49 protein-coding genes and 1 pseudogene (1 of these 50 only partly in view) are annotated in these 56,550 nt (G+C 72.7%); 32 read left to right on the top strand and 18 right to left on the bottom strand.

The window, feature by feature from the left end; all coding sequences use genetic code 11:
• The first annotated feature begins 208 nt into the window (after positions 1–208).
• The 3 genes from AB0A97_RS16440 to AB0A97_RS16450 all read left to right on the top strand — a co-directional run bounded on the left by AB0A97_RS16440 (position 209) and on the right by AB0A97_RS16450 (position 3,175).
• The gene (locus AB0A97_RS16440) at positions 209–925 is read left to right on the top strand and encodes a class I SAM-dependent methyltransferase (protein ID WP_361149711.1); all 717 of its coding nucleotides are present in this window, start codon (positions 209–211) and stop codon (positions 923–925) included.
• Positions 922–2,154, top strand: a complete 1,233-nt coding sequence (locus AB0A97_RS16445) for a cytochrome P450 (protein WP_361149713.1) — start codon at positions 922–924, stop codon at positions 2,152–2,154. The genes AB0A97_RS16440 and AB0A97_RS16445 overlap by 4 nt, the downstream gene beginning before the upstream one ends.
• A 196-nt stretch (positions 2,155–2,350) precedes the next feature.
• The gene (locus AB0A97_RS16450; protein WP_361149716.1) at positions 2,351–3,175 is read left to right on the top strand and encodes a hypothetical protein; all 825 of its coding nucleotides are present in this window, start codon (positions 2,351–2,353) and stop codon (positions 3,173–3,175) included.
• A 12-nt stretch (positions 3,176–3,187) separates the two neighbouring features.
• Here AB0A97_RS16450 and AB0A97_RS16455 read toward each other — a convergent pair whose 3' ends face one another.
• Both AB0A97_RS16455 and AB0A97_RS16460 read right to left on the bottom strand, forming a co-directional pair.
• Complete coding sequence (locus tag AB0A97_RS16455) at positions 3,188–3,400, bottom strand: DUF397 domain-containing protein (protein ID WP_361149719.1); 213 nt, start codon at positions 3,398–3,400, stop codon at positions 3,188–3,190.
• Positions 3,401–3,500: 100 nt separating this feature from the next.
• Positions 3,501–4,727, bottom strand: coding sequence for a helix-turn-helix transcriptional regulator (locus tag AB0A97_RS16460; RefSeq protein WP_361149722.1), 1,227 nt, complete (start codon positions 4,725–4,727; stop codon positions 3,501–3,503).
• 285 nt (positions 4,728–5,012) lie between these two features.
• Here AB0A97_RS16460 and AB0A97_RS16465 point away from each other — a divergent pair, with 285 nt between their 5' ends.
• The 3 genes and pseudogenes from AB0A97_RS16465 (at position 5,013) to AB0A97_RS16475 (ending at position 7,133) form a co-directional block, all read left to right on the top strand.
• Positions 5,013–5,309, top strand: a complete 297-nt coding sequence (locus tag AB0A97_RS16465) for a hypothetical protein (protein ID WP_361149725.1) — start codon at positions 5,013–5,015, stop codon at positions 5,307–5,309.
• Between the two features lie 9 nt (positions 5,310–5,318).
• A pseudogene (locus tag AB0A97_RS16470) lies at positions 5,319–5,798 on the top strand (protein-L-isoaspartate(D-aspartate) O-methyltransferase); the annotation flags it as partial.
• A 180-nt stretch (positions 5,799–5,978) separates the two neighbouring features.
• Positions 5,979–7,133: a DUF6183 family protein gene (locus AB0A97_RS16475; RefSeq protein WP_361149727.1), complete on the top strand. Its 1,155-nt coding sequence runs from the start codon at positions 5,979–5,981 to the stop codon at positions 7,131–7,133.
• Positions 7,134–7,280: 147 nt separating this feature from the next.
• Here the strand turns inward: AB0A97_RS16475 and AB0A97_RS16480 are convergent, their stop codons facing one another.
• A complete protein-coding gene (locus AB0A97_RS16480) occupies positions 7,281–8,183 on the bottom strand; it encodes an ALF repeat-containing protein (RefSeq protein ID WP_361149729.1) in 903 nt (300 codons plus the stop codon).
• 342 nt (positions 8,184–8,525) lie between these two features.
• On the opposite strand from AB0A97_RS16480, the gene AB0A97_RS16485 reads away from it, so the two are divergent.
• Positions 8,526–8,939 (top strand): hypothetical protein, encoded by a 414-nt coding sequence (locus AB0A97_RS16485; protein WP_361149732.1) that lies wholly within the window; start codon positions 8,526–8,528, stop codon positions 8,937–8,939.
• 838 nt (positions 8,940–9,777) lie between these two features.
• Here the strand turns inward: AB0A97_RS16485 and AB0A97_RS16490 are convergent.
• A complete protein-coding gene (locus AB0A97_RS16490; RefSeq protein ID WP_361149734.1) occupies positions 9,778–9,987 on the bottom strand; it encodes a hypothetical protein in 210 nt (69 codons plus the stop codon).
• A gap of 70 nt (positions 9,988–10,057) precedes the next feature.
• Entirely contained in the window at positions 10,058–10,801 is a 744-nt protein-coding gene (locus AB0A97_RS16495; RefSeq protein ID WP_361150197.1) for a MerR family transcriptional regulator, read from the bottom strand.
• Positions 10,802–11,060: 259 nt separating this feature from the next.
• Here AB0A97_RS16495 and AB0A97_RS16500 point away from each other — a divergent pair, with 259 nt between their 5' ends.
• From AB0A97_RS16500 to AB0A97_RS16515, 4 genes are read left to right on the top strand one after another with little or no spacing between them, the layout of a single operon-like run.
• Complete coding sequence (locus AB0A97_RS16500; RefSeq protein ID WP_361149736.1) at positions 11,061–12,593, top strand: NAD(P)/FAD-dependent oxidoreductase; 1,533 nt, start codon at positions 11,061–11,063, stop codon at positions 12,591–12,593.
• A complete protein-coding gene (locus AB0A97_RS16505; protein WP_361149739.1) occupies positions 12,593–13,555 on the top strand; it encodes an alpha/beta hydrolase in 963 nt (320 codons plus the stop codon). Before AB0A97_RS16500 ends, AB0A97_RS16505 begins: the two co-directional genes overlap by 1 nt.
• Positions 13,552–14,433, top strand: coding sequence for an SDR family oxidoreductase (locus AB0A97_RS16510; protein ID WP_361149741.1), 882 nt, complete (start codon positions 13,552–13,554; stop codon positions 14,431–14,433). The genes AB0A97_RS16505 and AB0A97_RS16510 overlap by 4 nt, the downstream gene beginning before the upstream one ends.
• A gap of 49 nt (positions 14,434–14,482) precedes the next feature.
• A complete protein-coding gene (locus tag AB0A97_RS16515; RefSeq protein WP_361149743.1) occupies positions 14,483–14,728 on the top strand; it encodes a hypothetical protein in 246 nt (81 codons plus the stop codon).
• A gap of 72 nt (positions 14,729–14,800) precedes the next feature.
• Here the strand turns inward: AB0A97_RS16515 and AB0A97_RS16520 are convergent, their stop codons facing one another.
• Both AB0A97_RS16520 and AB0A97_RS16525 read right to left on the bottom strand, forming a co-directional pair.
• Entirely contained in the window at positions 14,801–15,397 is a 597-nt protein-coding gene (locus tag AB0A97_RS16520; protein ID WP_361149746.1) for a L,D-transpeptidase family protein, read from the bottom strand.
• Positions 15,398–15,427: 30 nt separating this feature from the next.
• Positions 15,428–18,808 (bottom strand): S41 family peptidase, encoded by a 3,381-nt coding sequence (locus tag AB0A97_RS16525; protein ID WP_361150198.1) that lies wholly within the window; start codon positions 18,806–18,808, stop codon positions 15,428–15,430.
• Positions 18,809–19,027: 219 nt separating this feature from the next.
• On the opposite strand from AB0A97_RS16525, the gene AB0A97_RS16530 reads away from it, so the two are divergent.
• Complete coding sequence (locus AB0A97_RS16530; protein ID WP_361149749.1) at positions 19,028–19,600, top strand: TetR/AcrR family transcriptional regulator; 573 nt, start codon at positions 19,028–19,030, stop codon at positions 19,598–19,600.
• A 142-nt stretch (positions 19,601–19,742) separates the two neighbouring features.
• A complete protein-coding gene (locus tag AB0A97_RS16535) occupies positions 19,743–21,950 on the top strand; it encodes an MMPL family transporter (RefSeq protein WP_361149752.1) in 2,208 nt (735 codons plus the stop codon).
• 200 nt (positions 21,951–22,150) lie between these two features.
• Here AB0A97_RS16535 and AB0A97_RS16540 read toward each other — a convergent pair whose 3' ends face one another.
• Both AB0A97_RS16540 and AB0A97_RS16545 read right to left on the bottom strand, forming a co-directional pair.
• Positions 22,151–23,347: a serine hydrolase domain-containing protein gene (locus AB0A97_RS16540; RefSeq protein WP_361149755.1), complete on the bottom strand. Its 1,197-nt coding sequence runs from the start codon at positions 23,345–23,347 to the stop codon at positions 22,151–22,153.
• 123 nt (positions 23,348–23,470) lie between these two features.
• Positions 23,471–25,516, bottom strand: coding sequence for a DHA2 family efflux MFS transporter permease subunit (locus AB0A97_RS16545; RefSeq protein ID WP_361149757.1), 2,046 nt, complete (start codon positions 25,514–25,516; stop codon positions 23,471–23,473).
• Between the two features lie 149 nt (positions 25,517–25,665).
• Here AB0A97_RS16545 and AB0A97_RS16550 point away from each other — a divergent pair, with 149 nt between their 5' ends.
• The 6 genes from AB0A97_RS16550 (at position 25,666) to AB0A97_RS16575 (ending at position 30,896) form a co-directional block, all read left to right on the top strand.
• Positions 25,666–26,853: an energy-coupling factor ABC transporter permease gene (locus tag AB0A97_RS16550; RefSeq protein ID WP_361149759.1), complete on the top strand. Its 1,188-nt coding sequence runs from the start codon at positions 25,666–25,668 to the stop codon at positions 26,851–26,853.
• A gap of 1 nt (position 26,854) precedes the next feature.
• Positions 26,855–27,616, top strand: a complete 762-nt coding sequence (cbiQ, locus tag AB0A97_RS16555; protein ID WP_361149761.1) for a cobalt ECF transporter T component CbiQ — start codon at positions 26,855–26,857, stop codon at positions 27,614–27,616.
• On the top strand, positions 27,604–28,428 hold the full coding sequence (locus AB0A97_RS16560) for an ABC transporter ATP-binding protein (protein WP_361149764.1): 825 nt from the start codon (positions 27,604–27,606) through the stop codon (positions 28,426–28,428). The genes cbiQ and AB0A97_RS16560 overlap by 13 nt, the downstream gene beginning before the upstream one ends.
• Before the next feature lie 89 nt (positions 28,429–28,517).
• On the top strand, positions 28,518–29,723 hold the full coding sequence (locus AB0A97_RS16565) for a serine hydrolase domain-containing protein (RefSeq protein ID WP_361149767.1): 1,206 nt from the start codon (positions 28,518–28,520) through the stop codon (positions 29,721–29,723).
• An 85-nt stretch (positions 29,724–29,808) separates the two neighbouring features.
• Positions 29,809–29,970, top strand: coding sequence for a hypothetical protein (locus AB0A97_RS16570; protein WP_361149769.1), 162 nt, complete (start codon positions 29,809–29,811; stop codon positions 29,968–29,970).
• Between the two features lie 110 nt (positions 29,971–30,080).
• Entirely contained in the window at positions 30,081–30,896 is an 816-nt protein-coding gene (locus AB0A97_RS16575; RefSeq protein ID WP_361149772.1) for an SDR family NAD(P)-dependent oxidoreductase, read from the top strand.
• On the opposite strand, the gene AB0A97_RS16580 is transcribed toward AB0A97_RS16575, so the two are convergent.
• From AB0A97_RS16580 to AB0A97_RS16595, 4 genes are all read right to left on the bottom strand, one after another.
• Complete coding sequence (locus tag AB0A97_RS16580) at positions 30,893–31,738, bottom strand: DMT family transporter (RefSeq protein WP_361149775.1); 846 nt, start codon at positions 31,736–31,738, stop codon at positions 30,893–30,895. The two genes, AB0A97_RS16575 and AB0A97_RS16580, sit on opposite strands and share 4 nt — an antisense overlap.
• 245 nt (positions 31,739–31,983) lie before the next feature.
• Positions 31,984–33,642, bottom strand: a complete 1,659-nt coding sequence (locus AB0A97_RS16585) for a penicillin-binding transpeptidase domain-containing protein (RefSeq protein WP_361149778.1) — start codon at positions 33,640–33,642, stop codon at positions 31,984–31,986.
• A gap of 133 nt (positions 33,643–33,775) precedes the next feature.
• The gene (locus tag AB0A97_RS16590; protein ID WP_361149780.1) at positions 33,776–34,114 is read right to left on the bottom strand and encodes a hypothetical protein; all 339 of its coding nucleotides are present in this window, start codon (positions 34,112–34,114) and stop codon (positions 33,776–33,778) included.
• A gap of 148 nt (positions 34,115–34,262) precedes the next feature.
• Positions 34,263–35,990, bottom strand: a complete 1,728-nt coding sequence (locus tag AB0A97_RS16595; protein WP_361149783.1) for a phospholipid carrier-dependent glycosyltransferase — start codon at positions 35,988–35,990, stop codon at positions 34,263–34,265.
• 152 nt (positions 35,991–36,142) lie between these two features.
• Between AB0A97_RS16595 and rsmI the strand changes: the two genes are divergently transcribed.
• The 8 genes from rsmI (at position 36,143) to AB0A97_RS16635 (ending at position 45,226) form a co-directional block, all read left to right on the top strand.
• Positions 36,143–37,012: a 16S rRNA (cytidine(1402)-2'-O)-methyltransferase gene (gene rsmI, locus AB0A97_RS16600; protein WP_361149786.1), complete on the top strand. Its 870-nt coding sequence runs from the start codon at positions 36,143–36,145 to the stop codon at positions 37,010–37,012.
• 170 nt (positions 37,013–37,182) lie between these two features.
• Positions 37,183–37,662 carry a hypothetical protein gene (locus AB0A97_RS16605; RefSeq protein WP_361149789.1) on the top strand — a complete coding sequence of 160 codons (480 nt, stop codon included), beginning with the start codon at positions 37,183–37,185 and terminating at the stop codon, positions 37,660–37,662.
• A 57-nt stretch (positions 37,663–37,719) separates the two neighbouring features.
• Complete coding sequence (locus AB0A97_RS16610) at positions 37,720–38,598, top strand: TatD family hydrolase (RefSeq protein WP_361149791.1); 879 nt, start codon at positions 37,720–37,722, stop codon at positions 38,596–38,598.
• A gap of 125 nt (positions 38,599–38,723) precedes the next feature.
• Positions 38,724–40,406: a ubiquitin-like domain-containing protein gene (locus AB0A97_RS16615; RefSeq protein WP_361149794.1), complete on the top strand. Its 1,683-nt coding sequence runs from the start codon at positions 38,724–38,726 to the stop codon at positions 40,404–40,406.
• A gap of 89 nt (positions 40,407–40,495) precedes the next feature.
• Positions 40,496–41,389, top strand: a complete 894-nt coding sequence (rsmA, locus tag AB0A97_RS16620; RefSeq protein ID WP_361149796.1) for a 16S rRNA (adenine(1518)-N(6)/adenine(1519)-N(6))-dimethyltransferase RsmA — start codon at positions 40,496–40,498, stop codon at positions 41,387–41,389.
• Complete coding sequence (locus tag AB0A97_RS16625) at positions 41,386–42,291, top strand: 4-(cytidine 5'-diphospho)-2-C-methyl-D-erythritol kinase (RefSeq protein ID WP_361149799.1); 906 nt, start codon at positions 41,386–41,388, stop codon at positions 42,289–42,291. Before rsmA ends, AB0A97_RS16625 begins: the two co-directional genes overlap by 4 nt.
• Before the next feature lie 179 nt (positions 42,292–42,470).
• Complete coding sequence (locus AB0A97_RS16630) at positions 42,471–44,273, top strand: ABC-F family ATP-binding cassette domain-containing protein (protein ID WP_361149801.1); 1,803 nt, start codon at positions 42,471–42,473, stop codon at positions 44,271–44,273.
• 236 nt (positions 44,274–44,509) lie between these two features.
• Positions 44,510–45,226: a LuxR C-terminal-related transcriptional regulator gene (locus tag AB0A97_RS16635; protein WP_361149803.1), complete on the top strand. Its 717-nt coding sequence runs from the start codon at positions 44,510–44,512 to the stop codon at positions 45,224–45,226.
• 9 nt (positions 45,227–45,235) lie between these two features.
• Here the strand turns inward: AB0A97_RS16635 and AB0A97_RS16640 are convergent, their stop codons facing one another.
• Together AB0A97_RS16640 and AB0A97_RS16645 are read right to left on the bottom strand one after the other, a co-directional pair.
• On the bottom strand, positions 45,236–45,532 hold the full coding sequence (locus AB0A97_RS16640; RefSeq protein ID WP_361149806.1) for a hypothetical protein: 297 nt from the start codon (positions 45,530–45,532) through the stop codon (positions 45,236–45,238).
• A 33-nt stretch (positions 45,533–45,565) separates the two neighbouring features.
• Positions 45,566–47,263, bottom strand: a complete 1,698-nt coding sequence (locus AB0A97_RS16645; RefSeq protein ID WP_361149808.1) for a sodium:solute symporter family protein — start codon at positions 47,261–47,263, stop codon at positions 45,566–45,568.
• A gap of 235 nt (positions 47,264–47,498) precedes the next feature.
• On the opposite strand from AB0A97_RS16645, the gene galT reads away from it, so the two are divergent.
• From galT to AB0A97_RS16665, 4 genes are all read left to right on the top strand, one after another.
• Complete coding sequence (gene galT, locus AB0A97_RS16650) at positions 47,499–48,545, top strand: galactose-1-phosphate uridylyltransferase (RefSeq protein ID WP_361149811.1); 1,047 nt, start codon at positions 47,499–47,501, stop codon at positions 48,543–48,545.
• Positions 48,542–49,513, top strand: coding sequence for a UDP-glucose 4-epimerase GalE (galE, locus tag AB0A97_RS16655; protein ID WP_361149814.1), 972 nt, complete (start codon positions 48,542–48,544; stop codon positions 49,511–49,513). The genes galT and galE overlap by 4 nt, the downstream gene beginning before the upstream one ends.
• Positions 49,514–49,518: 5 nt before the next feature.
• Entirely contained in the window at positions 49,519–50,793 is a 1,275-nt protein-coding gene (galK, locus tag AB0A97_RS16660; protein ID WP_361150201.1) for a galactokinase, read from the top strand.
• A 342-nt stretch (positions 50,794–51,135) separates the two neighbouring features.
• Positions 51,136–51,915 (top strand): response regulator transcription factor, encoded by a 780-nt coding sequence (locus AB0A97_RS16665; RefSeq protein WP_361149816.1) that lies wholly within the window; start codon positions 51,136–51,138, stop codon positions 51,913–51,915.
• A gap of 49 nt (positions 51,916–51,964) precedes the next feature.
• On the opposite strand, the gene AB0A97_RS16670 is transcribed toward AB0A97_RS16665, so the two are convergent.
• From AB0A97_RS16670 to AB0A97_RS16680, 3 genes are all read right to left on the bottom strand, one after another.
• The gene (locus tag AB0A97_RS16670; protein WP_361149819.1) at positions 51,965–54,049 is read right to left on the bottom strand and encodes a beta-galactosidase; all 2,085 of its coding nucleotides are present in this window, start codon (positions 54,047–54,049) and stop codon (positions 51,965–51,967) included.
• 169 nt (positions 54,050–54,218) lie between these two features.
• Positions 54,219–55,133 carry an SDR family oxidoreductase gene (locus AB0A97_RS16675; protein WP_361149821.1) on the bottom strand — a complete coding sequence of 305 codons (915 nt, stop codon included), beginning with the start codon at positions 55,131–55,133 and terminating at the stop codon, positions 54,219–54,221.
• A gap of 76 nt (positions 55,134–55,209) precedes the next feature.
• Positions 55,210–55,707 (bottom strand): MarR family transcriptional regulator, encoded by a 498-nt coding sequence (locus tag AB0A97_RS16680; RefSeq protein ID WP_361149824.1) that lies wholly within the window; start codon positions 55,705–55,707, stop codon positions 55,210–55,212.
• 144 nt (positions 55,708–55,851) lie between these two features.
• On the opposite strand from AB0A97_RS16680, the gene AB0A97_RS16685 reads away from it, so the two are divergent.
• Positions 55,852–56,550 carry the 5' portion of a trans-aconitate 2-methyltransferase gene (locus AB0A97_RS16685; protein WP_361149827.1) on the top strand. 120 nt of this gene lie beyond the right edge of the window, so 699 of the gene's 819 nt are visible here — the first part of the coding sequence; its start codon is at positions 55,852–55,854; its stop codon lies off the right edge, out of view.

Raw genomic sequence — 56,550 nt, forward strand, 5'->3', positions numbered from 1 at the left:
CCGACTCTGCCCCCCCACGACGCTCTCCCGCGCCCCCGCCCCGCGCGCCCGGCGGGGGCCGCGCCCGCACGCTTCGGCGGGCCGGCCCCTCACGCTTTCGAGGCATTGCGCGGAGCCCTGCCGCCCCCCGTGGCGCAGCGCGGGCATATATCACCCCGAACGCGTACGTATCCGGACGTACGCCGCTACGAGGAGTGACGATGCCCGAGTGCGCGCCGCCGGTCCGCCCGCCCGCCCCAGCGCCGTGGTGATCACCCCGAAGGGCGCCCGCGCGGCGCGCGCCATGACTTCGGAAGGCGTCCGTGCGGCGCGCGTCTTCAACAGCCTCGGTATGGATTTCGAGCTGGCCTTCGCCGGCCGGAAGCAGGCCCAGACCGACGCCGTCGAGGAGCTGACGCGGCGGCTGGCTCCCGGCTCCCGCGTGCTGGACGTGGGGTGCGCGACGGGGCGGCCCACCACGGAGCAACTGTGCGCGAAGGGCCTGGACGTCACGGGTATCGACGTCTCCGAGGTGATGCTGGCCCATGCGCGGCGGCAGGTGCCCCAGGCGCGCTTCGTCCTGGCCGACCTCTTCGGCGAGGCCCCCGCCGAGCTGGGGGTGTACGACGCCGTGGTGTGCCTGTTCTGCTTCGGCGACCTGCCCGAGCGTTCCTTCGTGGAGGGGCTGCGGCGGCTCGCTGCCCTTACCGTGCCGGGCGGCACCGTCCTCCTCGCGGTCCTGGAGCGCCGGGCGGCCGAGGACGTGCGGTTCCTCGGCCGGACGTACCGCGCCGCGCGGTGCCTGCGCGAGGACGTCCGGCACCACGCCCGGCTGGCCGGTCTGGAGACCGAGCGAGTGGAGGTCCGCGTCGAGGCCCCGCCGGACGGTCCGGTGCCGTCCGAGCCGGAGAACAGCCTGTACCTGTGGGCGAGGAGGCCGGTGTGAAAGCGGAGGTGAACGCGGACGCGGAGGTGAACGCGCACGTGGACGTGGACGTGGAATGGCCCCTTCCCCGGCGCGGTGACGTGGTCCCGGACGTATGTACGTGGCTGCGCGAGCACAAGCCCGTCGCCCGCATCCGTACGTTCACCGGCGACCCGGCCTGGCTGGTCTGCACGCACGAACTGGCCACGCGGGTACTCCAGGACGACGCCTTCAGCATGTCGGCCCTGGCCGAACCGGGCGGACGCCTGCAATACGCGCCGCTCTTCCCGGCGTCGAACCGCAGCAGCGTCAAGGACATGGTGGGCGTGGGCCTGCGCGACACGGTGATGCAGGCCCTCTCCCCGCACGCGGTGAAAGAGGCCACCGGCGCGTTCCGCCGCAAGGCCGGCGAACTCCTCGACGACATCACGGCCGAGGGCCCGCCGGTGGACTTCCGGGCCCGTTTCACCCAGCCCTACACCGCCTCCGTCATGGCCACCGTCATGGGCCTTTCCGAGGACCACGGACGGCTGCTGATGGACGGATTCGACATCAGCATCATGACCGTGCCGCGTACGTTCGAGGGCGCGCAGGTCAACCTGGAGAAGTGCCTGGCCCGTACCCGCGCCCGCCTGCTGGCGCCGGACGCCGTCGACGCGCCGGGCCTGCTCGGCGCCCTGGCCCGCTTCCGTATCGAGAACGGGACGGAGCCCGAACTCGACGAAGAGATCATCCTCATGATCAACAACCTCTTCGTCGCGGGAGGGCTGAGCACCGCGGCCTTCCTCCTGCTGTCCTTGCTGCAACTCGCCACGCACCGGGACCAGACGCAATGGCTGCACGCCCACCCGGAAGCCATGGAACCGGCGGTGGAGGAACTCCTCCGTTACAGCCTCGCCATCGGCGACGGTCTCCCGCGCATCGCCGTCAGGGACACCGAGCTCGGCGGCCAGGCCATCACCAAAGGCGACCTCGTCCTCGTCCTCGTGGAAGGCGCCAACTACGACCCCGCCGTATTCGACAGCCCCGACCAACTCGACCTGACCCGCAACGCGAAGGAACACCTGACCTTCGGCACGGGCCGCCACTACTGCTCGGCCACGTATCTCGCGCGCACCCACGCGTCCGTCGCGCTGTCCGCCGTTCTGGAGCGGATGCCCGCACTGCGCCTGGCGATCCCCCCGGAAGAAATCAACTGGCGGACGGGCTGGATCAAACGCCCCCCGGAGCGGCTGCCACTTCTGTGGTGACACCGCGCGGGTACGCGCCGGTCGCGGTTGTCCACGATCACGACCGTTCACGATCCTGGCTGACGCCGTACCGGCGTACGCGCCGGCGCAGGGCCGAGAGCCGGTCCGGGCCCACGGGAGCTGCGAGCAGTGCGGTCCGCTCAGGCCGCCCCACCTGCACGGTTAGGCTGATGATCACCGTTCGAGGAGATGCATCGTGTCCAGCCGCCCCCGCGTTCTGTTCGTGACCGACCTCGCCTACCAGGCCAAGGGGCGGCGCTACTGCGACGAGGACATCTTCCTGTCCTCCCGGCTGCGCGACGCCTTCGACATCGCCCTGTGCCACCCTCTGGACGCCGCCGGGCTGATGGACGCGTTCGACGCGGTCATCGTGCGTAACAGTGGTCCCGTGCTGCACTACCAGGAGGAGTACGACGCGTTCCGCGAGCAGGCTCTGGCGCGCGGCACCCGGGTCTACAACCCGCTGACCGGGCGTGGCGACATGGCCGGCAAGCAGTACCTGCTGGACCTGACCGCCGCCGGGTACCCGGTCATCCCCACCGTCGACCGCCCCCGAGACCTCCACCTGCTGCCCAAGGCCACGCAGTACGCGGTCAAGCCGAAGGCGGGCGCGGACTCCATCGGCCTGACCTTCGCCCCCGCGGCCCAACTCGCCGACCTGCCCTACGGCGACATCCTGGTCCAGCCGCGCATCGACTTCCGCTACGAGGTGTCCTTCTACTACGTCGACGACACCTTCCAGTACGCCCTCCACGCCCCGGACCCCACCCGCCGCTGGGAACTCACACCGTACGAGCCCACCGAGGCGGACCTCGCCTTCGCGCACCAGTTCATCGGCTGGAACACCCTCGACCACGGCATCCAGCGCGTGGACGCCTGCCGCGCCCCCGATGGCGACCTCCTCCTGGTCGAGTTGGAAGACCTCAACCCGTACCTCTCCCTGGACCTGCTCCCCGAGCAGACCCGGGACGCGTTCGCGACCAGCCTCGCGGCGTCACTGCGTGGGTTCTTGGAGGGGTGAGGGGGCAGCCGCTCAGGCGGAGAAGGTGCCGGACTTGACGCCGACGACGAACGCCGCGAAGGCGGCGGCGGGGAAGGCGAGGACGGGACCGTCCGGGGCCTTGCTGTCGCGGACCGGGACGATGCCTGTGGCCTCGGCGGTCGAGGGAGACCACTCCACGCAGTTGCCGCCATCCGGGCTGCTATGGCTCGACTTGGCCCAGGGAAGGGGCAGGTTGGGCGACATGGTGCCTCCCTGTGCTGTCCGGTTTTCCCGGCGCACGCCATGCAGGGGCAGGGAGCCGTAGGCCCGGCGGAGAGCGACGACTCCCGTACGCGCTCGGTCACTAGAGACTGATGCCCGAAAGCTTGGACAGGCGCAGCAGCTCCGGCTTGCTCCGCCTGTGCAGGGACGACAGTACGCGGAACACCTCCCGCGCCGTGGGGTGGATGCGTGCCATCTGCGGGGCCGCGTCCCATGCCGCACTCAGGCTTTCCAAGGCGCCGTCACGGTCGCCCACGTCCAGCTGAGCGCGGGCGAGATTCATCCTGGTCGGGCCGACGCGGTTGGCGGGCAGGTCCGCCAGGGCCGCGTCGATGTCCTCCGCGGCTTCCAGGGCCTCGCGCGGACGGCCCAGGTCGAGGCGGGTGGCCAGTACGTGAGTGGTGACGTTCCGCGGGCCGAAGATCATGTTGTGCCGGTGCCAGTCGCGGTCGTCGAACCACTCGGCGGCTTCCCACGCGGACGCGATGTGCCGCTCGGCCTCGCGTCGGCCCACCTGCTTGTCGTGCAGGCGACCGGCCAGGGTCATGCCGCGGAGGTTCAGCACGCCCACGGCGAAGGCCCGGTCCTGACCGGACAGGCCGGACTGGGCCTGTGCGACGGCGCGGTCGACAATCGTCAGCCCGCCCTCGAAGTCACCGCCGTTGAGGTACGCGCCCGCCCTGTCGCGAGCGGCGATCGCCACCCCCAGCGGGTCGGGCTTCTGCTCGACGGCCCAACGCTGCCGGGTCACGGCCAGCTCCGCCATGTCCATCCAGCGGTGCCGGGCGGCCAGCCAGTACACGCTGCTGTAGACCTCGGACAGCGCCATCCACGCATCCACCGTGTTGGCGGCGTGCGCATGGACGGTGGCATTTCTGAGCAGCCCGGGGAGCAGTGTCAGCAGCCGGTCCACCGCTGCGGCGTCGCGGTGACGCCGCGCGGTCTCCAGGGCGGCGACTATGCCGGCCTCGTGGACTTCGTGACGTCCGGGCAGGTCGTAGTCCCGGATCGCAGAGCGCAGTTCCGCCAGTCGCTGCTCGTCGTCCCGGGAGACCGAGGCCCGGCCCAGCACCTCGGCCATGCTGAGCCCCATGGGTTTGCCCAGGGCTGCCGCTACGGCAGATGTCAGGGCCCTGTCTCCCACCTCGATCTTGGACAGGAGGGAAACGGAGATGTTCGCCCGTGAGGCCAGCTGCGTCTGAGACATGCCGCGCGCCTTGCGAAGCGCCGCGAGGTTCGCGCCCGGTGCCAGTTCCGTGGTCGTGCCCATGTGATCAGCCCTACCCGAGGAGGTGCGTCCTGCTGTCATGGTGGCAAGGCCCTGCGGGTACCCGCACGCTCTTTGTGCAAGCCATGTGCAAGTTCACCGCCCGCAACCTGGGTTGACTGGTTGCATGACGTTCCCCAGGACCTCGCACGAGCAGCCGGTGGAGCTGCCACCGAGGCAAGAAGCCGAGCCACGTCCCCGCCCGGGTTGCACGACGTGTCTCGGGGTGTCCACGCGCAGGGCGAACTGCCGATCGACCGGTGATTGCAGCGGCGTGTCCGACGCGAATGTCCTGATGCGCAAGCACCAGGCCAAGGAATGTGGGCAATGAGCCGCCGCATCTTCCGGTACGTGCCCTTCACGATCAGGCAGGACCCGACAGCGGAGCCCACCTACGAGGCCGTGTGCGTTTCAGGCGAGGAAAAGGAATGCGGCGAGAAGTCCGACGAATGGCTGACTCCCCACCCGGTGGAGGTGTGGATGCGTGAGCACAGCAAAGAAACCGGCCACAGGCGCTATCGGCGGAACTTCCAGGATTATGCGGCGGTGGAAGCGGAGTTGCCCGCCGGGCCGTGGAAGCATCCGTACGGTGATGACAGCCCCTCACCGCCTCGGAGGCCGTGAGCTCCTCGCGACGGGCGCAGCGCTTCGGGGAAATTCACCGGGGCGGTGGAATGCATGAAGCTGCGGGCGCAGCGGCTGCCGCAAGTGGTGCACACGGCGTACGTTCCGGGAAGCGTGGCGAATGGGGACGAGACGTCCACGGGGCTTACGGAGGAGGAATTCACGGGCGGGGCGTTCGGGCCCCAGCGGTTTGCCGTGGGGCTGCGGGTGCCCCACTGTGTGCAGGTCGAGGCGGAGAGACGCGGGGGTGCGCGGCCGGTGTGGCTCTACGGGCTGCGGGACCGGTCCTGGGCGTGCGTGTACTTCCGTGACGGCGCGGAAGCCCGCGTCTGGCAGGGCGGCCCTCGTCGGCTGTGGGACGAGGTGGAGGCCGCCCACCGGTGGTGGGTGGCGCAGGGCCGGCCCGGCTGCGAGCGGTTCGGGCTGACCGTCGCCGCCGAGGGCCAGCAGGTGTGGCTGGACGATCCGGGTGCTGCCTGGGCGCTGTGAGGCGGACAGGCGCGCGGCTTTCCGCCGGCTCCCCGGAGAACCCGTCTCGCTGGTGGTCGTGTGTGGTGGGTGCCCGAGGGCGGCGAGCTACGGCGAAGCGGACGGGGGACGGGGCCCGCCCCGCTGGCGTCGGCTCGCTGTGCCGCGTGGCGAAGCGTGGGCGCATATGCTGATCAAGCCATGCACGCTGACATCGCCCGTGTACTCGACAGTCTCCCGAATCGCGTGGACGTCACCGGCGTCCACGACGAAGTCGAGCGTCGGGTGACCGCCGGGGACCCCGACTTCGCCCGCGACCTGGCCAGGGCCATTGTCGCTCTCGGTCGCACGAAGACCGAAGCCTGGCAGTACGAAGCGGTGTTCAGCCACGCACTGTGCGCCTTGCAGACCACTCCGGGAAGGGCGAACATCGAGCGCGCGATCAGCCTCCCCGGTACCCGCTTTCCCGAGGCCGAGCGTCAGGCAGCACGCTTCCGGGCCTCCGTACTGGCCTCCGAGCAGCCCGTGGAGGACCTGCTCGCGGCGGTGTTCGCTCCCGGGAGGACGACGGCGGCAGCCCCGTACGAACTGCGTGCCTGCCTGCTGCACGAGCTCGTACTGCGTGGCATCGATGTGAGCGGGCTCGCGGAGACCCGGGGCTTCGCCGCGGCACTGCGCAGCGGAGACCACCCGCTGGCGGCGCTGCCGACCCGGCTGCTGGAGGCCGAGGAGAAGGTGGAGCTGCCACGCTACTCGACCCGTGGTGCATCGCACAGCCTTCCCTGTCGCTCCGGGACGGAGCCGCCTGGCCCGAGTACGAGCCCGTCCGCCGGCCCCGGCCCGGCCTTCGGCCTGGCGGAACTCCCCGACCCGGCGCAAAGCGAAGCCATGGCCACAGCGGTCAACGGTTGGCGGGAGCACTCCAACGGGAAGATCGAGGCGCGGGTCTTCGCCGGTGACGCCCCTTGCGACCGCGCCCACCTGCGCGCGGCGATCGATGTGCTACCCCTGGAATGCCTGGCGGGAACACGGCGCGGGACGGTACGCATGGACGCCTCGACCGCCGGGAGGGCGTGGCGCATGCTGTTCTCGGCCGCCTCCACCGGAGGCGCATACGGCGGGAGCTTGCACGGCGCCTACGGACGCTTGGCAGCCTGGCACTCGATGACCGGGCTTGTCGGAGCGCCGGCCGGCACAGAGTTCGAACAGGTCGACGAGAGCGCCCGGGCCTGCACGTGGTACGACTTGGGCACCGAAACGGACTGGTTCTACGGCGTCGCGTGGGACTTCGGCATCTTGGCGCTGCGCCCCGACCGGCATCACGTGGCCGTCCTGGCGGCTACGGACACCGACTGACTCCTGGCCCGCCTCCCGCCGGTCGGCTGATGACTGCTGACGTACGCACGGCCGGGCGACACCGTGCGCATCTCCGAGAGCTGTGGTGCACGGTGTTTCCCGAGGCCGATTGATGGCGGACGCGCCGGGGCCCGCCGCTGACCGGGGTCAGCGGGTGCGTACCTCGTACGGTCCGGTCTCCAGGAAGCGCCGCATTTCTTCCGGCGTACCGTCCACGGCCTTTTCGGCGGCCTGGCGGAGCTTCTTGTCGATATTCGGCTTGGCCAGAATGCGGAGGATGGCGAACCGGTCGTCCTCGGCGCGGGCGAGGCGGTAACCGGTTTCGAGGAAGGCGCGGAGGGCTTCCGGGCTGCTGTCGTCGAGGGCTTTGCCGGCTTCCCGCTTCACGGCCTTGCCGACGTTCTTGCCGGCGAGGATACGGGAGATGGCGAACCGGTCGTCCTCGGCGCGGGCGAGGCGGTAACCGGTTTCGAGGAAGGCGCGGAGGGCTTCCGGGCTGCCGTCGTCGAGAGCCTTGCCGGCTTCGCGCTTCACTCCCTTGCCGACGTCTTTGCCGGCGAGGAGGGTGGCTATGGCGACGCGGTCGTCTTCTGCGCGGACGAGACGGTAGCCCGTTTCGAGGAAGGCACGCAGTTCTTCCGGTGTGCCGTTGTCGAGGAGCTCGTAAATGGCTTCCTTGACTCCGCGACCGGTGTCCTTGCGGGCGAGGATGATGGAGATCGTGACGCGATCGTCCTCGGCCTGGGCGAGGCGGTAACCGGTTTTGAGGAAGGTGCGGAGGGCTTCCGGTGTGCCGTCGTCCAGGGCCTTGCCGGCTTCGCGCTTCACTCCCTTGCCGATGTTCTTGTCCGCCAGAATGCGCGAGACCGCGACGCGGAGGTCGTCCGGCGACATCTCGTCGACCGGCGTGCCGGGGGCGGTGGTCACGTGCGTGGCCGCCACGGGTGTCGGCGTGGCCGCCGGGGTGGTGGCGGACGCCGGGGTGGCCAGGAGCAGGGCCGGGGTCAGGGCGGTGGCCGCGACGAGCAGGGCAGCGCGGGTCGGTCTCATGGGTGGGGTGCCTCCGTGGTTGAACTGCCGATGACACGATCGTCACCCTCGTGCGCCCGGCGGTCATTGCCTGAAATCGGCAAAGTCGGGAAGCTGTCGGTGCCTCCGGATACTTGGTGATGTGGGGGCCGGTCAACTTCCCGGGATCTGTCCCCTTCGTGCGATCTGCCGGGAATGAGAAAAGCGTTAGGTCCGTGGGACAGGGTGAGGGACGTCCACGTGACGTCCCGTGACCGTCTTCGGTCGTCTCCGGCGCATTCCGGCAGGAGTCCCATGTCCCGCCCCGCCTTCCACGACACCGGCGTCAGAACGCGTCGGCGGTCTCGTCCCCTGGTGCGCTTGATGACGGTCTGTGCCGCCTTGGGCGCGGCACTGCTCACGCCCGGTGCCGCCGGGGCGGCCGGATCGCGGAACCAGGACGCCTACCGGGACCTCGGGTCGACGACCCGGCTGGACTGGATGGCGAACATCGCGGACGACACCTCGCTGGCGGCGATGTCCCTGCCCGGCACCCACGACACGCTCGCCATTCACGGTGGCGCCATCACGCAGACGCAGGAGGACTTCGGCGACAACGGGAAAACCCTGAAGGCGCAACTGGAACACGGCATCCGTGCCATCGACGTCCGGGTCCGTATCGGCGGGGCGAGGATTTCACCATCCACCACGGAGTGGTCTTCCAGGAGGCCGATTTCCGTGACGTTCTGGACGAGACGCAGGCCTTCCTCAAGAAGCACCCGAGCGAGACGGTGGTGATGCGCCTGAAGGCCGAGTGCCCCTTCGGGGGTGCCAGCGCCACCGAGTGTGCGAACGATCCGAAGTCGATGACGGCGGAAGACGCCCAGAGCATCTTCGGCCACTACGTGAAGAGGTTCGGCGACCTGTTCTACTCCCCTTCGGTGAAGGGCGACAAGAGAGCGCCGGTCCCCAGCCTCAAGGACGTCCGCGGCAAGCTGGTCCTGGGCAGCTTCGACAGCGTCGGCAACGACAAGTACGGGATCGAGACCTTCAACAAGAATCAGGAAGACCACTGGACGGCGGACCCCGTCCAGAAGAAGTGGGACCACGTCAAGGAGAACGTCGACCGGGCGGCCCGTGACGACAAGGACGAGGTGTACGTGGCGTACACCTCGGCGTCCAAGACCATTCTGCGGCTCCCGTTCGAGTACGCCGGCGGGTACTGGCAGGAGCAGGGCGGTGTCCGTACCGAAGTCGAGGGCATCAATCACCGGTTGCTGAAGTACCTCAACGCCGGTGACAGCGGCCGCGTCGGCATGGTCATGATGGACTTCCCCGGCTGGGCCCTGGTGGACAACATCATCTCCCGCAACGACGGCCACATCCCCAAGGGCGGCGGCAACCGGGCGATCTGGCTGGTCAACTCCGACAGGACCTACGCCAACAGCCAGTACAAGCGGTGCATGGTGCGGGGTCCCGAGTTCGACAGCTCCAAGACCGGCGGCCTGGTCACCCAGCGCGCGTGCCGGTCGAAAGCGCCCAGCAGCCACCAGTGGCAGGCCGAGCAGCCCACGTCCTTCGAGCACAAGGGCTACTTCCAGATCAAGTCGAGCAACGGCAAGTGCCTGACCGTCCCCTACAACGACGGCAAGCCGCCGCCGGCCGGCACCCAGCGGTTCTGGTGGGACTGCGAGACCCGCTGGTTCTCGGGCAGCCAGATGTGGAACGTCGTCCCGACCAAGATCGGGTCCGTGAGCGACTCCAAGAAGAGCTTCCGGTTCGTCAGCAACTGGACGAACCTGTGCCTGTCGATGGACCCGGCCACCGCCTCCGCCGGCAGCGGCAAGGTGACCCAGGACACCTGCCCCGAGCAGGCAGGCCCGACACGGGAGCAGGGAACGGGGAGCGGAGAGCGGTCAGTCCCCGCTCCCGTTTCCGTTTTCCGTCTCCCGCCGCCACGAGTCCAGCTCCGCCCGCACCCTCCGGTCCATCGCCATCGACAGTTCCGCGTCGACGATGCCCTTGGAGATGGGGCGGAGTTTTTCGATGGTCCGGGTGATGCGGGCGGCCTCGGTGGGGTCGAGGGGCACGCCGGCCGCGGCGCGGTCGAGGACGTCGGCCAGGACGTGGGTGCGGATGACCGAGATGAACAGGTCGGCGAGGGCGTCGGCGTGGGTGCGGACCTCGCGGCCCGCTGTGAGGACGGCGGCCAGCGGTACGCCGTTGGCGACGAGTTCGGTGGAGGCGTCGAGCAGGCGGCGGCTGATGTGGACGAACTCGTCACCGTCGACCGCCAGATAGCCGATGTCGAGGGAGGCGGAGAGGTTCTCCGGGGTGACGTCGTCCTTGAAGTGGTCGGCGAGTTCCTCGGGAGTCAGGCGTACGGGGGTCTCCTCGGACCAGGGGGCCACGAGGGTGTCCTCCAGGCCGAGGAGTTCGCCGACGTCGCGGCCGGTGTCGAAGGCGGCGAGGAGTTCGGCGATGCCGCCCAGGGTGTGGCCGCGTTCGAGCAGGCCGGCGATGGTGTGGAGGCGGGCGAGGTGGTGCTCGTTGTACCAGGCGATGCGGCCCTCGCGGCGTGGCGGTGGGATGAGTTTGCGCTCGCGGTAGAAGCGGAGGGTGCGGACGGTGATGCCGGCCGCTTCGGCGAGGTCGGCCATGCGGTATTCGCGGGGACCGGGGCCGGGAGCGGGGGTGCCGGGGTCGGCGGGAGGTCCGGGATCGCCGTGCGTCTTCTCTGCCACGGCTTCACCCTATGTCGCCCCACCGGGCCCCGGCCGAGGTGCAACCAGCGGTAACTTCCCGCCGCGTACCCCCTACCGCTCGGTACGTCCGTGTCCTACCCTCCAATCGTGCCAGTGATTGCTGGCGCGATCGAGCAGGGTCTGACGACGACGGTCGAACTCGGGAGGCGGCGGCATGGCCGAGCGCGAACACGAGCACGTACGGGTGGCGGTGATCGGATCGGGGTTCGGTGGTCTGGGGGCGGCCGTACGGCTGCGACGCCAGGGCATCACCGACTTCGTGGTCCTGGAGCGGGCCGGCTCGGTGGGCGGCACCTGGCGTGACAACAGCTATCCGGGATGCGCGTGCGACGTGCCCTCGCACCTGTACTCGTTCTCCTTCGCGCCCAACCCCGAGTGGCCGCGCAACTTCTCCGGGCAGCCGCACATCCGCGCGTACCTGGAGCGGGTCACCGACACCTTCGGGCTGCGGCCGCACCTGCGCTTCGACTCCGAGGTGCGCAGCCTGCGGTGGAACGGGGAGGAACTGCACTGGGAGGTGGAGACGGCGAAGGGCGCCCTGACGGCGGATGTGGTGGTTTCGGCGACCGGGCCGCTGTCGGATCCGAAGGTGCCGGACGTTCCCGGACTGGACTCCTTCCCGGGGAAGGTCTTCCACTCGGCGTGCTGGGACCATGACTACGACCTGCGCGGCAAGCGGGTCGCGATGATCGGTACGGGCGCCTCGGCGATCCAGATCGTGCCGTCCATCCAGCCGACCGTGGACCGGCTCACCCTCTTCCAGCGCACTCCGGCCTGGGTGCTGCCGCGCGCGGACCGGAGGATCAGCGGGCTGGAGCGCTGGCTGCACACCAGGGTCCCGGCGACCCGGGTCGCGCGCCGCGGACTGCTGTGGGGCATCCGCGAGATGCAGGTCAGCGCGTTCACCAAGCGCCCGAACGAGCTCGGGCTGATCGAGGGCCTGGCCAAGGGGCACATGAAGCGGGCCGTGAAGGACCCGGCGCTGCGGGCCAAGCTGACACCGGACTACCGCATCGGGTGCAAGCGCATCCTGCTGTCCAACACGTACTACCCGGCGCTGACGCAGCCGAATGTGGACGTGGTGGCGAGCGGGCTGAAGGAGATACGGGGGAACGTGCTGGTCGCCTCGGACGGTACGGAGACGGAGGCGGACGCGATCGTCTTCGGCACCGGCTTCCACGTCACCGACATGCCGATCGCCCACCGGGTCACCGGCGCCAACGGCACCACCCTCGCCGAGGAGTGGAAGGACGGCATGGAGTCGCTGCGCGGCGCCAGCGCGGCCGGCTTCCCCAACTTCCTCACCATCATCGGCCCCAACACGGGCCTGGGGAACAGCTCGATGATCCTGATGATCGAGTCGCAGTTGAACTACCTGGTCGACTACCTGCGGCAGTTGGACGTGCTGGGCGGGAAGAGGAAGGTCGCGCTGAACGCCCGGCCGTCCGCCGTGCACGCCTGGACACGCGGCATCCAGCGGCGGATGGAGCGCACGGTGTGGACCACCGGCGGCTGCGACAGCTGGTACCTGGACGCCAACGGCCGCAACACGACGGCCTGGCCCGGTACGACCGCCGAGTTCCGGAAGCTGACGCGGGAGGTGGACCTCGCGGAGTACGAAGTGCTGCGCCTGCCGGCGCCCCGTACGGGCGAGCGGGCCGGGCACGCGGCGAAGGCGGTGGCGTGATGGCACCGACCCCGATGACCCGCGGGCGGTACGCGCCGCCCGCACCGCGCCGCGAACTGACCGTCACCTCCGCCGACGGCTCCCGGCTGCACGTGGAGATCCACGGGCCGGAGGCCCCGGGCACGCCCGCCGTCGTCCTGTCGCACGGCTGGACCTGCTCGACCGCCTTCTGGGCCCCGGTGGTCCGGGACCTGGCCGCCGACCACAAGGTGGTGCTCTACGACCAGCGGGGGCACGGCCGCACCCCGGCGGTGGGCCCCCGCGGCTACAGCACCACCGCGCTCGCCGACGACCTGACCGCCGTCCTCGGCGCCGCGCTGGATCCGGGGGAGTGGGCGGTGCTGGCCGGGCACTCCATGGGCGGCATGACGATGATGGCGTCCGCCGAACGCCCCGAGTTCCGGGAGCGGGCCGCGGCCGTCCTGCTGTGCAGCACCGGCAGCGCGAACCTGACGGCGGAGTCCCTGGTGATCCCGCTGCGCTCACCGGGCGGCCGGCGCGTCGCGCACCAGGTCGTCCTCGGGTCGCGGGCGCCGCTCGGACCGGTCAGCGCGCTCGCCAAGCGGATTCTGAAGTACGCCACGATGGGGCCGGCCGCCACGCCCGAGCAGGTCGAGGCGTGCGCGCGCATCGTGCACGCCTGCCAGGTACGGCCGCGGGCGAAGTGGGGCAAGGTCCTCGCGGGGCTGGATCTGACCGGCGGCGCGGCCCGGCTGGAGGTGCCGACCGCCGTCATCGCGGGCACCGCCGACCGGCTCACCCCGATCGTCCTCTCCCGGCGGCTGGCCTCCGTACTGCCCCACTTCCTGGGGCTGACCGAACTGCCCGGAGCCGGGCACATGACGCCCATCGAGGAGCCCGACGCGGTCATCGGCCGCATCCGGGAGCTGGTACGGGACCACCTGCCGGCCCGTGCCGTCCGTGCCGAGGCGGCCACCGAAGCGAAGGAGAAGACCGGATGAGCGCACGCAGGAGCCTGGAGGGACAGGTCGCCGTCGTCACCGGCGCGGCCCGCGGGGTCGGCGAACTCCTCGCCCGCAAACTGTCCGCACGCGGCGCGACGCTCGCCCTGGTCGGCCTGGAGCCGGAGGAACTGGCGCGCGTCGCCGCCTCGATGCACGGCGAGGCGGCGCACTGGCACGCCGACGTGACCGACCACGAGGCGATGGCCCAGGTGGCGCGCGAGGTCAAGGCGCGCTTCGGCAAGGTGGACATCGTGGTCGCCAACGCCGGGGTGGCCACCGGCGGCCCGTTCGTGGACTCCGACCCGGTGTCCTGGCGGCGGGTCATCGAGGTCAACCTCATCGGCGGCGCGGTCACGGGACGGGCGTTCCTGCCGGTCCTGGCGGAGTCACGCGGCTACTTCCTCCAGATCGCCTCGCTCGCCGCGCTCACCCCGGCGCCGATGATGACCGCGTACTGCGCCTCCAAGTCCGGCGTCGAGGCGTTCGCGCACAGCCTGCGCGCCGAGGTCGGCCACAAGGGCGTACGGGTCGGCGTCGGTTATCTGAGCTGGACCGACACGGACATGGTGCGCGGCGCCGACCAGGACGACATCATGCGCGAGCTGCGCCGGCGGCTGCCCTGGCCGTCGAACAAGACGTACCCGCTGAGCCCGGCCGTGGACCGGATCGTGGCGGGCATCGAGCGCCGCTCGTCGCACGTGTACGGGCAGTGGTGGCTGCGCGGCATGCAGTCGGTCCGCGGCTACCTGCCGTCCGTCATCGGGACGGTGGGGCAGCGCGAGATGCGCCGCTTCGGCGACCGGCTGGAGGGGATGCGCGTGGGGCTGGTCGGCGCGGGCGGGGCGGCGGACGAGAAGGTGCGCGCGAACCGCTAGGAAGGCCGCCGACGCCGCCGGTTGATCGAAAGGCGCGGTGTGCCGGCGCGTGCCGGGCTGGTCGGTTGCCTTCCCCCGACCACCCCACCAGGAGTGCAGCACGGGCATCAAGGACCAGTTCGAGGACAAGCGGCGGCAGCTCCGGAAGAAGGCCGAGGAGTGCGGGCAGCAGGGCAGGGACGAGGCGAGCGGACGCGCCCAGCAGGCCCGCGAGGAGGCCCGCGACCGCGAGGAACAGGGCCGCCGGCAGGTCGCGGACGCCGAGCGGGGCCCCCGGCACACCTTCGAGGGCTGAGAGCGCGTACCGCACACCTGAGGGGTGTACCCGTACCGGCGGGTGCACCCTTCAACCGTTGGGCGGAAAGGCTTACTTGACGACCTTCAGCGACGTCGGCCACCCGTACCGCTCCGCCGCCGCGAAGAGGTTCTTGATGTCCGCCGGGGCCAGCTTCACGCAGCCCAGCGAGCGGTAGTCCCCGTCGCCGTCCCAGCGGTACGGACTGTCGCGGCCCGGCACCGCGATGCCCTGGGCGCCGTCCGACCGCATCTCGCTGTGCAGGAACAGCGCGGTGCGCCGGGTGCTGCCGTCCCGGCACACCTTGTCGCCGACGTGGATCGCGTAGCCGTTGATGCCGTCCCGCCCGCCCTTCTTGCGGGTGGTGTGCGAGAGCACCCGGTACGTGCCGTCCGGCAGCCAGCCCTTGTTCCGTACGCATTCGTCGCGGCCTGCCGTGCCGCCCTGGCCGGACCCGGCGCGGTAGTCGGCCAGTGCCTTGCCGGTGCCGGTCCGCACCAGGCGCACCCGGGACGCGGCCGGGTCGCGCTGGTTCTTCTCGAAGAGGAGGTGGGTCGGGCCCGCCCGGCCGGGCGGCGGGGCGGCGTGGGCGGGTGCCGTGGCCGTGACGAGCCCGGCCGTCAACGCTGCGGTGACGGTCAGTGACGCTGTGCGTATGTGCGTTCCCATGCAGGTGCTCCTGTCGTGCGGGGGCGTTGCTCAGCCGCTGCGGGGCGGCAGGTGGGGACGCCGCCGGTCCGGTACGTCGGACAGGTCGGGCGGCGTCGCGGCGGGGTGGCGTTCCAGGAGGTCCAGTGCGGTACGGACGGCCACGCCGAGCTGCGGGTGGCGGCCCTCGGCCCAGTCCAGCGGGGAGCGCGGCGCCTCGATGTCCGGCTCCACGCCGTGGTTCTCCACGCCCCAGCCGTACGCCTCGAACCAGGCGGCGTTCATCGGCACCGTGATGTACGTACCGTCGCCCAGCCGGTGCCGCCCGGTCATCCCGACCACACCGCCCCAGGTACGCAGGCCCACGACCGGGCCGATGCCCTGGAGTTTGAACGCCGCGGTGATCATGTCGCCGTCGGAGGAGGTCATCTCGTCGGCGACGGCGACCACCGGGCCGCGCGGCGCGTTGCTGGCGTAGCTGACCGGCCGGGCGTCGCGGGTCAGGTCCCAGCCGACGATGGTGCGGGTCAGCTTCTCGACGACCAGCTCGGAGATGTTGCCGCCGGCGTTGCCCCGCACGTCCACGATCAGCGCGGGCCGTGAGACCTCCATCCGCAGGTCGCGGTTGAACTGCGCCCAGCCGGAGCCGCCCATGTCGGGGATGTGCAGATAGCCGCACCGGCCGTCGCTCAGCTCCCGTACGACCTCGCGGCGCTTGGCCACCCAGTCCTGGTAGCGCAGCGGCCGTTCGTCGATCAGCGGGACCACCGCGACCCGGCGTGACGGGCCGCCGCCCGCCGGCGCGAAGGTCAGCTCGACGGTGGTGCCGCCGGCCGCGGACAGCAGGGGGGCGGGGCCCGCCACCGGATCGACCCGGCGGCCGTCCACGTGTGTGAGCGCGGCGCCCTCGCGGATGCCCGTACCGGCCAGCGGCGAGCGGGCCCGGGAGTCGGAGGAGTCGCCGGGCAGGATGCGCCGCACCACCCAGTAGCCGTCCTTGAAGACGAAGTTGGCGCCGAGCAGGCCGATCGCGCGCTGGTAGTGCGGCGGCCCCTCGTTGCGCTTGCCCGCCGTCACGTACGCGTGCGAGGTGCCCAGCTCGCCCAGCACCTCGCGCATCAGGTCGGCGAACTCGTCGGGCGAGGCGACCCGTTCGACCAGCGGCCGGTACTGCTCCAGCACCGCCTCCCAGTCGACACCGCACAGCCCGGGGTCCCAGAAGTACGCGCGGATGATCCGGCCGGCCTCGTCGTACGCCTGGCGCCACTCGGCGGGCGGGTCCACCTCGTGCAGGATGCGCCGCGGGTCCAGGTGGACGGTCGAGTCGGCGTCCGGCGGCTCGGTGGCGGGCACCGCCCGCAGGTCGCCCTCGTCGTTGACGACCAGCCGGGTGCCGTCGCCGCTGAGCGCGTAGGAGTCGATGGCGCCGGTCAGTTCGGTGCGCTTGGCCTTGACCAGGTCGAAGTGTTCCAGCGTGGGCTGGCCCGAGGTGTTGTCGGGATTGGCGAAGGTCTCGCCGAGCGCGCCGGAGATCGGCCAGCGCAGCCAGACCAGCCCGCCGCCCGCGACCGGACGCAGTGCCGAGTACTTCGACGCCGAGACCGGGAACGGCGTCACCCGGCTGGCCAGCCCCTCCACCTCCACCAGCGCCGTGCCCTCGGCCGTCACCGGGGCCTCCGCCGGGTCCAGACCGCCCGCCGCGGGCCGCCCGTCGGCGGACAACTGGAAGGGGGAGGGCGTGGCGGAGGACAGCGGTACGAGGTAGGGGCGGCAGCCGAGCGGGAAGGACAGGTCGCCGGTGTGCACGTCGTAGACCGGGTCGAAGCCGCGCCAGGACAGGAACGCGAGGTAGCGGCCGTCGCGGGTGAAGACCGGCTGCTCGTCCTCGAAGCGGCCGTTGGTGACGTCCACGACGGTCCGGGCGGCGGAGCCTTCCCCGTTCCCGTCCCCTTCCCCTTCCCCGTTCCCGTCCCCGCTCCCGGCGCCGTCGCCGCCGGTCAGCCGGGCCATCTTGATGCTGCGCAGCGTCCGGCCGATGCCGGGGTGGGACCAGGTCAGCCAGCCCGAGTCGGGGGAGAAGGCCAGGTCCCGCACGGGCCCGTTGTCGGACCTGATCAGCTCGGTGACCCGGCCCTCGCCGTCACCGTCGGCCGAGACGTCGACGAGCAGCAGCCGCCCGTCGTGCGCCGCCACCGCCAGCCGTTCGCCGTCCGGCGCGGCGACCAGTTCGTGCACGCGGCCGAGCCGGCCGGCCGCGAGGCGGTGCGGGTCGCGCGGGATGCCGGCCTTGGGCAGGTCGGCGATCTCGATGGCGTCGTCGCCCTCGGCGGAGGTGATGTAGGCGATCCGGCCGGTGGAGCCGAGCATCTCGGGGAGCCGGACGCGTACCCCCGGCTCGTCGTGGATGGTGCGCGCCGGGCCGTCGCGGTGGGTGAGCCAGTACAGGCTGCCGCGGACGCCGACGGCGCTGGCCCGCCCGGTGGTGTCCACGGCGAGGGAGGTGATGTGCGAACCGGCCGGGATCTGGTACGTACGGCGTCCGGCGCGCGGGCCGCCGAGCCGCACCCGCAGGCGGCGCGGTGCGCCGCCCGGGCTCAGGTCGTCCACCAGCCACAGGTCGCCGCCGCACTGGTAGACGACGCGCTGCCCGTCGGTGGCGGCGTGCCGGGCGTAGAAGTCGGCGTGATCGGTGTGCCGCCGCAGGTCCGTGCTGTCCGGCCGGCAGGAGTAGAGGTTGGCGATCCCCTCGTGGTCGGAGAGGAACGCGATCCGGTCGCCGACGAACATCACCGCGTCCAGGTGGCCGCGCAGGTCCGGCACGAGCCGGGTGCCGTGCAGCCACATCCGTCCCATCGCGCCGCCGCGGTAGCGCTTCCAGGAGGCGGGCTCGTGCGGCGGCTTGCCGGTGAGCAGCAGCGTCTTGCGGTCCACCGAGTCGTCGTGGCCGCTGCCGGAACCGTTCCCGGGGCCGTCCCCGTCGTCCACGTGCCCGTACGGATGGCCGTCGCCTTCCAGCCGGTGCCCGTCCGCGGCGAAGTCGGCGACCGCGATGTCCGAGACCGGGCCCCAGGGCAGCCGGCCGCCGGGGCTGCCGTCGGTGGGGACGCTGTAGGCCCAGGAGTAGTACGAGAAGGGCTGGCCGTGCGAGGAGACGGCCAGGATCTGGCCGTCGGGGGTCCAGCCGCAGACCCGGGCGTCGGTGCTCCCCCAATAGGTGAGGCGGCGGGCCGGGCCGCCCTCCACCGGGGCGAGGTGGATCTCCGGGTCGAGGCTGCGCCAGGTGGTGAAGGCGATGTGTCTGCCGTCCGGGGAGATCCGGGGGTGGCTGATCCGGGTGCGGTCCACCGTCAGCCGCCAGGCCCGTGGCGTACTGCCGCCCTCGGTCGTCAGCGGTGCCACCCAGAGGTCGTCCTCGGCGGCGAAACACAGCATCTCGCCGTGGAGATGCGGGAACCGGAGATACGCGCCGTCACTCACGCCCCCATGCTTTCGGCGAGCGCGGACGGTGGCAACTCGGCCGGGCGCGTGTTCCCGTGACACACGCCACCATCGAAACGTTTCCGTTTCGCTGGGGCCGGGGGTACGGTCGAGCCGTACCGAAGCTGTACGAAACCGTTTCGTTCACCTGAAGTCGTGAGGAGGTGTGCCGCCATGGGCCGCAGCCGGCTGACCCCCGAGCGCGAGGCGGAGCTCTACGCGGCCGTGCTCGACCTGCTCCGCGAGGTCGGCTACGACGCCCTGACCATGGACGCCGTCGCCACCCGCACCCACGCCAGCAAGGCCACCCTCTACCGCCAGTGGCAGGGCAAGCCGGAACTGGTCGCCCAGGCGCTCCACCACCACAAGCCCGTCCAGGTCGCCGACATCGACACCGGCAGCCTCCGCGGCGACCTGCACGCCATGGTCTCCCGCGCGGACGACTGCGAGAGGGAACGCGACTGCGCGCTGCTGCGGGGCCTCGTACGGGCCGCGCACGACAACCCCGACCTCCACCGGGCGCTGCGCGACCTGTTCGTCAATCCGGACCTCTCCGGGATGGACGGGATGCTCGCCCGCGCCGTCGAGCGCGGCGAGATCCCCGCCGACCGCCCCGCGCTCGCCTACGTACCGCACATGCTGATCGGCGCCTTCGTCGCCCAGCAGCTCATCGAGGACCGGCCGCCGAACCGCGCCTTCCTCGCCGATTACGTCGACGCCGTGGTCCTCCCCGCCCTAGGCGTCTGACCGGGTCCGGCCGCCCCCCCGGCCGGACCTCCGCCGTCCCCAACTCCCCCCATCACGGCAGCACTCGACGCGCCGCTCTCGTCGTCGGGCCGGCTCCGTACGCCCTTGTACGTCCCTCATCCCGACGGGAGCGCCCCTTCTCGTGGCCACATTCCTCTACAAACTCGGACGGTTCGCCTTCCGGCGACGCCGCTTCGTCGCTCTCATATGGGTGGCGCTGCTGGCCGTCGCCGGAGTCGGCGCCGCCACCGCGTCCTCGCCCGCCGCCGACTCCTTCTCCGTACCGGGTACGGAGTCGCAGAAGACCTTCGACCTGTTGGGCGAACGCTTCCCCGGCACCAAGGCGGACGGCGCCACCGCGCGCGTGGTCTTCAAGGCGCCCGACGGGCAGCAGGTGACCGCGCCGGCGCAGAAGAAGGCCGTCGAGAAGGTCGTCGGCGAGCTGAAGTCCTCCTCGCCCCAGGTCGCCTCGGTCTCCGACCCGTACCTGGCCAAGGGCGTGGCCCAGGACGGCAGGATCGCCTACGCGCAGGTCACCTACAAGGTCTCCGGCTTCGAGCTGAAGGACGACGCGCGCGACGCGCTCAAGGACGCGGCGCAGCACGGCCGGGACGCCGGACTGACCGTCGAGATCGGCGGCAACGCGCTCCAGGCGATGCCGGAGACCGGCGCCACCGAGATCATCGGCATCGTCATCTCCGCCGTCGTCCTCGTCATCACCTTCGGCGCCCTCATAGCCGCCGGCCTGCCGCTGCTGACCGCGCTGATCGGGGTGGGCATCGGCGTCTCGTCCATCACCGCGCTCGGCAGCGTGCTGGACCTGTCGAGTACGACCTCCACCCTCGCCATGATGATCGGCCTCGCCGTCGGCATCGACTACGCGCTGTTCATCGTCTCCCGCTACCGCTCCGAACTGGCCGAGGGCCGGGAGCGGGAAGAGGCGGCCGGGCGGGCCACCGGCACCGCCGGGTCCGCCGTGGTCTTCGCCGGACTGACCGTCGTCATCGCCCTGGTGGGCCTGTCCGTGGTCAACATCCCGATGCTCACCAAGATGGGCATCGCGGCGGCCGGCACGGTCGTCGTCGCCGTCCTCGTCGCCCTGACCCTGATCCCCGCGCTGCTGGGCTTCGCGGGCAAGCGCGTACTGAGCCGCAAGGCGCGCAAGGGCGCCACCGCCCCCGAGGAGGCCGACGGCGGCAAGCCCAACATGGGCACCCGCTGGGCGCGCTTCGTGCTGCGGCGGCCGGTCGCGGTGCTGCTGGCCGGAGTCGTCGGCCTGGGCGTCATCGCCGTACCCGCCGGCTCGCTGGAGATGGGCCTGCCGGACGACGGCGCGCAGCCCACCAGCACCACCCAGCGCAAGGCGTACGACCTGCTCTCCGAAGGCTTCGGGCCGGGCTTCAACGGCCCGCTGATGCTGGTCGTGGACGGGCAGGGCGGCAAGGATCCGAAGGCGGCGGCCGCGCAGGTCGCCGGGACCGTCGCCAAGCTGGACGGCGTCGCGGCCGTCACCCCGCCCACCTTCAACCAGGCGGGCGACACGGCGCTGCTGAACGTCGTACCGAAGTCCAAGCCGAGCAGCACCGAGACCGAGGACCTGGTCCACGAGATCCGCGGCAAGGCGGGCGACGCCGCCCGGGACGCCGACGCGCAGGCACTGGTCACCGGCACCACCGCGATGAACATCGACGTCTCCGAGAAGCTCAACGACGCGCTGCTGCCCTACCTGGCGCTGGTGGTCGGCCTGGCCTTCCTGCTGCTGATGGTGGTCTTCCGCTCGGTCCTGGTACCCCTGAAGGCGGCCCTCGGCTTCCTGCTGTCGGTCGTCGCGGCGCTCGGCGCGGTGGTCGCGGTCTTCCAGTGGGGCTGGCTGGCGGACCTGTTCGGCGTCGAGCAGACCGGCCCGGTCATGAGCATGATGCCGATCTTCATGGTGGGCGTGGTCTTCGGACTCGCCATGGACTACGAGGTCTTCCTCGTGACGCGGATGCGGGAGGCGTTCGTCCACGGGGAGCGCCCCGGGCAGGCCGTCGTCACCGGCTTCCGGCACGGCGCGCGGGTGGTCACGGCCGCCGCGGTCATCATGATCTCGGTCTTCGCGGGCTTCATCGGCTCCTCCGAATCCATGATCAAGATGATCGGTTTCGGGCTCGCCGTCGCCGTCTTCTTCGACGCGTTCGTGGTCCGCATGGCCCTCGTCCCCGCCGTCCTCGCGCTCCTCGGGCGCGCGGCGTGGTGGCTGCCCAAGTGGCTCCAGCGCGCCCTGCCCAACGTGGACGTCGAAGGCGAACAGCTCCAGAAGCACCTCGCGCCCGAACCGGCCGGCAAGCCGGAACTCACCACGGTGTGACGGCCGAGGCGTGACCGGCCCCGGGGCGGTCGCGTGAGCGGCGCGCTCGCTCCGGACCGCGCCGCCCCGTGGGGACGGGGCGGGCGCGCGGGACACGGCCCGGCGACGGGTCCCGTACGGAACGGGGCCGGTCGCCGGGCCGTGTCCGTGGGCCGTGTGCGCGTGCCGGGCGCGTGTGCCGCGTCCCGGGCGGCGGGGCCTCAGGCGGCGCGTCCGGTCAGCCCCGGCGCCGCGTACACCGCCTCGACCAGCGCGAGGTTGCGGGTGTCGTCGCCCGTCGTACCGCTGCCGAACCTGTTCATCACATACGCGTACGCCAGCCGGCTCTCCGGGTCGGCGAAGGCGAGGGAGCCGCCCGCGCCGCCATGGCCGAAGGCCGTACGGTTCGGGCCGAAGTAGTGCGCCTCGTTGAGCATGTAGCCGCAGGCCCAGGCGAACGGCAGTGCCTCCTGCGCGAACGCGCCGAGCACCAGGTCGCGTTCGCCGGGACGGCTCTGCCGCTCCCGCAGGGACGCGAGGGTGCCGGGGCCGACCAGCTCGCCGTCGGCCAGCGCGCGGTAGACCGCCGCCAGGCCGCGCGCGGTGGCGTTGGCGTTGGCGGCGGGGACCTCGGCCGAGCGGCACGCGGCGCTGTTCACGTCCCCGGTGGGCATATGGCGCATGGCGAGCGCCAGCGGGGCGAACGGGTGGCAGTCCAGGGACCGTACGGCCCCGTCCGGCACGCCCGGGAACGCGCTGCTGAGGATGCCGTCGCCGTCCGGGCCGATGAACCGGGCGCAGCGGCCGTGTTCCGAGGCCGGCGTACCGATGTACAGGTCGGCGCCGAGCGGTTCGGTGATCTCCGTACGCAGGAAGGTGCCGAGCGAGACCCCGGTGACACGGCGGACGACCTCGCCGACCAGGAAGCCGAAGGTGACGGCGTGGTAGCCCTGGGCCGTGCCCGGCTCCCACCACGGCTCGGTGGCGGCGAGGACCGCGCAGGTCTTCTCCCAGTCGTACACGTCCTCGGCCGTCAGCCGCTCCCGGGGGCCGATCAGGCCCGCGCGGTGCGAGAGCAGCCAGCGCACCGGCACCTCGCCCTTGCCGGCCTGCGCGAACTCCGGCCAGTAGCGGGCGACCGGCGCGTCCAGGTCCAACGCGCCGCGGTCGGCGAGCAGGTGGGCGCACAGGGCGGTCATGCCCTTGCTCGTCGAGTACACGTTGACCAGCGTGTCGCGCTCCCACGGGCGGGTGCCGTCGGCGTCCGCGTGCCCGCCCCACAGGTCGACGACGGTCTCCCCGTCCAGGCACACCGCGAGCGCGGCGCCCACCTCGCCGCGTTCGGTGAAGTTGCGCGCGAACTCGGCCCGTACGTTCTCGAACTCGGGGGCACAGGTGCCCTGAACGGCTGCTGCCACGGTCGACGGCTCCTCACACGGGCTGAGTGGTTGCCTCGGCAACCTAACTCCGGGCCAGGACCCCGTCCAGGACGCCGCTGGACACTTGGACGGCCTTGGCGCGTTCCCGCTCCCGGACCGCCGTCAGACCGCCGTCCGCTCCCGGTGCGACGTGTCCTCGTCCAGCAGCCGCGCCGCCATGTTGTCCAGCGCACGCGCCAGCCGGGCGCGGTCCTCGGGGTCCTCCGCCGTCCACCCCTCCAGCCGCTCGTCCAGCCACGTGCGCCAGGCGACGATCAGCCGGTCGATCTCGGCGCGGCCCGCCTCGGTCGGCTCCAGCCGCCCGCCGTCCCCGTACCGCGCGTACCCCGAGGACACCACCCGGGTGAAGACCGGCTCCAGCACCTCGTCCGGCATCCGGTGCGCCTGCGCGACGGCCGTCAGCGACGTCTCACCGTGGATACGCGTACGCCAGTGGATCTGGCCCAGCGCCCACGCCTGGCCGGGCGTGAGCGGGCTGCCGGACGCGGCCAGCACCTCCAGGCTCACCGGCCCCTCCGCCTTGCGCATCGCCCGCGCCACCGCACGCTCCAACTGCTGGTCGGAGTCGGTGGAATCGGGCGCCGCGAAGCCCTCGCCGAGGTCGCCGGCGGCCGCCCGCGCGCTGTCGCGCAGCGGCACCTCCTTGAGGAACCACGCCACCACGAACCCGGCCAGCGCGACCGGCACCACCCACTGGAAGACGTGGTTGACGGTCTCCGCGTACGCGTCGATCACCGGCCTGGCCTGCGCTTCGGGCAGCCGGTGCAGCGCCTGGGGGCTCGCCGCGGCCTCCGGCGGCACGCCCGGGGACTTCGCCAGCGCGGCCTTCAGGCTGGGGTCCAGGCGGTTGCTGTAGAGCGTGCCGAAGACGGCCGTGCCGAAGGACGAGCCGAGGGTACGGAAGAAGGTCACGCCCGAGGTCGCCGAGCCCAGCTCGTGGTAGTCGACCGTGTTCTGCACGGCGATGGTCAGCACCTGCATCGCCAGGCCGATGCCGAGGCCGAGCACGAACATGTACAGGGATTCGAGCCAGACGCCGGTGTCCGCGCCCATGGTCGACATCAGGTAGAGGCCGAGCGCCATCACGCCCGTACCGACGATGGGGAAGACCCGGTAGCGGCCGGTGCGGCTGACGACGACGCCGGAGAGCATCGAGGTGCCCAGCAGCCCGGCGACCATCGGCAGCGTCCGCACGCCCGACATGGTCGCCGAGACCCCGTCGACGAACTGGAGGTACGTCGGCAGGTACGTCATCGCGCCGAGCATCGCGAAGCCGACGATGAAGCTGAGCACCGAGCAGACGGTGAAGACCGGGTTGCGGAACAGGTGCATGGGGAGCATGGGCTCCTTGGCCCGCAGCTCCACGAAGACGAAGGCCGCCAGCAGCACCACCGAGCCCACGAACAGGCCGATGATGACCGGCGAGCCCCAGGCGTACTCGTTGCCGCCCCACTCCAGGCCCAGCACCAGGCCGCAGGAGCCCAGCGCGACCAGCACGATGCCGATGTAGTCGATCACCGGGCGGACCGCGGCCCGGACGACCGGCACCGTACGCGCGGCCATCACGACCATCACGATCGCGATGGGAATGTTGACGTAGAAGCACCAGCGCCAGGAGGCGTGGTCGGTGAACAGGCCGCCCAGTGTGGGCCCGACGACCGTGGTCACGCCGAAGACGGCGCCCAGCGCGCCCTGGTACTTGCCGCGTTCGCGCAGCGGGATGACGTCCGCGATCAGCGCCATCGCGGTGACCATCAGGCCACCGCCGCCGATGCCCTGCACGGCGCGGGCCACGACCAGCATCAGCATCGAGGCCGAGGCGCCGGCCAGGACGGAGCCGCCGACGAAGACCACCGCGCTGACCTGGAAAATGATTTTCCGGCCGAACAGGTCGCCGAACTTGCCGACCAGCACCGTCGCGACGGTCTCCGCCAGCAGGTACGCCGTCACCACCCACGCCATGTGCCCGCCGCCGCCCAGGTCCGCCACGATCGTGGGCAGCGCGGTGGACACGATCGTCTGGTCCAGGGCGGCCAGCAGCATGCCGAGCACGATCGTGGTGAAGACGAGGTTGGTACGGCGGCGGCTGAGCGCGGGCGGGGTGCTGCGCGCTTCGGGGGCGGAGGCTTGCGCGGCGGCCGTGGTCATGGACCAAGCCTTTGCGCCAATGCCCCGCTTCGCCACCTTTTGCTGCTGTGGGGGTGACGCGCGGTCGCCGTTTCGCGCCCCGAGCGCTCTTGCGACCCGTTTGCAGTACGGCCACGATGAAGGGATCGCGCGGCTGAGCGGAGACCCTCATGCACGTACCCGACGGATTCATCGACGCCCCCGTCTCGGCCGCCACCGGCGTTCTCGCCGCTGCCGCCGTCGCCGTCAGCCTGCGCGGCGCCCGCCGCGAACTGGGCGGCCCCGAACCGCACGCCGGACTCGGCGCCGAGCGCACCGCACCCCTCGCCGGGCTGGTCGCCGCCTTCATCTTCGCCGTCCAGATGCTCAACTTCCCCGTCGCCGCCGGGACCAGCGGGCACCTGCTGGGCGGCGCGCTGGCCGCCATCCTCGTCGGCCCGTACACGGGCGTGCTCTGCGTCTCCGTCGTCCTGCTCATGCAGGCCGTGCTCTTCGCGGACGGCGGGCTGACCGCTCTCGGCGTGAACATCACCGACATGGCGGTGGTGACCGTCCTCGTCGCGTACGGGATCTTCCGGGGCCTGGTCAAGGTGCTGCCGCGCGGGCGCCGCTCGGTCACGGCCGCGTCCTTCGTGGCCGCCGTGGTGTCCGTACCGGCCGCGGCCGCCGCCTTCACCGGGCTGTACGCGCTGGGCGGCACCACCCACGTACCGATCGGCACCGTCTTCGCGGCGATGACCGGCGTGCACGTCCTCATCGGCATCGGCGAGGCCGCCATCACCGCACTCACCGTCGGTGCGGTCCTCGCCGTGCGCCCCGACCTCGTGTACGGGGCGCGCGGGCCGGCCGAGCCGCTCCGGCTGCGGACTTCCCCCTTGGCCGGGCCCGTGGCGGGAGCGGGGGAGCCCGGTGCCGTGCCGCCGGCGGCGCCCGGCGCCGGCCCGCGGCCCGCCGGTGCCCGGCGCTCCGCCCGCCGCGTCTGGCTGGCCGGCGTCGCCGTCGCGCTCGTCTGCGCGGGCGGCGTCAGCTACTACGCCTCCACCAGCCCGGACGGACTGGAGAAGGTCGCCGGGGACCAGGGCATCGACGCCAAGGCCGAGGAGCACGCCGCGAAGGACTCGCCGCTGGCCGACTACAGCGTCAAGGACATCGCGGACCCGCGGATCTCCGGCGGGCTCGCCGGAGTGATCGGGGTGGGGGCGACGCTCGCCGTCGGCACCGGCGTCTTCTTCGTCGTACGGCGCCGCCGCGGCGCGGCCCGGGACGACGGCGGGACCGACACCGCTGCCTCCGCCAGGCCCGGAACCGGCGCCGGGGACGCCCCGGCGCCGCCGCGGCACAGCCCGGGATCGGCCTGACATGAGCGCCGGGCACGCCCACAAGCTCTACCGGCACGGGCACTCGCCGGTGCACGCCCTGCCACCGCACTGCAAGATCGCGGCGGTGCTCTGCTTCGTCCTGACCGTCGTCGCCACCCCGCGCACCGCCGTCTGGACCTTCGCCCTCCACGCGCTGCTGCTCGCCGCGGTCGCCGCGGCGGCCCGGGTGCCCGCCGGGTTCCTGCTCAAGCGGCTGCTCATCGAGGTGCCGTTCGTGGCCTTCGCCGTCCTCATGCCGTTCGTCGCCACCGGGCCGCGCGTCCACATCCTGGGGACGGCGCTGAGCGAGCCCGGACTCTGGGGCGCCTGGAACATCCTCGCCAAGGGCACGCTGGGCGTCGCCGCCTCCGTCCTGCTCGCCGCCACCACCGACCTGCGCGGCCTGCTGCTCGGCCTGCAACGGCTGCGGATGCCGCCGCTGCTCGTCCAGATCGCCTCCTTCATGATCCGGTACGGCGACGTCATCGCCGACGAACTGCGGCGGATGCGGGTCGCCCGCCTCTCCCGCGGCTTCGAGGCGCGCGGCGTCCGCCACTGGGGCGTCCTCGCCAAGTCCGCCGGCGCCCTGTTCATCCGCTCCTACGAACGCGGCGAACGCGTCCACCTGGCCATGGTCAGCCGCGGCTACACGGGCACCCTGCCCGTACCGGACGCCGCCGCGGCGACCGGCGCCCAGTGGACCCGCGCCGCCGCCCTGCCCGCCGCCGCCCTCGCCGTATGCCTGCTGGGATGGACCCTTTGAACGACCCCGCGACCTCGCCCGTCACCACCGCGCCCGTACCGCCCCCGGAAGCCGCCGTGCCCGTGCCCTCCCTGGAGGTCGCCGGGCTCGCCTACGCCTACCCCGACGGACACCAGGCCCTCTACGGCGTCGACCTGACCGTAGCCCGCGGTGAGCGGGTCGCCCTGCTCGGCCCCAACGGCGCCGGCAAGACCACCCTCGTCCTGCACCTGAACGGCATCCTCACGCCCGGCGCCGGCACGGTCACGGTCGCCGGGCTGCCCGTCACCCGGCACCACCTCGCCGAGGTCCGCCGCCGCGTCGGCATCGTCTTCCAGGACCCCGACGACCAGTTGTTCATGCCCACCGTCCGCGAGGACGTCGCGTTCGGGCCCGCGGCGGCCGGGCTGCGCGGCGCCGAACTGGCGGCGCGGGTCACCGAGGCGCTCGGCCGCGTCGGCATGGCGGACTACGCCGACCGCCCGCCGCACCACCTCTCCTTCGGGCAGCGCCGCCGGGTCGCGGTCGCCACCGTCCTCGCGATGCGCCCCGAGATCCTCGTCCTGGACGAGCCGTCCTCCAACCTCGACCCCGCCTCCCGTCGTGAACTGGCCGACATCCTGCGGGCGTTGGACGTGACGGTGCTGATGGTCACGCACGACCTGCCGTACGCGCTCGAACTGTGCCCGCGCGCCGTCGTGCTGTCCGAAGGCGTCATCACCGCCGACGGGCCCACCCAGCGCCTGCTGAGCGACACCGAACTGATGGCAGCGCACCGACTCGAACTGCCCTTCGGATTCGATCCGGGCTCTGTGACGATCCCCACGCCCTGACGGCACCCCCGCACACCGCGTCCGCCGCCGCCCCTGGTCACCAGCACTGATCCGCGCGTTGCACCATTGATAGGTCACAAACGCGACGGATGAGTGGGAAGCGGGAAACAGTGGTGGACGTCCAGGGCACGGTCGCGGACGGCTTCGAGCCGGTCCGGGACGCCTTCGCGGCCAACTTCGCGCGGCGCGGCGAGCGCGGCGCGGCTGTCGCCGTCTACCGGCACGGGCGCAAGATCGTCGACCTGTGGGGCGGCAGCCGGGACGCCGACGGCCCCGAGGACGGCGCCGCGCCCTGGGAGGCGGACACCGCCCAGGTCATCCGCTCCGCCACCAAGGGCGTCGCCGCCATCGTCCCGCTCCTGCTGCACCAGCGCGGCCTGCTCGACCTGGACGCGCCCGTCGGCACGTACTGGCCCGAGTTCAAGGCCGCCGGCAAGGAACGCGTCCTGGTCCGCCACCTCCTCTCGCACCGCGCCGGACTGCCGGTCCTCGACACCCCGCTCACCCCGGAACAGGCCGTCGACGGCGTCAGCGGCCCCGCCGCCCTCGCCGCCCAGGCCCCCGCCTGGACCCCCGGCACCGAGCACGGCTACCACGCCCAGACCTACAGCTGGCTGCTGGCCGAACTGGTACGGCGGGTCACCGGCCGCACCATCGGCACCTGGATCGCCGACGAGATATCCGGACCCCTCGGCCTGGAACTGTGGGTCGGCGCACCCGCCGACGCGCTCGCCCGCACCGGCCGCCTGGCCGACGTCGAGGCACCGGCCCCGCCCGCCGCGGCCGGACTGCGCGTCCGCCCCAAGCGCAGCGTCACCGACGCCTACCGCGACCCCGCCTCCCTCACCCGGCGCGCCTTCGGCGCCATCACCCCGGCTCCCGACGAGAACGCCGACGCCTACCGCGCCGCCGAACTCCCCGCCTCCAACGGCATCGCCACCGCCCGCGCCCTGGCCCGCTGCTACGCGGCGCTCATCGGCCCCGTCGACGGCCACCCCCGCCTCTTCGCGCCCGCCACCCTCACCCTGGCCCGAACGGAGGAGTCCGCGGGCCCCGACCGCACCCTCGTGGTCACCACCCGCTTCGGCCTCGGCCACATGCTGCACGGCTCCGCCGCGCCCCTCCTGGGCCCCGGCTCCTTCGGCCACCCCGGCCGCGGCGGCTGCCTGGCCTTCGCCGACCCCGAGTCCGGCACCGCCCTCGGTTACGTCACCAACGGGATGCAGCAGAACGTGACGGCCGACCCGCGGGCCCAGGCACTCGTACGGGCGCTGCGGGCGGCGCTGGAAGGCTGAGCGTGGGGCGCACGTGTCGCACGTGGCTCCCGGGGCACCCGTACGCCCTGACGAGCCACTTCGATCCACACGCCAAGGAGCCGACATGGGCGACGAGCGCAAGCTGACGGACCCCCGGGAGGCCGGGCCCGACGAGGACAAGCCGAAGCCGCTGAACAACGAGCGGGACCGCAGCGCCGAGGAGGTCAACGCGGACCAGCCGTCCGTACGCGGCGAGAAGCCGAAGCCCGCACCGAAGCGGTACTGAACCGGCGCCCGGCACCGGTCTGGCTCGCGGTACCGGCCCGGCGTGCGGTACCGGCCGGGCACGGCCGACGCCCCCTGTTGCCCGTGGGGCGTATGCGCCAAGGTGGGCGCATGAGGCGATTCGACGGCTACCGCGTACTGATCACCGGCGCCGGCCAGGGCATCGGCGAGGCCACCGCCCGACGGCTCGCCGCCGAAGGCGCGCGGGTCCTGGTCACCGACCTGGACGGGGAGCGGGCCGAGCGGGCGGCGGCCGGCATCCGGGACGGCGCCGAGGTACGCGACAGCGGCGGCACCGCCGAGGCACTCGCCTGCGACGTCGCGGACCGCACCGCCGTCGAGGCGGCCGTCGCGCACGCCGTGCGGCGCTTCGGCGGGCTCGACGTGCTGGTCAACAACGCCTGCCGCTGCACCCCCGACGCCCCGCTCTTCGACGGCCAGCGGGACGAGGACTGGGCCGGCGACCTGGACGTCACCCTCAACGGCGCGTTCCGCTGCGCCCGCGCCGCCCTGCCCCATCTGGCCGCCGCCGGCGGCCGCGGCGCGATCGTCAGCGTCGGTTCGGTCAACGCCGAGCAGGACTTCGGCAACCACGCCTACAGCGCCGCCAAGGCGGGCCTGGCCTCCCTCACCCGCACCCTCGCGGGCGAGGCGGCCGGCCGGGGCGTACGGGTCAACCTGGTCGCGCCGGGCACGGTCGACACCCCCAACTGGGGCGACCGGCCCGAAGCCCTGGAGCGCGCCGCGGCCGAGTACCCCCTGGGCCGCGTCGGCCGTCCCGCCGACATCGCCGCCGCCGTGGCCTTCCTGGCCTCCTCCGACGCCGCCTGGATCACCGGCGTCACGCTCCCGGTGGACGGCGGCATCCTGATCGCCAACACGTCCCTGAGCCGGGCGCTGCACGGCGGACCGGACGGACCGCGCTAGCGCAGCATCAGCGCGATCCCCGCGACCATCAGCCCCGCCGCGGCAAGACGCGGGGCGCCGAAACGTTCCTTGAAGAACAGGGTGCCGATGGCCGCGCCCACGATGATCGAGGACTCGCGGAGCGCGGCGATCGGCGCCAGGTCGGCCCGCGTCTGGGCCCACAGGACCAGGCCGTAGGCGAAGACGGACAGCACCCCGCCGGCCGCGCCGCGCACGGCCACCGGGCGTAGCTGGGTCAGGAGCAGCCGGCGCCGGGTGGCCAGCGCGTACACGGGGATCGCCACGCCTTCGAGGACCATCAGCCAGCCGATGTAACCGAGCGAGGTGCCGGAGGCGCGGACGCCGATGCCGTCCACCGTCGTGTACGAGGCGATGGCCAGCCCGGTGGCGAGAGCGGCGACGATGGCCGGCCAGTGCGGTCTCGTACCGGAGCCCCGGATGCCCCACAGCGCCAGACCGACCAGGCCCGCCGAGGCGAGCACCACACCGGCCAGCGCCCAGGCGTCGGGCACCTCCCCGACGAAGACGGCGGCCAGGACCGTGACGGCGAGCGGCGCGGTGCCCCGCGCGATGGGGTACATCTGCCCGAACTCGCCCATCCGGAAGGACTGCATCAGCAGCACCTGGTAGACGATGTGCAGCACGGTGGAGCCGGCGAGCGGGAGCCAGGCGGCGGGCGCGGGCAGCGGCGCGCAGCAGGCCAGCACCGCGCCGCAGACCGCCCCGCCGCCGCCGACCAGCGTGAAGGCGATGAGCTGGTCCTCGATGTGGTGCGCGATCGCGTTCCAACTGGCATGGGTGACGGCGGCGGTCAGGACCGCCGCGACGACCAGGGGGCTCATGCGGCGCGCTCGCGCACGTCGGCCGCCCGGCTCCGGGCGTACGGGGCCGGGACTCCGGGGGCGGCGCCGGGGGCCGGTGGGCGGGGGGCTTCATGACCGTACGGGAAAGGGCGCATGGCCCGCACGCTAGCTGTAGCTGTACGGGCCATGCGATGGTGCGCGGGCGGGGTGGGGGAGATCACCCCGGGGACCGGGGGAGGCCGCCCCGGGAGACGGCCCGGCAGGTCGCCCCGAGTCGGAGGGGCTCAGCCCGCCGACAGGATGGACCGGACGACCGGCCCGGCGTTCGAGCCGCCGTGGCCGCTGGCCGGGACGACGGCGGCCGCCGCGATGTCGCCGCGGTAGGCGGTGAACCAGGCGTTCGGCTTCTCCTGCCCGTCGACCTCGGCCGAGCCGGTCTTCGCGCCGATGTCACCGCTGAGCCCGGACATCGCCTCCGCCGCCGTGCCGGACGTGGCGGTCAGCTTCATCAGCGACTTCAGCGCGGACGCGGTGTCCGGCTTCATCGCGCGCGGCGCCTTGGCCAGGGCCCGGCCGTCCAGCGCGGGCGCGACGACGTACGGCTGGTGGAATCCGCCGTTCTGCACGGTCGCGGCGACGGAGGCGACGGTCAGCGGGTTCATCCGCACCCCGCCCTGCCCGATCAGCGAGGCGGCCATCTGCGCGTCGCTCTGCACCGGGACCGCGCCGTCGAAGGTCGGGATGCCGGTCTGCCAGTTCAGGCCGATGCCGAAGACGTCGCGGGCCTGCTTCGTCAGATCGTCGTCCGCGAGCTTGGGCGCCATGGAGATGAAGGCGTTGTTGCAGGAGGCGGCGAAGCTCTGCGCGAAGGTGCCGTTCTTGATCTCGGTCTTGTTCAGGTTCTGGAACTTCCAGCCGCCGACCGTCACGAACTTCTCGCACGGGTGCGGCTTGCCCGGCGCCGTCAGGCCCTTGTCGATGAGCATCGAGGCCGTCACGACCTTCATCGTCGAACCGGGCGCCAGCGAGCCCTGGGTGGCCGTGTTGAAGCCCTTCTCCGGGGAGTTGGCGATGGCCAGGATCTCGCCGGTGCTCGGCTTGAGGGCGACCGCCGACGCCTTCGGCTTGCCCTTGACCGCCTTCTCCGCCGCGGCCTGCACCGTGGCGTCCAGAGTGGTCTTCAGGGTGCCCGGCGTGCCCTTGGAGAGCACCTTCAGCGTCTCGTCGGGCTGCTGCGTGGCCTTGTCACGGGCAGCCCGGTGGACGGACAGCTCCACGCCGGGCTTGCCGTCCGTCTTCTTGCCGTACTTGTCGCGCAGGCTGTCCAGCACCCCGGCCAGCGCCGGGTGCGCCTCCTTGGTCAGCTCGGCGCCGTTGCGGTCCACGGCCTTGATGGGCGGCGCCTCGGCCTCGCCGGTCCGCAGCACGTCGCCCTTGCCCAGCTTCGGGTGCAGGATGCTCGGCGCCCAGGCGACCCGCGGCTCGCCGGTCTCCTTGTCGCGCTTGACGGTCAGTGAGGTGCCGTACGAGACGGGCGCCTTCAGGTTCTTGTACGAGATCTGTGCGGCGACCGTGTACGCGACCTTGTCGCCGGTGGCCTTGCCCGGGGTGAGCTTCAGGTCCGTGAAGTGGGTCTGCTTCGGGTACGCGGCCAGGCCGGCGGCGGCCGCCTTCGCGTCGTCCGTGAGGGCGGCGGCCCGGTCGGCGGCGCCCGCCTTCCAGGCGTCGAGGAACTTCCCCGCGGTGCCGGTGACTTCCGCGGCGGACAGCGGTCCCGACTTCACCTCGGGCGCTCCGTCACCGGGCTTGCCGTCCCGGGCCGCGCGGACCTCCTGGGCCGGATCGCCGTCACCGGACCCGCCGAGCAGCGTGTAGCCGCCGACGCCACCCAGGACCAGGGCCACCGCCCCGCCGATCAGCCCGTACCTCACCTCACGGCGCATGTCGCCGATCCCCTCCCGAATCCTCGTTCTTCAGCACGCACACAAGAACGTGCAGCGCACTCTATGGGACACGGGGTGCCGGGGTGAGTCTCGGCCCTGTGCCGCGCGCGACGCGGGCGCCGCACGCGGCGCCTCAGGTGGCCGGCTGCCGCGACAGGGGCCGGCGCCGCCCCGGGACCACTTCCACCGCCGTCACGCGGAAGACCACGGTCCTGCGCCCGTCGACCTCGGTCGTGGCCTGGCGGCCCGTCGCGTTGCCGAGCAGCGGATTGTTGCTCTCCTGCCAGGTCAGGCCCGGGTGCTGCTGCCGTTCACCCCGGATCTCGGCCACCACCCTGGCCTGTTCGATGTCGAGGAACGCGGCGAGGGCCAGCTCCTTGCAGGCGGACGCGACGGTACGCGGCGCACCGTGGCCCCCGACCTGTTCCGGCTTGTTGTGCCCGATGACGTACACGATCTTCGGGGTGCTCAACTGCGGTTCCTCCCCGGCTGTCCGGGGCGCCGGGGCGACGATCGGCATTGACCGGCATCGTTCGATGACGGTCAAGTATGACCGCCGTCCCTGCGCGGACGGCGCTTTCGGCGTACGGAATCCGGCCGTGTCGCCCCTGCGACAGGTCCTAGACCCAGGTGTCGAACCACATCCGGTTGTGCCAGGCGCTCTTGGGGATCGGCTGGCCCGTGTAGATCGGGTAGAAGTAGATGAAGTTCCAGACGATGAGCAGGACGAGCACCCCGGCGCCGACCGCGCCGGCCGCGCGCCGCCGTTCGCCCGACCCCGGCGGGCCGAGGATCGCGCCGATCATCATGGCCAGGGCCAGGCACACGAACGGCACGAACACCACCGCGTAGAACAGGAAGATCGTCCGGTCCTGGTACAGGAACCACGGCAGATAGCCCGCCGCGATGCCGCAGGCGACGGCGCCCGCCCGCCAGTCCCGTTTGAACAGCCAGCGGTAGAGCATGTAGAGGATCGCGAAACAGCCCGCCCACCACAGGAGGGGAGTACCCAGCGCGAGCACTTCCCGTGCGCACCCCTCGGCCGCCTTGCAGCCGTCCTGCCCCATCTTGGGGTCCTCGTAGAAGTACGAGACGGGGCGGCCCTGCACCAGCCAGCTCCAGGGGTTGGACTGGTACGTGTGCGGGGTGGACAGGCCCTTGTGGAAGTCGTAGACCTCCGTCTCGTAGTGCCACAGGCTGCGCAGCCAGTCCGGCAGCCACTGCCAGCCGCCCGCCCGGCCCTCCGGCGTGGCGGTGGCCCAGTCGCGGTGGTAGCCGCCCTTGGTGACCACCCAGCCGGTCCACGTCACCAGGTACGCGGCCAGGCCCACCACGACGGTCGAGACGAACGCGGGCGCCACGTCCCGGCGCAGCACCGCGCGTACGGGGTGCCGGGCACCGGCCGTGCGCCGCGCGGCCACGTCCCACAGCACCGACAGCACGGCGAACGCCGCCAGGAAGTACAGGCCGTTCCACTTGCTCGCGGCGGACAGCCCCAGGCACAGCCCCGCCGCCAGCCGCCACGGCCGCCACCCCAGGCGCAGCCGGTCGCCCACCGACTCGTCCGGCCGGGCCAGGCCGTCCGCGCCGACCGGCAGCGCCGCCGCCAGCCGCGCCCGGGTGCGGTCCCGGTCCACCAGCAGACAGCCGAACGCCGCCACCACCCAGAACATGACGATGAGGTCCAGCAGCGCGGTACGGCTCATCACGAAGTGCAGCCCGTCCACCGCCAGCAGCAGCCCCGCCAGGCAGCCCAGCGCCGTGGAGCGCAGCAGCCGGCGGCCGATGCGGCAGATCATCAGCACCGACAGGGTGCCGAGCAGCGCCACCATGAACCGCCAGCCGAAGGGGTTCATCCCGAACGCCCATTCCCCCAGCGCGATCATCCACTTGCCCAGCGGCGGATGGACGACGTAGGAGTGCTCGGGCGAGAGCAGGATCTCCGGGGGGTGCGCCACCAGCGCGTCGTTGGCGTTCTTCGCCCAGGTGCCCTCGTACCCGTACTGGAGCAGCGACCAGGCGTCCTTGGGGTAGTACGTCTCGTCGAATATCACCTTCGCCGGGCTGCCCAGGTTCCAGAACCGCAGCAGGCCGGCGAAGAGCGCGACCAGCAGCGGACCGCCCCAGCCCGACCAGCGCGCCAGCCGGCCCGCGGCGGCCGGGCCCAGGCCCAGCACCGTCCACACCCGCGTCCCCGGTACGGGGAACGCCGGCACCAGCCGCTCGCGGGCGTCGGCCTGCGGCTGCCCGGCGTAGCCGAACCGGCGCAGCCTGCGCTGCCACCGCCGGGGCTGCCCGGCGAGCTCCTCCTCGGCGCGGTCTGCGTCTGTCGCGGTGTCACTCGTCACCGGCCCATCGTAGGGAAGCGGCCTGTGCGGAACGCGGGGGCCGCGCGGCCGGGACCGCAGGACCGGTACGGGCGGGGCGTACGGGGCCGGTGAGCCGCGTGCGGCAGCCGCCACCGGGACGCGCCGCGCCGTACGGCTGGGAGGATGGGGGCGTGACTGGAACGCTGGTACTTGCAGGGACGCCCATCGGCGACGTCGCGGACGCCCCGCCGCGGCTCGCCGCCGAACTGGCGGCGGCCGAGGTGATCGCCGCCGAGGACACCCGGCGGCTGCGCCGCCTGACCCAGGCGCTCGGCGTGCACACGACCGGCCGCGTCGTGTCGTACTTCGAGGGCAACGAGGCGGCCCGCACCCCCGAGCTGGCCGACGCCCTCGAAGGCGGCGCCCGCGTGCTGCTCGTCACCGACGCCGGCATGCCCTCGGTCTCCGACCCCGGCTACCGGCTGGTCGCCGCCGCCGTCGAACGCGGCGTCAAGGTCACCGCCGTGCCGGGCCCCAGCGCGGTGCTCACCGCGCTCGCCGTCTCCGGCCTGCCCGTGGACCGGTTCTGCTTCGAGGGCTTCCTGCCCCGCAAGCCCGGCGAACGCCGCTCCCGGCTGCGCGAGGTCGCCGACGAGCGCCGCACCCTCGTCTACTTCGAGGCCCCGCACCGCCTCGACGACACCCTCGCCGCCATGAGCGAGATCCTCGGCGCGGACCGCCGCGCCGCGGTCTGCCGCGAGCTGACCAAGACGTACGAGGAGGTCCGGCGCGGACCCCTGGAAGAACTGGCAGCGTGGGCGGCGGACGGCGTACGCGGCGAGATCACCATCGTCGTCGAGGGCGCCCCCGAGACCGGCCCGCAGGACCTCGGCCCCGAGGAGCTCGTGCGCCGCGTACACGTCCGGGAGGAGGCGGGGGAGCGCCGCAAGGAGGCCATCGCCGCCGTCGCCGCCGAGACCGGCCTTCCCAAGCGCGCGGTGTTCGATGCCGTCGTGGCGGCAAAGAATGCGGCGCGAACGGGACCGGCGGAAGGTAAATGACTAGCCTGGAAGGTAAAACGTGGGCCGCGCAGCGGGGCCGATTCTCTGCACCCCGCCAAATCTGGGCCAACAGCTGACCGTCCTTGCTGCGCCACCGCCGGGGAAGGCGTCCACTGGGAGGTGGGACGTCCGTCCCCGGAGACCTTGTCCAGCGGGCAAGAGGAGCGGCTATGAGTGACATCGCGCGTACGCCGGGCAGCATCACCACCGGCGCCCACCCCACCCCCCGGACCGACCCCCCGGCACACGAGGCGTACGCCTTCGCGTGCATGAGGTGCGGCCACGGCTGGGAGCAGGCGTACGAGATAACGCACCACGTCGACGCGGACGGGCGCGCGCACTGTGTGTACTACGCGGACGGCGAGCGCGTCCCTTCCCCCCTGACCCGGCCCACCTGCCTGAACTGCGGCGCGCACGTCGTCCGCATCATGCGGGCCGGGCAGGTCTCCATGGTCTCCAAGGCGATCGCGAGTCTGTACGAGCAGCCCTCGGCGGGCGCCGCCGAGGGCAACGCGGGCGCGGGGGCGGGAACCGTCCCGCAACAGGGCGAGCACAGCGGGACCAGCAAGAACACCGCGGACGGTCACCGCGAACGCCACCACTGGCACCTCGCCGACCTGCTGCACCCCTTCCAGCACCACCGCAGGTGAGCCGGCGGCCGCGGTCCCGCCCGGTGGCCGTCACCGGCCCCTCGTAGGATCGCGGCCATGAGCAAGAGCACCAAGGACGCGCCGCCGCCGCTGCCCGAACCGCTTCGGGTGCCGGTGGCGGACTCGCACACCCACCTGGACATGCAGGACGACTCCGTCACGGAAGCCCTGGCCAAGGCCGCCTCCGTGGGCGTGACCACCGTCGTCCAGGTCGGCTGCGACGTGAACGGCTCGCGCTGGGCCGCCGAGACCGCCGCCGCGCACGAGGCCGTGCACGCGACGGTCGCACTGCACCCCAACGAGGCGCCGCGGATCGTGCTCGGGGACCCTGGGGGAAGCCGGTCGCACCAGGGTGCCCGCGAGCCCGGCGGCGACGCCGCCCTCGACGCCGCGCTCGCCGAGATCGACGCGCTGGCGGCCCTGCCGCACGTCCGCGGCGTCGGCGAGACCGGCCTGGACCACTTCCGCACCGGCCCCGAGGGCATGGCCGCCCAGCAGCGCTCCTTCCGCGCCCACATCGAGATCGCCAAGCGGCACGGCAAGGCCCTGGTCATCCACGACCGCGAGGCCCACGACGACGTGTTGCGGATCCTGCGCGAAGAGGGCGCGCCGGACACCGTCGTCTTCCACTGCTACTCGGGCGACGCCGAGATGGCCAAGGTCTGCGCCGAGGCCGGTTACTTCATGTCCTTCGCGGGCAACGTCACCTTCAAGAACGCCCAGCCGCTGCGCGACGCCCTCGCCGTCGCCCCGCCCGAACTGGTGCTCGTCGAGACCGACGCCCCCTTCCTCACCCCCGCCCCGTACCGCGGACGGCCTAACGCCCCGTACCTCATTCCGGTCACGCTGCGGGCCATGGCCGAGGTCAAGGGAATGACGGAGGACGCCCTGGCCAGCGCCGTCGCCGCGAACACGGCGCGCGCCTTCGGCCACTGAGGGGCCCGCGGAGACGGGCGCGGCACCATAGCGCGACGACACTGCGTAGCGGGTCCGCTTTGGAGAGTCACCCGCGCTCCGCTACATTCCGGGCCGACACCCGGACCCGTGGCATGTGGAGCGTCGTGACTCATTCGCAGGGCAGCCACCACCTCGCGCACGGCGGACACGGACCGAGCACCGAGCCGCCGCGTGACGCGACCGTCGAGACCCCCGACCCGTACGGGAGGTACGCGGCGTACGGCGACCACGGGGCGTACGGGACGCGCGGCGGTTACGGGACGCAGGGCGAGTACGGGGCCTACAGCGCGTACAGCGAGTACGGGCCGTACGACGTGTACGAGACGTACGGCCCGTACGGAACGGGCGACCGGTACGAGCGCCACGACCCGGCACGGGACAGCCGGGCCGGCTCCGCCCCGGCCGCCCCGGCGCACCCGTACCCGGCGCGCGACACCGCCGACGCCCGGCAGCCGGAAGAACCTTCGGGCGGCCCCGCGAGCCCGCCCGGCGCGGGCGAGACCTGGGAGACCCCCGCGGTCCCGGGCCGCGTGCCCCACCAGGGGCCGCTGGTCCCGCTGCACGACGACCTCGCCGGTGTCCCGGCCCCCCGCGCCGGAGGCCGGGCCGCCGCCCGCCGTGCCTCCCGCGGCACCGCCCACCGCCGCGGCATGACCGGCCGGCTCAACGCCACCGACCGCCGCGGCGCCGACGGCACCGAGACCCGCCGCCGCCTGCTCCCGCAGGCCCTCGTCGTGGCCTTCCTGGCCGGCGGCACCTCCGCCTTCATCGCCCACGACAAGGCCGTCCGCATCGACGTCGACGGCGAACCCCGCACCCTGCACACCTTCGCCGCCGACGTCGGCGACCTGCTCGCCGACGAGGACGTCGAGGTCGGCGCGCACGACCTCGTCCAGCCCGCCGCCGACGCCGCGCTGACCAGCGGCGACGAGATCACCGTCCGCTACGGGCGGCCGGTCCGCCTCACCCTGGACGGCGAACGCCGCCAGGTCTGGACGACCGCCGAGACCGTCGGCGGCGCGCTGCGCGGGCTCGGCGTCCGCGCCGAGGGCGCCCACCTGTCCGTCGACCCCGCCCAGCGCATCGGCCGCAACGGCCTCGACCTCGACGTCCGCACCGAACGCAGCGTCACCTTCATCGCCGACGGCCGCGAGCACACCGTCCGCACCAACGCCGCCACCGTCAGCGAGGCCCTCGACCAGGCGGGCATCGTGCTGCGCGGCGAGGACATCACCTCCGTGGCCCCCGAGTCCTTCCCGCGCGACGGCCAGACCGTCTCCGTCCTGCGGATCACCGGCGCCGAGAAGGTCCGTGAGGTGACCATCCCGTTCGAGACGGTCAGACAGGCCGACCCGACGCTCTTCAAGGGCACCGAGACGGTGGTCCGCCAGGGACAGCCCGGTGTACGCCGCCTGACCTACGAGATCCGCACGGTCAACGGCGTCCAGCAGAAGCCCAAGAAGGTCGGCTCCGAGGTCGTCCGCGAGCCGCGCGACCGGATCGTGCACGTCGGCACCAAGCCGATGCCGATGAGCGTCGACGGGGCCGACCACCTGAACTGGGGCGCGCTCGCCCAGTGCGAGGCGGGCGGCCGCCCGGACGCGGTCGACGCGTCCGGCACCTACGGCGGCCTCTACCAGTTCGACACCGGCACCTGGCGCGGCCTCGGCGGCAACGGACGCCCCCAGGACGCACCGGCCAGGGAACAGACGTACCGCGCCAAGAAGCTCTACATCAGCCGGGGCGCGAGCCCGTGGCCGGTCTGCGGGCGCAAGCTGCACGACTAGCGGGCTGCACGACTGAGCGGGGGGGAGGACGGCCCGGGGCGCGGAGGCGCCGTCGCCGAGCCGCGCCCGGCGCGCCGTAAGCTGCACGGGTGAGCAACAGCAGCCCCACCGACGAGCCCGGCCCCCTCCTCGGCGCCGCCGACATCCGCGAACTGGCCACCGCCCTGGGCGTCCGGCCCACCAAGCAGCGCGGCCAGAACTTCGTCATCGACGCCAACACCGTCCGGCGCATCGTGCGCACCGCCGAGGTACGGGCGGACGACGTCGTCGTCGAGGTCGGCCCCGGGCTCGGCTCGCTGACCCTGGCCCTGCTGGAGGCCGCCGACCGGGTCACCGCCGTCGAGATCGACGACGTCCTGGCCGCCGCGCTGCCGTCCACCGTCGAGGCCCGGCTGCCCGGCCGCGCGGACCGCTTCGCCCTCGTGCACAGCGACGCGATGCTCGTACGGGACCTGCCGGGGCCCGCGCCCACCGCGCTGGTCGCCAACCTGCCGTACAACGTCGCCGTCCCCGTCCTGCTGCACATGCTCGCGACGTTCCCCACCATCGACCGCACCCTGGTCATGGTCCAGTCCGAGGTCGCCGACCGGCTCGCGGCCCGGCCCGGCAACAAGGTGTACGGCGTGCCGTCCGTCAAGGCCAACTGGTACGCCGAGGTCAAGCGGGCCGGCGCGATCGGGCGCAACGTCTTCTGGCCCGCGCCTAACGTCGACTCCGGGCTGGTCTCGCTGGTCCGCCGGGAGAAGCCGGTCGAGACCACCGCGAGCCGCGAACAGGTCTTCGCCGTGGTCGACGCGGCGTTCGCCCAGCGCCGCAAGACGCTGCGCGCCGCGCTGGCCGGGTGGGCCGGGTCGGCGGCCGCCGCCGAGTCCGCGCTGGTCGCCGCGGGCGTGTCGCCGCAGGCCCGCGGCGAGGCGCTGACCGTCGAGGAGTTCGCCCGCATCGCCGAGCACAAGCCCGTCCACGAGGGGAGCGCCGCGTGACCGACCGGTCCGCCGTCACCGTCCGCGTACCCGCCAAGGTCAACGTCCAGCTCGCCGTCGGCGGCGCCCGCCCGGACGGCTTTCACGACCTGGCCAACGTCTTCCTGGCCGTCGGCCTGTACGACGAGGTCACCGCCACCCCCGCGGCCGCCCTGCGGATCACCGCGACCGGCCCGGACACCGACCGCGTCCCCCTCGACCGTACGAACCTGGCCGCCCGCGCCGCGGAACTCCTCGCCGCCCGGCACGGCATCGCGCCCGACGTGCACCTGCACCTCGCCAAGGACATCCCCGTCGCGGGCGGCATGGCCGGCGGCAGCGCGGACGCGGCGGGCGCCCTGGTGGCGTGCGACGCGCTGTGGGGCACCGGCGCCACCCGCGAGGAGCTGCTCGCGATCTGCGCCGAACTCGGCAGTGACGTGCCGTTCTCCCTGGTGGGCGGGGCGGCGCTGGGCCGCGGCCGCGGCGAGCTGCTGACGCCGCTGGAGGTGGGCGGCACGTTCCACTGGGTCTTCGCGGTGGCCGACGGCGGCCTGTCCACTCCGGCCGTCTACGCCGAGTTCGACCGCCTCACCGAGAACACGGACGTCCCGGCCCCGGAAGCGTCCCCGGCCCTGCTCGACGCCCTGCGCACCGGCGACGCGACCGCCCTGGCCCCCGCCCTCGCCAACGACCTCCAGCCCGCGGCCCTCTCCCTGCGGCCGTCCCTGGCCGCCACCCTCACGGCGGGCACCACCGCCGGAGCCCTGGCGGCCCTGGTCTCCGGCTCGGGCCCCACCACGGCCTTCCTCACCAAGGACGCCGACACGGCCGCCTCGGTGGCCGACGCCCTGCTGACCTCCGGCACCTGCCGGGCCGCCCGGGTGGCGGCGGGACCGGTGCCGGGCGCGACGGTCGTCTGACGCGACGCCCGTCCGAGGGGGCGACGGCCCTCGGCGCGGTACGGGGCGCACGGGGCGCCCCGGCCACCCCCGCGGCGCGCGGCGCCCCGATGCGCACTCCCCGCGCGGGAAGCACGCGGGGAAAAGCCTCCGGGGGCCGGACTAGGCTGTCGGGAGGACCCCGACCGATGGAGTGAAGTGTGGCCGTCAACCTCGTCAATCTGGAAGCCGTGGGCAAGGTGTACGGAACCCGTGCACTGCTCGACGGTGTTTCCCTGGGTGTCAATGAGGGGGACCGGATCGGCGTCGTGGGGCGTAACGGCGACGGCAAGACGACCTTGATCCGGATCCTCGCGAAACTGGAGGACGCCGACGACGGCCGGGTGACGCACAACAGCGGACTGCGGCTCGGCGTGCTGACCCAGCACGACTCGCTGGACCCGGCCGCGACCGTGCGCCACGAGGTCATCGGCGACCTCGCGGACCACGAGTGGCGGGGCAACGCCAAGATCCGGGACGTGCTGACCGGGCTGTTCGGCGGGCTGGACCTGCCGGGGCTGGGGCAGGGCCTGGACACCGTGATCGGCCCGCTGTCGGGCGGTGAGCGCCGCCGGATCGCGCTGGCGAAGCTGCTGATCGCCGAGCAGGACCTGATCGTGCTGGACGAGCCGACGAACCACCTGGACGTCGAGGGCATCTCCTGGCTCGCCCGCCACCTGCGCGAACGCCGGTCGGCCCTGGTGTGCGTCACGCACGACCGGTGGTTCCTGGACCAGGTGTGCACCCGTATGTGGGACGTGCAGCGCGGCGACGTCCACGAGTACGAGGGCGGCTACAGCGACTACGTCTTCGCGCGCGCGGAGCGGGAGCGCATCGCGGCGAGCGAGGAGGCCAAGCGGCAGAACCTCATGCGCAAGGAGCTGGCCTGGCTGCGCCGGGGCGCCCCGGCGCGGACGAGCAAGCCGCGGTTCCGTATCGAGGCGGCCAACGAGCTGATCGCGGACGTGCCGCCGCCGCGGGACACCGCCGAGCTGATGAAGTTCGCCAACTCGCGGCTGGGCAAGACCGTCTTCGAGCTGGAAGACGTGACCGTGCAGGCCGGGCCGAAGGTGCTGCTCAAGCATCTGACGTGGCAGCTCGGCCCGGGCGACCGGATCGGCCTGGTCGGCGTGAACGGCGCGGGCAAGACGTCGCTGCTGCGGGCGCTGGCCGAGGCGGCGCGTACGGAGGGCGAGGCGCAGCCGGCCGCGGGGAAGATCGTGGTCGGCAGGACCGTGAAGCTGGCCTATCTGTCGCAGGAGGTCACGGAGCTGGACCCGGCGCTGCGGGTGCTGGAGGCCGTGCAGCGGGTGCGGGAGCGGGTGGATCTCGGCAAGGGCCGGGAGATGACCGCGGGGCAGCTCTGCGAGAAGTTCGGCTTCACCAAGGAGAAGCAGTGGACGCCGGTCGGCGACCTGTCGGGCGGTGAGCGGCGGCGGCTGCAGATCCTGCGGCTGCTGATGGACGAGCCGAACGTGCTGTTCCTGGACGAGCCGACCAACGACCTGGACATCGAGACGCTGACGCAGTTGGAGGACCTGCTCGACGGCTGGGCGGGTTCGCTGGTGGTCATCAGCCACGACCGGTACTTCGTCGAGCGGACCACCGACCGGGTGTTCGCGCTGCTGGGCGACGCGACGCTGCGGATGCTGCCGCGCGGTCTGGACGAGTACCTGGAGCGGCGACAGCAGGTGATCGACGCGGCGGCGCCCGCGTCCGCTCCGGCGCAGGAGGCGCCGAAGCAGAAGCCGGCGGCCGTGACGCGGGCGGCGCAGAAGGAGCTGCAGAAGATCGAGCGGCAGCTCGACCGCATCGGCGAGAAGGAGGCGAAGCTGCACGCGCAGATCGCGGAGCACGCGACGGACTTCGAGAAGGTGGCGGGGCTGGACGCGCAGCTACGGGAGCTGGTGGGCGAGCGGGAGGAGCTGGAGATGCGGTGGCTGGAGCTGGCGGAGGACGCGTGACGGATCGTCACCACCGCCGGAGCCGGCCACGATCGATCAGCTCCGGTGCATCTCCTGTCACATTCGGCCAAGAAACTGGGTCCAGCTCCCCCCGATTGGCCGGGATTTCAGCATGACGACAGGCTTCTTCCTCTGAGGGGGCGCGCAATGTCGAACAAGCGTGTAGCTTCCGGGGGCAAGGGGCCTGGCGGGGGCCGGGGGGCTGGGCTCGCCGGGGAATTTGGGGGGTTGCTGCAATGGGCGTGCGGCTGATGGTGGTCGACGATCACCGACTGCTCGCCGAGGCACTCGCCTCGGCCTTGAAACTGCGCGGCCACCGCGTGCTCGCGGCGGCCGCCCCGAGCGCCGGGGCGGCGGACCTGGTGGTGAGCCGGGCGCCCGAAGTGTGCCTGCTGGGCACCGCGTCCCCGGCCGAGCCGGGCGCCTTCGACCCGGTCGTACGGATCAAGAAGGAGCGGCCGCAGGTCGCCGTCGTGGTGCTCGGCCCGGTGCCCAATCCGCGCGGCATCGCGGCCGCGTTCGCCGCGGGCGCCTCCGGCTACGTACGCCACGACGAGCGCATCGAGGGCGTGGAACGCGCCATGATGAAGGCGCGGGCCGGTGAGGCGGCGATCGCGCCGCAGTTGCTCCAGCAAGCCTTCGAGGAACTGCTGCATCCGGCCGCCCAGCCCGACGACGAGGGCGCCCGGCTGCTCCAGATGCTCACGCCGCGCGAGGTCGAGGTGCTGGTACGGGTCGCCGAGGGCGAGGACACCCGGCTGATCGCGGCCGGGATGGGCATCGCGCCGAGCACCGCCCGTACGCATGTGCAGCGGGTCCTGATGAAGCTGGGCGTGGGCTCGCGGCTGGAGGCGGCGGCGCTGGCGGCCCGTACGGGGCTGCTGGACCGGGCGGCCACGCGGGGCGCGGGCGCGCGTGAGGCGGCGGAGGCCGAGGCCGTCCCGCCGCCGTGACGCGCGCCGTCAGTCGGTGTCCTCCTGGAGGGCAGCCAGTTCCTCGGCGGTCGGCGGGACGACCGGGCGCAGCTTGATCCAGGCCAGGAAGAACAGGCCGAGCAGCAGCATGCCCAGGCCGGTCCAGAGGTTGATGTTGATGTCCTCGGCCTTCTTCAGGTCCGCGTCGGAGACGGTGAACCCGGCGATCATGACGATGACGCCGTAGACCGTGAACAGGCCGCCGATGATGAGCCGGATGTCGAAGAGCCGGGCGGCCGTGGCCGACCTGCGCTCCAGTTCGACCTCGTGCTGGTAGTCACTCATGGTGCGTGCGTTCCTTCGGCTGGGTGGCGGGCGTCAGAAGGAGTACGGGAGGTAGCAGAGCGCGGCGAGGACGACGGCGCCCCAGCCGAGCAGGGCCGGCTTGCGGTACCAGGCGTCGTCGCCCTCGGCGGGCGGCTCGTCCAGGCCGGGGACGGGGGTCCCCCCGGCCGAAGGCTGGGGGAGGGTGCCGTAGACCAGGCCGGCCAGCTCGGCCTCGGGCCTGGGCCGCGTGAACAGGGTGACGGCGACCATCACCACGGCGCCGACGACGAAGGCGACGATCGCGGAGACGAAGTTGGCGCCCTGGTCGGTGGGGATGGCGATGATGCCCTGCTTGTAGATCCAGAAGTAGTTGATCATCGCGGCGGTGGTGCCCGAGACCAGGCCCCACACACCGGACTTCATGGAGGCCCGCTTCCAGAACATGCCGATGATGAACACCACGAACATCGGCACGTTGAAGAACGAGAACAGCGTCTGGAGGTAGCCCATGATGTTGTTGAAGCTGGCGGCCAGGAAGGCCGTACCGATGCTGCACAGCACGCCGACGGCGGTCACCAGACGGCCGAACCGCAGGTAGTAGCGGTCCTCGCGGCCGGGCCTGACGTACTTCGCCCAGATGTCGGAGGTGAACACCGTGTTGAACGACGAGACGTTGGCGGCCATGCCCGCCATGAAGGCGGCCAGCAGACCGGTGACCGCGATGCCCAGGACGCCGTTGGGCAGCAGGTCCCGCATCAGCAGCGGAATGGCGTCGTTGTACGTCAGGTCGGACCCCTCCTGGCCGATGCGGGGCACCACGACCGCGGCGACCAGACCGGGGATCATCACCAGGAAGGCGATGAACATCTTCGGGTAGGCGGCGATCAGCGGGGTGCGCCGCGCGGCGGAGAGGTTCTTGGCGGACAGGGCGCGCTGCACCTCGGCGAAGTTGGTGGTCCAGTAGCCGAAGGAGAGCACGAAGCCCAGGCCGAGGATGATCGTCAGCCAGTTGGCGCCGAGCGCGTTGGGCTCGCCGATGCCGGTGCCGTCCCAGGCCGTCAGGAAGCTGTGCCCGTGGCTCTTCTCCAGCGACGAGGTCAGCCCGTCCCAGCCGCCGACCCGCTTGAGGCCGAGGACGCAGATCGGGATGAGCGCGGCCAGGATGACGAAGAACTGCAGCACCTCGTTGTAGATCGCCGAGGACAGACCGCCGACGGTGATGTACGCGAGGACGAACACACCGGCGACGACGATGGCGACCCACTGCGGCCAGCCCAGCAGCGCCTCCACCACGATCGACAGGGCGTAGAGGTTGACGCCCGCGATGAGGATGGCGGCGAAGGCGAACAGCACCGAGCTGAGCAGGTGCGCCGACTTGTCGAAGCGCTGGAGCAGGAACTCCGGTACCGAGCGCACCCGCGAGCCGTAGTAGAACGGCATCATCACCAGGCCGAGGAACACCATGGCGGGGATGGCGCCGATCCAGTACCAGTGCACGACGGCGACGCCGTACTGCGCGCCGGTGGCGGCCATGCCGAGGATCTCGGTGGCGCCGAGGTTGGCGGCGACGAAGGCGAGACCGGTGACCCAGGCGGGCAGCGACCGCCCGGACAGGAAGAAGTCCAGGCTGGTCTTCACGCTGCGCCGGGCGGCGAAGCCGATGCCGAGGACGACGACGAAGTAGAGGGCGAGAATCGCGTAGTCGAGCCCGTTGGTGGGCAGCCGTAGCCCTGCGGCCAAGGTGATCATGGGGGCACTCACTTCTCTGTGCGTGATGAACGCACAGGAAACTACGCGCGGTCCTTGAGAAACTGAAGACTTTTGTTCGTTCTCGTGGCTCCATCGTGATCGGGGCGGGGGCTTTGGAATGGATTGTCCGGGTGCCGATCCGGCCGAGGTCAGGCGTTGACTGGGTTGTTTAGTTGTGCTTCATTGTGTGTGTTTGTGTTTGGTGGGTGTGACGGTGTGCCCGAGGAGTGCTCCAGTGAAGAAGACGATGACCCGGCTCGCCGACGGCCGGGAGCTCATCTACTACGACCTGCGCGACGACGTGGTGCGCGACGACACCGACCGCCGCCCGCTCGACCCGGTCTCCACCGCCTCCGAGGTCCGCCACGACCGCCTGCTCGGGGACGCGGTGGCCGTCGCCTCGCACCGCCAGGGCCGTACGTACCACCCGCCGGCCGACGCCTGCCCGCTGTGCCCCTCCCGCGACGGCCGCGGCACCGAGATCCCCGCCGCCGACTACGACGTCGCCGTCTTCGAGAACCGTTTCCCCTCCCTGGCCGGCGACACCGGCCGCTGCGAGGTCGTCTGCTTCACCCCCGACCACGACGCCTCCTTCGCCGCCCTCACCGAGGAACAGGCCGCACTCGTCCTGGAAGCCTGGACCGACCGCACCGCCGAACTCTCCCAACTGCCCGGCGTCCAGCAGGTCTTCTGCTTCGAGAACCGCGGCGCGGAGATCGGCGTCACCCTCGGCCACCCGCACGGCCAGATCTACGCCTACCCCTTCACCACCCCGCGCACCGAGCGGATGCTCGCCCAGTTCGCCGCCCACCGTGACCGCACCGGCGGCCGCAACCTCTTCGACGACGTCCTCGCCGACGAACGCGCCGACGGCCGCCGCGTCGTCCTGGACGCGGAACACTGGACCGCCTTCGTCCCGTACGCCGCGCACTGGCCGTACGAGGTCCACCTCTACCCCAAGCGCCGCGTCCCCGACCTGCTCGCCCTCGGCGAGGACGCGCGCACAGAGTTCCCACAGGTCTATCTGGAAGTCTTGCGGCGCTTCGACCGGATCTTCGGCCCCGGTGAGCCGCCGACCCCGTACATCTCCGCCTGGCACCAGGCGCCGCTGTACGCCGCCGACCGCGGCGAGTTCGCGCTCCATCTGGAGCTTTTCACCGTCCGCCGTACTTCCGGCAAGCTGAAGTTCCTCGCGGGTTCCGAATCCGGCATGAACGTGTTCATCAACGACGTGCCGCCGGAGGCCGCGGCCGAGCGACTGCGAGAGGTAGCGAGCGAGTGAGCGACAAGTACCTGGTCACCGGCGGCGCGGGATACGTGGGCGGCGTCGTCGCGGCCCACCTGGTCGAGGCCGGGCACACCGTCACGGTCCTCGACGACCTGTCCACCGGGCACCGCGAGGGTGTCCCGGCCGGCGCCCGCTTCATCGAGGGCCGCGTCCAGGACGCCGCCCGCCACCTGGACGCCTCCTACGACGCGGTGCTGCACTTCGCCGCCTTCTCCCAGGTCGGCGAGTCCGTCACGGACCCCGAGAAGTACTGGCGCAACAACGTCGGCGGCACCATGGACCTGCTCGCCGCGATGCGCGCCGCCGGCGTGCGCACCCTGGTCTTCTCCTCCACCGCCGCGACCTACGGCGAGCCCGTGGCCACCCCCATCACCGAGTCCGCGCCCACCGCGCCCACCAGCCCGTACGGCGCCTCCAAGCTCGCCGTCGACCACATGATCGCGGGCGAGTGCGCGGCGCACGGCCTGGCCGCCGTCTCGCTGCGCTACTTCAACGTCGCGGGCGCGTACGGCGCGTACGGCGAGCGCCACGACCCCGAGTCGCACCTGATCCCGCTCGTCCTCCAGGTCGCCCAGGGCAAGCGCGAGGCCATCTCCGTCTACGGCGACGACTACCCGACGCCCGACGGCACCTGCGTACGCGACTACATCCACGTCGCCGACCTGGCGGAGGCCCACCTGCTCGCCCTGACCGCGGCGGCCCCCGGCGAACATCTGATCTGCAACCTCGGCAACGGCAACGGCTTCTCCGTACGCGAGGTGATCGAGACCGTCCGCAAGGTCACCGGCCACCCCGTCCCCGAGATCACCGCGGGCCGCCGCGGCGGCGACCCCGCCGTCCTCGTCGCCTCCGCGCGGACCGCCGTCGACCGGCTCGGCTGGCGCCCCAGCCGTACGGACCTGGCCGAGATCGTCGCCGACGCCTGGGACTTCGCCCGGCGCAGGGAGGCCGACACCCCGTGACGGACATCAGCGGCCCGGCCGCGGACCAGGAGCAGCGCGCCCGGGACACCGCCGAGCGCTTCCGTGAGGTGTACGGCGCCGCCCCCACCGGAGTGTGGGCGGCGCCCGGCCGCGTCAACCTGATCGGCGAACACACCGACTACAACGACGGCTTCGTGATGCCCCTGGCCCTGCCCCACACCACCCTCGCCGCCGCCGCACCCCGCGCCGACGGCGTCCTGCGGGTGCACTCCGGGGACGGCGGCAGCGGCGGCGGCCAGACCGTCGAACTGCGGCTGGACGCCCTGCGCCCGGTCCCCGACGGCGGCTGGGCGGCCTACCCCGCGGGCGTCGTCTGGGCGATGCGAGAGGCCGGACTGCCCGTCGGCGGCGCCGACCTCCACTACGACAGCACCGTCCCGGTCGGCGCCGGACTGTCCTCGTCGGCCGCCCTGGAGGTCGTCACCGCGCTCGCCCTGGACGACCTGTACGGACTCGGGCTCACCCGGCAGCGCCTGGCGCAGCTCGCGCAGCGCGCCGAGAACGCCTTCGTGGGCGTGCCCTGCGGCATCATGGACCAGACCGCCGCCGCCTGCTGCGCGGACGGCCACGCGCTGTTCCTGGACACCCGCGACCTCTCCCAGCGGCAGGTCCCGTTCGATTTGGCGGGGGAGGGGCTGCGGCTCCTGGTCGTGGACACCCGGGTGAAGCACGAGCTGGGGGACGGCGCGTACGCCCAGCGCCGCGCCATGTGCGAGCGCGGTGCGCGGGCGCTCGGCGTACACGCGCTGCGCGATGTGCCGTACGCACACCTGCCCGCCGTACTGGACGGACTCACCGCGGAGCACGGCGAGCCGGGCGACGGGCCGGGCTGCGGGCACGTCGACGTACCGGGCGACCAGCCCGCCGACGTACCGGGCGACCGCGGTCCCGGCGTCCGGGCCGTCGTACGGCACGTCGTCACCGAGAACCGGCGCGTGGAGGACGTCATCGCCCGCCTGGACGCCGGCGAGCCCCGCGCCATCGGCCCGCTGCTGACCGCGGGGCACGCCTCGCTGCGCGACGACTTCCGGGTCTCCTGCGCCGAACTGGACCTCGCCGTCGACGCGGCGGTCGCGGCGGGCGCGCTGGGCGCCCGGATGACGGGCGGCGGATTCGGCGGCTCGGCCGTCGTCCTGGTCGAGGAGACGGAAGCGGACGCCGTCGCCGCGCGGGTCACCGAGGCGTTCGCGGCGGCCGGGCACCCGGCGCCACGGATCTTTCCGGCCGTTCCGAGCGCGGGCGCCCGGCGGTTGCTGTGAGGCCCGTCGCCCGGAGCTCACCCCGCTCCGGGCGCTTCCCGCCGGTCGCTCCGGCCGATCGGATTCGGACGAACCTTGTCGACTCGTGCCCCTCGACGACCGTTGGGCCCCACTGTGAACACTTGGGCCGAGCAGTTTTGCCAATAGCCTTCCGTTGCCGCACCCCGTCCGTACTCTGAGTCCCAGCACCGGTGGGGGCCGGTGCTGATCAGGGGGCGAGACAGTCGGGTACGACGCCCGGGGTGGGGTAGCCAGGCGGCACGGCGGCGGCCGTGCGGCTGCGTCGGCCTTGGTCCCGGGCGCCGTGCCCACTTGGTCCGTTCCCCGAGACAGGGGGTCTCAGTGCAACGCATCCGGGTTCTGGTGGTCGACGACCACCGCATCTTCGCCGAGTCCCTGGCGGCCGCGCTCGCGGCCGAGCAGGACGTGGACGTGGCCGCGGCCGGCAGCGGACCGGCGGCTCTGCGCAGCCTGGAGCGGGCGGCCGCGGACGGCCGGCGCTTCGACGTGATGCTCATCGACGCCGACCTCGGCACCGTCGCGGCGCCGCTGGCGTCCGTACCGGACCGGCCCGCGCCGGGCCGCGACAGCGCCGCGGACGGCGGCCCGCTGGACGGCATCTCGCTGGTCGCCGGCGTCCGTACGGCGTACCCGTACGTCCGTACCGTCGTGCTCGCCGAGAAGGACGACCCGCGCCGGGCCGCCTTCGCACTCCAGGCGGGTGCCGGCGGCTGGGTCGCCAAGGACTGCTCGCTCTCCCGCCTGCTCGCCGTCATCCGCGGCGTGCTGCGTGACGAGACGCACCTGCCGCCCGCGCTGCTCACCGGCGTCCTGCGGGAGCTGACGGCGGCACGCAAGCACCGTACGGAGAGCGAGCGGCTGGTGGAGTCGCTGACGCCGCGCGAGCGCGAGGTGCTGCGCTGCATGGTGGCGGGGCTGGGCCGCAAGGCGGTCGCCGAGCGGCTGTTCCTGTCCCCGCACACGGTCCGTACGCACATGCAGAACGTGCTCGGCAAGCTGGGCGTCCACTCCACGCTCGCCGCCGTCGCACTGGCCCGGCGGGCCGGCGTGGGCCCGGTGGAACTCGAACCGGCCACCGCCGCGGCGTCCGCGCTGACCTGAGGCGCGGCGCGGGCCCGCCCGCGCCGCGCCCGGCACCGCCGGTCCCCGGTCAGCCGCCCGCGGGCACCGCCCCGTGCAGGTCCTTCAGCACGGCCGCACCGCGGGCCGGCAGCCCTATCCGGTACGTGTGCTCCGCCCGCTCCCCGCGCGTCCCGGCGAGCGCGTCGGCCATCGGGCACGGCAGGGTGATGTCGGCCGCCCGCGTGCCGTGGTTGAGCAGGAAGAGGAAGCGGCCGCCGGCGCCTTCCCGGACGGTGGCCTGCACGCCGTCGGGCAGCCCGGCCAGCACCGGCCGCACGCCCGCCGCCTCCCGTACGCGGTCCGTCAGGGCGCGCATCAGCGGCGGTTCGAGGCGGGTGCCCAGATACGTCACCGTGCCCGCGCCGTAGCCGTGCCGGGTGACGGCCGGGGAGCCCGCCAGATCGCCGTCGGTGAACTCCGCGACGGGCTCGGCGCCCTCCAGGCGGACGGCCTCCGACCACAGGTCCGCCGTACCGGCGGGCAGCACCCAGGCGCCCGCCGCCCCCGTACGCGCCCGGCCGCCGCCCCGCCCCCGTACCCCCGCCAGACCCCGCACCCCCACCGTCGCACCCTCGTCCAGCGGCCAGAACTCCTCCACCCGCAGGCCCAGCAGCGACCGCAGCGGCCCCGGACAGCCGCCCGGATGCACCCGGTCGCAGTCGTCCACGACCCCCGAGAAGAACGACATCAGCAGTTGGCCGCCGCCGCGCACGTACGACGCCAGGCGCTGCGCGACGGACCCCGTCACCAGGTACAGGTTCGGCACGACGACCAGCCGGTAGCCGGACAGGTCACGGTCCGGCGGCACGACGTCGCACGCCACCCCCGCCTCGAACAGCGGCCGGTAGTGCCCCAGCGCCAGTTCCGGCAGGCGCAGCGCCGTGGACGGGTGCGAGTCCAGCTCCAGCGCCCGCCAGCAGTCCCAGTCCGTCACCAGCGCCACCGTCGGCCGCACCACCCGTGTCCCCGCGAGCTCCGGTACGGACGCCAGCTCCCGCCCCAGGTCGCACACCTCGCGGAAGATCCGGGTGTCCGTACCGGCGTGCGGCACCATCGCCGAGTGGAACTTCTCCGCGCCGCCGCGCGACTGCCGCCACTGGAAGTACAGGACGGCGTCCGCGCCCTGCGCGACGGCCTGCCAGCTCCACAGGCGCATCGTGCCCGGCGGCTTCGGACCGTTGAGGGCCCGCCAGTTGACCGCGCCGGGCGCCTGCTCCAGCAGCAGCCAGGGCTGCCCGCGGCGCGCCGAACGCATCAGGTCGAAGGTGTACGCGGCCTTCAGATGCGTCTCCGGGTCGAACGGGTCCTGGTAGAAGTCCAGCGCCATCGCGTCCATGTCGCGCGACCACGCGAAGGCGTCCACCGGCTTGTGGAACGGCATCAGGTTCGTGGTCACCGGCATCCCGGGACTCAGCCGCGCCAGCACCTCCCGCTCCGCCAGGTAGCAGTCGCGCAGCGCGTCGTCGCTGAAGCGCAGATAGTCGAGCTGATGGGCCGGGTTGGGGAAGGTGGGCGCGGTACGCGGCGGCAGCACCTCCTCGAAGTCCGTGTACGCCTGCGACCAGAAGGCCGTGGACCACGCGTCGTTGAGGCGCGCCACGCTGCCGTACCGCTCGCGCAGCCACCGCCGGAAGTCCGCGGCGGACACGTCGCAGAAGCACTGGCGGGTGTGGCAGCCGTACTCGTTGCCGACGTGCCACAGGGCCAGCGCCGGGTGACCGGCGTAGCGGGCGGCGAGCCGCCCGACGAGACGGACCGCGTGCTCGCGGTAGACCGGGCTGGACGGGCAGTAGTGCTGCCGTCCGCCGGGCCAGCGGCGCTGTCCGTCCGGGCCCTGCGGCAGCACCTCCGGGTGCGCGCGGGTGAGCCAGGGCGGCGGGGAGGCGGTCATGGTGGCCAGACACACGCGGATGCCCGCGCCGCCGAGGCCGTCCATGACCCGGTCGAACCAGTCGAAGTCGTACGCGCCGGGCCGGGGCTCGGCCTTCGCCCACGAGAAGATCCCGGCGGTGACCATGGTGACGTGGGCCCGCTTCATCAGGCCGATGTCCTCCTCCCAGACCTCCTCGGGCCACTGCTCGGGGTTGTAGTCCGCACCGAAATGGATGCCCATCGGATCCCCTTGGTCGCGACGTGTGGTGGCACGAGCTGCGGGCGGCGCGGCCGGCCGTGCCCGGGAGCGGGCCGCCCGTACCGCCATGATTCCCGCGGCGGGGCGCCGCAGCGCGCACATCCGGCCTCACGGCGGTCTCACGGGGGCGTCGGTGTTTCGCGCCTGCCCCTCAGGACGACTCCTTCCGCACGCTCCAGCCGCCGTCCACGACCAGGTCGGTGCCGGTCACGTACGACGCGTCGTCGGAGAGCAGGAACGCGATGGCGGTCGCCACCTCCTCCGGACGCCCGAGCCGCCCGGCCGCCGTCGCCTCGGCGCTGGCCCGCCGGTCCGCCTCGCCGACGGACTCCCAGGCCGCTGTCAGCACCGGCCCCGGCAGCACACTGTTCACCCGCACCTGCGGCCCGTACTCGACCGCCAGCTGACGGGCCAGACCGGTCAGCCCCGCCTTCGTCGCGGCGTACGCGGGACGGCCCGGCAGGCCGAAGTGCGCCTGCACCGACGAGGTGAGCACGACGGCGCCGCGCCGCTCCCGCAGGTCCGCCAGTACGGCCCGTACGCCCAGGAAGGCCCCGGTCAGGTTCACCGCCAGTTGCCGGTCCCAGTCCGCCGGCGCGATCACGTCGGCGGGTGTGTGCGGCCCCTGCAGCGCCGCGTTGCTGACCAGCGCGTCCACCGGCCCGTACCGCTGCCGGGCGGCGTGCGCGGCACGCTGCCAGTGGTCCTCGCGTGCCACGTCGCAGTGCTCGTACGAGGCCCGGCCGCCGAGGGCGCGGATCCGGCGGGCGGTGCGCTCGCCGCGCTCGTCGTCGATGTCCAGGAGCAGCACCCGCGCGCCCTCGGCCGCCAGCCGGTCGGCGGTCGCCGCGCCGATTCCGGCGGCGGCACCGGTCACCAGGACCGTACGCCCGGTGAAGCGTGACCCGTCCGGCGCTCCGGCGGGCCGCCGGTGTCCCTGGCGCCGGGAGTGGCCCTGCTGCCCGTACCGGTCCTCGTGCCCGTACCGGTCCTGCTGTCCGTACCGGTCCTCGTGCCCTGGCCCGCCGTCATGCCCCTGCTGGCCCCGCGGGCCGTGCTGGCTCATGGTCGCGATCCAAGCCCAACGGGCGGGGGCGAGGCAAGGGGACGTGACGGGGCCCGGCGGCGGCCGGGGCCGGCCGTCAGCCCGGCGTGTTGTCGAACGGCGCCGTCAACTGCCTCAGCAGCCCGGACAGTTCACCGCGCTGCTGAGGGGACAGCTCGGCCAGGATCGCGCGCTCCTGGGTGAGCAGCCCGGCCAGCGACTCGTCGGCCGCCTCGCGCCCCTCCGGGGTGAGCCGGACCAGTACGCCGCGCCGGTCGCTGGGGTCGGGCAGCCGTTCGACCAGGCCCTTCTTGGCGAGCCGGTCGATGCGGTTGGTCATCGTGCCGGAGGTGACCAGCGTCTGCGTCAGCAGCGCGCCGGGGGACAATTGATACGGAGCCCCCGCGCGGCGCAGCGCGGTCAGCACGTCGAATTCCCAGGGCTCCAGACCGACCTCGGAGAAGGCGAGGCGGCGCGCGCGGTCGAGGTGCCTGGCCAGCCTGCTGATGCGGCTGAGGACCTCAAGCGGTTCCACGTCGAGGTCCGGGCGCTCCCGGCGCCATGCCGCGACCAGTCGATCGACCTCGTCCTCCATGTCGATCAGTGTAGTTGGTCTGTCGATGTGAAGTCTCTTGGCATCAAGATATATTTCCGTGGACTATTGGGCATCGTCGGCGATGGGCTCACGCCGCGCTCGCGTGGCCTGTACCAACCCTGCACCAGCCGAAGGGGTTCGAACATGCACGTCGCACCAACCTGGGACCCGCAGCAGTACCTGCGCCACGCCGGACACCGCACGCGCCCGTTCCACGATCTCCTCGCCCGCATACCCGAGCTGCCCCACCGCAACCGCCCCGCCCGCATCGCCGACCTCGGCTGCGGTCCCGGCAACGTCACCGTCCAGCTCGCCGACCGCTGGCCCGACGCGCACATCACCGGCCTGGACAGCTCGGCCGAGATGCTCAAGGAAGCCGACCTGTACGCCGGACCCACCCCCGGCGGCGGCCACCTCGACTTCGCACACGCCGACGCCGCCGACTGGCGCCCCGCCGAACCGTTCGACCTGATCATCTCCAACGCGGCGCTGCAATGGGTCCCCAACCACCCCGAGTCCCTCCCGGCGTGGATCGACGGCCTCACCCCCGGCGGCACCCTCGCCTTCCAGGTCCCCGGCAACTTCACCTCGCCCAGCCACGCACTGCTCGGCGAACTCTGCGACGAACCCCAGTGGCGCGACCGCCTCGCCGACCACGGCCGCCGCTTCGTCCACATCCTCGCCCCCACCGCCTACCTGGAACGCCTCACCGCGCTCGGCTGCGCCGTGGACGCCTGGGAGACGACCTACGCCCAGCTCCTCCAGGGCGAGGACCCGGTCCTCGACTGGGTCAAGGGCACGGCCCTGCGCCCCGTACTGACCGCCCTGGAGGACGACCCGGCG

Source organism: Streptomyces sp. NPDC045470 (genome assembly GCF_040646595.1).
GTDB lineage: Bacteria > Actinomycetota > Actinomycetes > Streptomycetales > Streptomycetaceae > Streptomyces.

What these genes read in the sequence shown, in the direction of transcription:
- AB0A97_RS16675 (WP_361149821.1), bottom strand. Translation starts at nt 55,133, where the DNA reads ATGAGCCAGCACGGCCCGCGGGGCCAGCAGGGGCATGACGGCGGGCCA.
- AB0A97_RS16465 (WP_361149725.1), top strand. Translation starts at nt 5,013, where the DNA reads ATGAGCCGCCGCATCTTCCGGTACGTGCCCTTCACGATCAGGCAGGAC.
- AB0A97_RS16460 (WP_361149722.1), bottom strand. Translation starts at nt 4,727, where the DNA reads ATGACAGCAGGACGCACCTCCTCGGGTAGGGCTGATCACATGGGCACG.
- AB0A97_RS16605 (WP_361149789.1), top strand. Translation starts at nt 37,183, where the DNA reads ATGAGTGACATCGCGCGTACGCCGGGCAGCATCACCACCGGCGCCCAC.
- AB0A97_RS16500 (WP_361149736.1), top strand. Translation starts at nt 11,061, where the DNA reads ATGGCCGAGCGCGAACACGAGCACGTACGGGTGGCGGTGATCGGATCG.
- AB0A97_RS16680 (WP_361149824.1), bottom strand. Translation starts at nt 55,707, where the DNA reads ATGGAGGACGAGGTCGATCGACTGGTCGCGGCATGGCGCCGGGAGCGC.
- AB0A97_RS16585 (WP_361149778.1), bottom strand. Translation starts at nt 33,642, where the DNA reads ATGCGCCGTGAGGTGAGGTACGGGCTGATCGGCGGGGCGGTGGCCCTG.
- cbiQ (WP_361149761.1), top strand. Translation starts at nt 26,855, where the DNA reads ATGAGCGCCGGGCACGCCCACAAGCTCTACCGGCACGGGCACTCGCCG.
- AB0A97_RS16520 (WP_361149746.1), bottom strand. Translation starts at nt 15,397, where the DNA reads ATGGGAACGCACATACGCACAGCGTCACTGACCGTCACCGCAGCGTTG.
- AB0A97_RS16570 (WP_361149769.1), top strand. Translation starts at nt 29,809, where the DNA reads ATGGGCGACGAGCGCAAGCTGACGGACCCCCGGGAGGCCGGGCCCGAC.
- AB0A97_RS16545 (WP_361149757.1), bottom strand. Translation starts at nt 25,516, where the DNA reads ATGACCACGGCCGCCGCGCAAGCCTCCGCCCCCGAAGCGCGCAGCACC.
- AB0A97_RS16575 (WP_361149772.1), top strand. Translation starts at nt 30,081, where the DNA reads ATGAGGCGATTCGACGGCTACCGCGTACTGATCACCGGCGCCGGCCAG.
- AB0A97_RS16485 (WP_361149732.1), top strand. Translation starts at nt 8,526, where the DNA reads ATGACGGTCTGTGCCGCCTTGGGCGCGGCACTGCTCACGCCCGGTGCC.
- AB0A97_RS16505 (WP_361149739.1), top strand. Translation starts at nt 12,593, where the DNA reads ATGGCACCGACCCCGATGACCCGCGGGCGGTACGCGCCGCCCGCACCG.
- AB0A97_RS16525 (WP_361150198.1), bottom strand. Translation starts at nt 18,808, where the DNA reads ATGCTGTGTTTCGCCGCCGAGGACGACCTCTGGGTGGCACCGCTGACG.
- AB0A97_RS16475 (WP_361149727.1), top strand. Translation starts at nt 5,979, where the DNA reads ATGCACGCTGACATCGCCCGTGTACTCGACAGTCTCCCGAATCGCGTG.
- AB0A97_RS16510 (WP_361149741.1), top strand. Translation starts at nt 13,552, where the DNA reads ATGAGCGCACGCAGGAGCCTGGAGGGACAGGTCGCCGTCGTCACCGGC.
- AB0A97_RS16645 (WP_361149808.1), bottom strand. Translation starts at nt 47,263, where the DNA reads ATGATCACCTTGGCCGCAGGGCTACGGCTGCCCACCAACGGGCTCGAC.
- AB0A97_RS16495 (WP_361150197.1), bottom strand. Translation starts at nt 10,801, where the DNA reads ATGGCCGACCTCGCCGAAGCGGCCGGCATCACCGTCCGCACCCTCCGC.
- AB0A97_RS16635 (WP_361149803.1), top strand. Translation starts at nt 44,510, where the DNA reads ATGGGCGTGCGGCTGATGGTGGTCGACGATCACCGACTGCTCGCCGAG.
- AB0A97_RS16565 (WP_361149767.1), top strand. Translation starts at nt 28,518, where the DNA reads ATGAGTGGGAAGCGGGAAACAGTGGTGGACGTCCAGGGCACGGTCGCG.
- AB0A97_RS16580 (WP_361149775.1), bottom strand. Translation starts at nt 31,738, where the DNA reads ATGAGCCCCCTGGTCGTCGCGGCGGTCCTGACCGCCGCCGTCACCCAT.
- AB0A97_RS16530 (WP_361149749.1), top strand. Translation starts at nt 19,028, where the DNA reads ATGGGCCGCAGCCGGCTGACCCCCGAGCGCGAGGCGGAGCTCTACGCG.
- AB0A97_RS16550 (WP_361149759.1), top strand. Translation starts at nt 25,666, where the DNA reads ATGCACGTACCCGACGGATTCATCGACGCCCCCGTCTCGGCCGCCACC.
- AB0A97_RS16480 (WP_361149729.1), bottom strand. Translation starts at nt 8,183, where the DNA reads ATGAGACCGACCCGCGCTGCCCTGCTCGTCGCGGCCACCGCCCTGACC.
- AB0A97_RS16640 (WP_361149806.1), bottom strand. Translation starts at nt 45,532, where the DNA reads ATGAGTGACTACCAGCACGAGGTCGAACTGGAGCGCAGGTCGGCCACG.
- AB0A97_RS16610 (WP_361149791.1), top strand. Translation starts at nt 37,720, where the DNA reads ATGAGCAAGAGCACCAAGGACGCGCCGCCGCCGCTGCCCGAACCGCTT.
- AB0A97_RS16455 (WP_361149719.1), bottom strand. Translation starts at nt 3,400, where the DNA reads ATGTCGCCCAACCTGCCCCTTCCCTGGGCCAAGTCGAGCCATAGCAGC.
- AB0A97_RS16670 (WP_361149819.1), bottom strand. Translation starts at nt 54,049, where the DNA reads ATGGGCATCCATTTCGGTGCGGACTACAACCCCGAGCAGTGGCCCGAG.
- AB0A97_RS16560 (WP_361149764.1), top strand. Translation starts at nt 27,604, where the DNA reads ATGGACCCTTTGAACGACCCCGCGACCTCGCCCGTCACCACCGCGCCC.